Source organism: Pseudonocardia sp., from assembly GCF_025465255.1.
Taxonomy (GTDB): Bacteria; Actinomycetota; Actinomycetes; order Mycobacteriales; family Pseudonocardiaceae; genus Pseudonocardia.
Window position 1 is genome coordinate 1 of the sequence record NZ_JAODNI010000165.1, and the last position, 57100, is coordinate 57100.

Annotated in this window: 50 protein-coding genes and 5 pseudogenes; 24 read left to right on the top strand and 31 right to left on the bottom strand. The window is 70.9% G+C overall.

What is annotated here, in order from left to right; genetic code table 11:
• Positions 1-653, top strand: a 653-nt coding sequence (locus JWP64_RS19900; protein WP_297499364.1) for an AAA family ATPase, incomplete at its 5' end; no start/stop codon positions are given.
• 93 nt (positions 654-746) lie between these two features.
• A complete protein-coding gene (locus JWP64_RS19905) occupies positions 747-926 on the top strand; it encodes a type II toxin-antitoxin system VapC family toxin (protein ID WP_297499366.1) in 180 nt (59 codons plus the stop codon).
• Between the two features lie 261 nt (positions 927-1187).
• Here JWP64_RS19905 and JWP64_RS19910 read toward each other — a convergent pair whose 3' ends face one another.
• The 5 genes from JWP64_RS19910 to JWP64_RS19925 form a co-directional block, all read right to left on the bottom strand.
• Complete coding sequence (locus JWP64_RS19910) at positions 1188-2090, bottom strand: DUF3455 domain-containing protein (protein WP_366890282.1); 903 nt, start codon at positions 2088-2090, stop codon at positions 1188-1190.
• Positions 1994-2212, bottom strand: coding sequence for a helix-turn-helix domain-containing protein (locus tag JWP64_RS31610; RefSeq protein ID WP_366890284.1), 219 nt, complete (start codon positions 2210-2212; stop codon positions 1994-1996). The genes JWP64_RS19910 and JWP64_RS31610 overlap by 97 nt, the downstream gene beginning before the upstream one ends.
• 139 nt (positions 2213-2351) lie before the next feature.
• Positions 2352-2738 (bottom strand): nuclear transport factor 2 family protein, encoded by a 387-nt coding sequence (locus tag JWP64_RS19915; protein ID WP_297499370.1) that lies wholly within the window; start codon positions 2736-2738, stop codon positions 2352-2354.
• 26 nt (positions 2739-2764) lie between these two features.
• Positions 2765-3700 (bottom strand): aldo/keto reductase, encoded by a 936-nt coding sequence (locus JWP64_RS19920; RefSeq protein ID WP_297499372.1) that lies wholly within the window; start codon positions 3698-3700, stop codon positions 2765-2767.
• A gap of 425 nt (positions 3701-4125) precedes the next feature.
• On the bottom strand, positions 4126-5214 hold the full coding sequence (locus tag JWP64_RS19925; protein WP_297499461.1) for a type III polyketide synthase: 1089 nt from the start codon (positions 5212-5214) through the stop codon (positions 4126-4128).
• Between the two features lie 703 nt (positions 5215-5917).
• Here JWP64_RS19925 and JWP64_RS19930 point away from each other — a divergent pair.
• The 3 genes and pseudogenes from JWP64_RS19930 to JWP64_RS19940 all read left to right on the top strand — a co-directional run.
• A pseudogene (locus tag JWP64_RS19930) lies at positions 5918-6324 on the top strand (hypothetical protein); the annotation flags it as partial.
• 826 nt (positions 6325-7150) lie between these two features.
• Positions 7151-8047 carry a hypothetical protein gene (locus JWP64_RS19935; protein WP_297499374.1) on the top strand — a complete coding sequence of 299 codons (897 nt, stop codon included), beginning with the start codon at positions 7151-7153 and terminating at the stop codon, positions 8045-8047.
• Between the two features lie 14 nt (positions 8048-8061).
• On the top strand, positions 8062-8292 hold the full coding sequence (locus tag JWP64_RS19940; protein WP_297499383.1) for a hypothetical protein: 231 nt from the start codon (positions 8062-8064) through the stop codon (positions 8290-8292).
• 94 nt (positions 8293-8386) lie between these two features.
• Here the strand turns inward: JWP64_RS19940 and JWP64_RS19945 are convergent, their stop codons facing one another.
• The 6 genes from JWP64_RS19945 to JWP64_RS19970 form a co-directional block, all read right to left on the bottom strand.
• Positions 8387-9808: an IS1380 family transposase gene (locus JWP64_RS19945; protein WP_297499385.1), complete on the bottom strand. Its 1422-nt coding sequence runs from the start codon at positions 9806-9808 to the stop codon at positions 8387-8389.
• An 815-nt stretch (positions 9809-10623) separates the two neighbouring features.
• On the bottom strand, positions 10624-10875 hold the full coding sequence (locus JWP64_RS19950; protein WP_297499386.1) for a DUF3040 domain-containing protein: 252 nt from the start codon (positions 10873-10875) through the stop codon (positions 10624-10626).
• 26 nt (positions 10876-10901) lie between these two features.
• On the bottom strand, positions 10902-12632 hold the full coding sequence (locus JWP64_RS19955; protein ID WP_366890271.1) for a BTAD domain-containing putative transcriptional regulator: 1731 nt from the start codon (positions 12630-12632) through the stop codon (positions 10902-10904).
• On the bottom strand, positions 12629-13108 hold the full coding sequence (locus tag JWP64_RS19960; protein ID WP_297499388.1) for a hypothetical protein: 480 nt from the start codon (positions 13106-13108) through the stop codon (positions 12629-12631). Before JWP64_RS19960 ends, JWP64_RS19955 begins: the two co-directional genes overlap by 4 nt.
• 128 nt (positions 13109-13236) lie before the next feature.
• Positions 13237-14097, bottom strand: a complete 861-nt coding sequence (locus tag JWP64_RS19965) for an alpha/beta hydrolase (protein ID WP_297499390.1) — start codon at positions 14095-14097, stop codon at positions 13237-13239.
• A 172-nt stretch (positions 14098-14269) separates the two neighbouring features.
• Positions 14270-14479: a hypothetical protein gene (locus JWP64_RS19970; RefSeq protein ID WP_297499391.1), complete on the bottom strand. Its 210-nt coding sequence runs from the start codon at positions 14477-14479 to the stop codon at positions 14270-14272.
• Between the two features lie 588 nt (positions 14480-15067).
• Between JWP64_RS19970 and JWP64_RS19975 the strand changes: the two genes are divergently transcribed.
• The 6 genes and pseudogenes from JWP64_RS19975 to JWP64_RS20000 all read left to right on the top strand — a co-directional run bounded on the left by JWP64_RS19975 (position 15068) and on the right by JWP64_RS20000 (position 24487).
• Positions 15068-17812, top strand: a complete 2745-nt coding sequence (locus tag JWP64_RS19975) for a LuxR family transcriptional regulator (protein WP_297499393.1) — start codon at positions 15068-15070, stop codon at positions 17810-17812.
• Between the two features lie 312 nt (positions 17813-18124).
• Positions 18125-18756, top strand: a pseudogene (locus JWP64_RS19980) (transposase); the annotation flags it as partial.
• Positions 18757-19072: 316 nt separating this feature from the next.
• Positions 19073-19690, top strand: a complete 618-nt coding sequence (locus JWP64_RS19985; RefSeq protein ID WP_297499395.1) for a DUF308 domain-containing protein — start codon at positions 19073-19075, stop codon at positions 19688-19690.
• Positions 19691-20650: 960 nt separating this feature from the next.
• Entirely contained in the window at positions 20651-21265 is a 615-nt protein-coding gene (locus tag JWP64_RS19990) for a 2Fe-2S iron-sulfur cluster-binding protein (protein ID WP_297499397.1), read from the top strand.
• Positions 21262-22245 carry a xanthine dehydrogenase family protein subunit M gene (locus JWP64_RS19995; RefSeq protein WP_297499399.1) on the top strand — a complete coding sequence of 328 codons (984 nt, stop codon included), beginning with the start codon at positions 21262-21264 and terminating at the stop codon, positions 22243-22245. Before JWP64_RS19990 ends, JWP64_RS19995 begins: the two co-directional genes overlap by 4 nt.
• Before the next feature lie 7 nt (positions 22246-22252).
• Positions 22253-24487, top strand: coding sequence for a xanthine dehydrogenase family protein molybdopterin-binding subunit (locus tag JWP64_RS20000; RefSeq protein WP_297499401.1), 2235 nt, complete (start codon positions 22253-22255; stop codon positions 24485-24487).
• Positions 24488-25169: 682 nt separating this feature from the next.
• Here JWP64_RS20000 and JWP64_RS20005 read toward each other — a convergent pair.
• The gene (locus JWP64_RS20005; protein ID WP_297499403.1) at positions 25170-25604 is read right to left on the bottom strand and encodes a hypothetical protein; all 435 of its coding nucleotides are present in this window, start codon (positions 25602-25604) and stop codon (positions 25170-25172) included.
• Positions 25605-25711: 107 nt separating this feature from the next.
• Between JWP64_RS20005 and JWP64_RS20010 the strand changes: the two are divergent.
• Positions 25712-26184, top strand: a pseudogene (locus JWP64_RS20010) (pyridoxamine 5'-phosphate oxidase family protein).
• 412 nt (positions 26185-26596) lie between these two features.
• Here JWP64_RS20010 and JWP64_RS20015 read toward each other — a convergent pair.
• The gene (locus JWP64_RS20015) at positions 26597-27196 is read right to left on the bottom strand and encodes a CAP domain-containing protein (protein WP_297499405.1); all 600 of its coding nucleotides are present in this window, start codon (positions 27194-27196) and stop codon (positions 26597-26599) included.
• A 366-nt stretch (positions 27197-27562) separates the two neighbouring features.
• Here JWP64_RS20015 and JWP64_RS31615 point away from each other — a divergent pair, with 366 nt between their 5' ends.
• Complete coding sequence (locus JWP64_RS31615) at positions 27563-27721, top strand: hypothetical protein (RefSeq protein ID WP_366890287.1); 159 nt, start codon at positions 27563-27565, stop codon at positions 27719-27721.
• 687 nt (positions 27722-28408) lie between these two features.
• On the opposite strand, the gene JWP64_RS20025 is transcribed toward JWP64_RS31615, so the two are convergent.
• The 9 genes from JWP64_RS20025 to JWP64_RS20065 all read right to left on the bottom strand — a co-directional run bounded on the left by JWP64_RS20025 (position 28409) and on the right by JWP64_RS20065 (position 35255).
• Positions 28409-29119 carry a GntR family transcriptional regulator gene (locus tag JWP64_RS20025; RefSeq protein ID WP_297499408.1) on the bottom strand — a complete coding sequence of 237 codons (711 nt, stop codon included), beginning with the start codon at positions 29117-29119 and terminating at the stop codon, positions 28409-28411.
• Positions 29120-29211: 92 nt separating this feature from the next.
• Positions 29212-30000: a carboxymuconolactone decarboxylase family protein gene (locus tag JWP64_RS20030; RefSeq protein WP_297499411.1), complete on the bottom strand. Its 789-nt coding sequence runs from the start codon at positions 29998-30000 to the stop codon at positions 29212-29214.
• The gene (locus tag JWP64_RS20035) at positions 29997-30878 is read right to left on the bottom strand and encodes an NAD(P)-dependent oxidoreductase (RefSeq protein WP_297499413.1); all 882 of its coding nucleotides are present in this window, start codon (positions 30876-30878) and stop codon (positions 29997-29999) included. The genes JWP64_RS20030 and JWP64_RS20035 overlap by 4 nt, the downstream gene beginning before the upstream one ends.
• A complete protein-coding gene (locus JWP64_RS20040) occupies positions 30871-31296 on the bottom strand; it encodes a carboxymuconolactone decarboxylase family protein (protein WP_297499415.1) in 426 nt (141 codons plus the stop codon). The genes JWP64_RS20035 and JWP64_RS20040 overlap by 8 nt, the downstream gene beginning before the upstream one ends.
• The gene (locus JWP64_RS20045) at positions 31293-31697 is read right to left on the bottom strand and encodes a cupin domain-containing protein (protein ID WP_297499417.1); all 405 of its coding nucleotides are present in this window, start codon (positions 31695-31697) and stop codon (positions 31293-31295) included. The genes JWP64_RS20040 and JWP64_RS20045 overlap by 4 nt, the downstream gene beginning before the upstream one ends.
• A 3-nt stretch (positions 31698-31700) precedes the next feature.
• On the bottom strand, positions 31701-32612 hold the full coding sequence (locus JWP64_RS20050; protein ID WP_297499419.1) for an NAD(P)-dependent oxidoreductase: 912 nt from the start codon (positions 32610-32612) through the stop codon (positions 31701-31703).
• Positions 32609-33076, bottom strand: coding sequence for an SDR family oxidoreductase (locus JWP64_RS20055; protein WP_297499421.1), 468 nt, complete (start codon positions 33074-33076; stop codon positions 32609-32611). Before JWP64_RS20055 ends, JWP64_RS20050 begins: the two co-directional genes overlap by 4 nt.
• Positions 33073-33903, bottom strand: coding sequence for an N-acyl homoserine lactonase family protein (locus JWP64_RS20060; RefSeq protein WP_297499423.1), 831 nt, complete (start codon positions 33901-33903; stop codon positions 33073-33075). Before JWP64_RS20060 ends, JWP64_RS20055 begins: the two co-directional genes overlap by 4 nt.
• Positions 33903-35255: an MFS transporter gene (locus tag JWP64_RS20065; protein WP_297499425.1), complete on the bottom strand. Its 1353-nt coding sequence runs from the start codon at positions 35253-35255 to the stop codon at positions 33903-33905. The genes JWP64_RS20060 and JWP64_RS20065 overlap by 1 nt, the downstream gene beginning before the upstream one ends.
• A gap of 168 nt (positions 35256-35423) precedes the next feature.
• Here JWP64_RS20065 and JWP64_RS20070 point away from each other — a divergent pair, with 168 nt between their 5' ends.
• Both JWP64_RS20070 and JWP64_RS20075 read left to right on the top strand, forming a co-directional pair.
• Positions 35424-35570, top strand: a complete 147-nt coding sequence (locus JWP64_RS20070) for a hypothetical protein (protein ID WP_297499427.1) — start codon at positions 35424-35426, stop codon at positions 35568-35570.
• 1002 nt (positions 35571-36572) lie between these two features.
• The gene (locus JWP64_RS20075) at positions 36573-38234 is read left to right on the top strand and encodes a cation acetate symporter (RefSeq protein ID WP_297499429.1); all 1662 of its coding nucleotides are present in this window, start codon (positions 36573-36575) and stop codon (positions 38232-38234) included.
• Here JWP64_RS20075 and JWP64_RS20080 read toward each other — a convergent pair whose 3' ends face one another.
• The 3 genes from JWP64_RS20080 to JWP64_RS20090 all read right to left on the bottom strand — a co-directional run bounded on the left by JWP64_RS20080 (position 38235) and on the right by JWP64_RS20090 (position 39974).
• Positions 38235-38678 (bottom strand): hypothetical protein, encoded by a 444-nt coding sequence (locus tag JWP64_RS20080; protein WP_297499431.1) that lies wholly within the window; start codon positions 38676-38678, stop codon positions 38235-38237.
• 517 nt (positions 38679-39195) lie between these two features.
• Positions 39196-39438, bottom strand: coding sequence for a hypothetical protein (locus JWP64_RS20085; protein WP_297499433.1), 243 nt, complete (start codon positions 39436-39438; stop codon positions 39196-39198).
• A gap of 245 nt (positions 39439-39683) precedes the next feature.
• Positions 39684-39974, bottom strand: a complete 291-nt coding sequence (locus tag JWP64_RS20090) for a hypothetical protein (protein ID WP_297499435.1) — start codon at positions 39972-39974, stop codon at positions 39684-39686.
• A gap of 77 nt (positions 39975-40051) precedes the next feature.
• Between JWP64_RS20090 and JWP64_RS20095 the strand changes: the two genes are divergently transcribed.
• Entirely contained in the window at positions 40052-42703 is a 2652-nt protein-coding gene (locus JWP64_RS20095; protein ID WP_297499437.1) for a LuxR C-terminal-related transcriptional regulator, read from the top strand.
• Positions 42704-42807: 104 nt separating this feature from the next.
• Positions 42808-45393: a LuxR C-terminal-related transcriptional regulator gene (locus tag JWP64_RS20100; RefSeq protein ID WP_297499439.1), complete on the top strand. Its 2586-nt coding sequence runs from the start codon at positions 42808-42810 to the stop codon at positions 45391-45393.
• On the opposite strand, the gene JWP64_RS20105 is transcribed toward JWP64_RS20100, so the two are convergent.
• Positions 45394-45675 (bottom strand): hypothetical protein, encoded by a 282-nt coding sequence (locus JWP64_RS20105; protein WP_297499441.1) that lies wholly within the window; start codon positions 45673-45675, stop codon positions 45394-45396. It lies immediately after the preceding gene.
• 173 nt (positions 45676-45848) lie between these two features.
• Here JWP64_RS20105 and JWP64_RS20110 point away from each other — a divergent pair, with 173 nt between their 5' ends.
• Positions 45849-46112, top strand: a complete 264-nt coding sequence (locus JWP64_RS20110) for a hypothetical protein (RefSeq protein WP_297499443.1) — start codon at positions 45849-45851, stop codon at positions 46110-46112.
• Positions 46113-46421: 309 nt separating this feature from the next.
• Positions 46422-49025: a LuxR C-terminal-related transcriptional regulator gene (locus JWP64_RS20115; RefSeq protein WP_297499444.1), complete on the top strand. Its 2604-nt coding sequence runs from the start codon at positions 46422-46424 to the stop codon at positions 49023-49025.
• Positions 49026-49149: 124 nt separating this feature from the next.
• Here JWP64_RS20115 and JWP64_RS20120 read toward each other — a convergent pair whose 3' ends face one another.
• Together JWP64_RS20120 and JWP64_RS20125 are read right to left on the bottom strand one after the other, a co-directional pair.
• Positions 49150-49353 (bottom strand): hypothetical protein, encoded by a 204-nt coding sequence (locus JWP64_RS20120; protein ID WP_297499446.1) that lies wholly within the window; start codon positions 49351-49353, stop codon positions 49150-49152.
• A 228-nt stretch (positions 49354-49581) separates the two neighbouring features.
• On the bottom strand, positions 49582-49782 hold the full coding sequence (locus JWP64_RS20125) for a hypothetical protein (RefSeq protein ID WP_297499447.1): 201 nt from the start codon (positions 49780-49782) through the stop codon (positions 49582-49584).
• Between the two features lie 389 nt (positions 49783-50171).
• On the opposite strand from JWP64_RS20125, the gene JWP64_RS20130 reads away from it, so the two are divergent.
• From JWP64_RS20130 to JWP64_RS20150, 5 genes and pseudogenes are all read left to right on the top strand, one after another.
• A complete protein-coding gene (locus JWP64_RS20130) occupies positions 50172-50630 on the top strand; it encodes a hypothetical protein (protein ID WP_297499449.1) in 459 nt (152 codons plus the stop codon).
• Between the two features lie 319 nt (positions 50631-50949).
• Entirely contained in the window at positions 50950-51273 is a 324-nt protein-coding gene (locus JWP64_RS20135; protein WP_297499451.1) for an SHOCT domain-containing protein, read from the top strand.
• Between the two features lie 255 nt (positions 51274-51528).
• Positions 51529-51756, top strand: a pseudogene (locus JWP64_RS20140) (MFS transporter); the annotation flags it as partial.
• A 109-nt stretch (positions 51757-51865) separates the two neighbouring features.
• Positions 51866-52558: pseudogene (locus tag JWP64_RS20145) on the top strand (MFS transporter); the annotation flags it as partial.
• Between the two features lie 241 nt (positions 52559-52799).
• Positions 52800-54257: a diacylglycerol kinase family protein gene (locus tag JWP64_RS20150; protein ID WP_297499453.1), complete on the top strand. Its 1458-nt coding sequence runs from the start codon at positions 52800-52802 to the stop codon at positions 54255-54257.
• Positions 54258-54705: 448 nt separating this feature from the next.
• Here JWP64_RS20150 and JWP64_RS20155 read toward each other — a convergent pair whose 3' ends face one another.
• The 3 genes from JWP64_RS20155 to JWP64_RS20165 all read right to left on the bottom strand — a co-directional run bounded on the left by JWP64_RS20155 (position 54706) and on the right by JWP64_RS20165 (position 57010).
• Positions 54706-55377, bottom strand: coding sequence for a GAP family protein (locus tag JWP64_RS20155; RefSeq protein WP_297499455.1), 672 nt, complete (start codon positions 55375-55377; stop codon positions 54706-54708).
• A gap of 22 nt (positions 55378-55399) precedes the next feature.
• Positions 55400-56599: an AI-2E family transporter gene (locus tag JWP64_RS20160; protein WP_297499465.1), complete on the bottom strand. Its 1200-nt coding sequence runs from the start codon at positions 56597-56599 to the stop codon at positions 55400-55402.
• Between the two features lie 135 nt (positions 56600-56734).
• Positions 56735-57010 (bottom strand): DUF3040 domain-containing protein, encoded by a 276-nt coding sequence (locus JWP64_RS20165; RefSeq protein ID WP_297499457.1) that lies wholly within the window; start codon positions 57008-57010, stop codon positions 56735-56737.
• Between the last annotated feature and the right edge of the window lie 90 nt (positions 57011-57100).

Consider the following 57100-nt stretch of genomic DNA (forward strand, 5'->3'; position numbering starts at 1 on the left):
CCCACCAGGAGATCTACAACACGCTCCTGCAGGTCCTCGAGGACGGCCGTCTCACCGACGGTCAGGGTCGCACGGTCGACTTCAAGAACACCGTGCTGATCTTCACCTCGAACCTGGGTACCCAGGAGATCTCGAAGGCGGTCGGGCTCGGCTTCGCGCAGAGCAACGACGAGGCGTCGAGCTACGAGCGGATGAAGACGAAGGTCAACGACGAGCTGAAGAAGCACTTCAGGCCGGAGTTTTTGAACCGCATCGACGACATCATCGTCTTCCACCCGCTGACCGAGCCGCAGATCGTCTCCATGGTGGATCTGATGATCGCTCGGGTCGAGGCGGCGCTGCGGACCAAGGACATGGCGATCGAGCTGATGCCGAACGCGCGCACGCTGCTCGCCCGCCGGGGCTTCGACCCGGTGCTCGGGGCGCGGCCGCTGCGCCGCACGATCCAGCGTGAGATCGAGGACAAGCTCTCGGAGAAGCTCCTGTTCGGTGAGATCGCGCCCGGCCAGATCGTCACCATCGACACCGAAGGCTTCGACCCCGCCGACACCACACGGGCCGCGCAGGACAAGGCCCACTTCGTCTTCCATGGCCAGCCCAAGCCCGCCCCCAGCGTGCCCGACACCATCCCCGCCGCCATGAGCGAGGAGTAACAGCGCCCCAGCGCAGGACCGGAAACCAGAGTCGCCCGCGACGCAAAGTCAGAGGTACCTGCGAGGCGATGTCAGGGCTAGCCCGCGAGGCCGTTGACTTCGGCCGCAGGACGCGCGGGGGAACTCCAGGCCTACGCACAGCTCCGCGGCCGAACTCGGCCGGTCAACGACAGCTGGATCGCGGCGAGTCGCCTGGTCCGAGACCTGCCGCTGGCGACCTTCAACGTCAAGGACTTCGCCGAGCACAAGGGTCTCGCCATGGTCCGCGAGTGACACCCGGCGAGTCTTCTCCCACAACAATATCTGTCACGATCTACCTCTACATGATCTGACCTGCGAAAACGGCCAGCCGCCGGACGTCGCCGGCGTCAACCACCACGCCCTCGCAGGGCGCGCAGCCTAGCGAGGCCGACGACGGCGACTGTGATGCCGCGGCCAGCTGACCGACGCGGACGCAGGTGCCCGACCGCGGGTTATTCAGTTGGGCAGTTGCCGGACCGGGCCTCAGTTGGCTAACGGGGTTCGCTGGTTCGGCTACGACGCGGGCTGGTAGAAGCGGTACTGCGCGGAGTATCCGACGGCCTGAATTGCGCCGTCGGTGCACCCCCCCGCCGGAGCGAGGCCGCCGTGGGTGTCCAGGCGTTGGATGTAGGAGACCGCACCGAACACCCCGCTGCCCCGGTGTGCGGTGGCTCTCAAGAGCAACTCAGGTACCGCCGCCGGAACCGGAACCATAGCGCTGGTCGCTCCGGTGACCGCGCTGCCGTCATTTGTTGAGATCCACTCCGGTCCGGCGGTGTGCAGGACTTCCTCGGTGCCGGACTTGAGGACCGCGGCGGGCTCCTTCAGCGTCCATGCGCCGTGGGCGCATGCATAGACCTGTGAGCCATGATCGACCTGCAGCGTGGTCACAAGACGCTGGCCGGCGGGAACGGCGAGCTGCGCCGGGACTGTCACGTTGTCGGCCGCGGTGGGCTGGGTTTGGGGCGGTGGGCCGGACGCCGCGGCTTGGCCGCATGCCGTCGCGCCTAGCAGGGTCAGCGCGACTACCGCGGCCCGGACAGATCGAATCTTTCGGACACAAGAACTCACAGGCCGATCTCCTCTCATGGTTACAAGGACGGCCGACCGCCGTGCTGCCTGGGTGTTCATCACCCGGCCACCCCAGGCCCGACCGGTCGGGCGAGGCCGAACTCCGCGCGCAGGGCGGGTCCGTGCTGGTCGAGCGCCGTGGTGCCGTGTGCCGGCGCCGGGGCGTTCCCGCTCATTGCCGTCGAAGAACCGCAGCGGCGGACCGGGCAGGCTGATCCGGCCCAGGGTGGCGTGTTCGACGTCGATGACTAGCCCTTGGCTGGCGGTCTGGTCCCAGGCGTAGACCTCGTCGATGCCGCGCACCCGCCCGGCCGGCACACCGGCCCCGGCGAGCCGGCGCAGCAGGCTCTCGGGGCGCCGACGCCCTCGGCCGCGTACCGCTTCCTCCAGGCGATCACCGTTGGTTTCGACGCCCCGACCCGCTCCACGATGTCGGTGACCGGAACCCCGTCCGCGGCCAGCAGCACGATCCGCGCCCGCCGCACCAGGCCCGCCGGCATCGACGGGGCCGCAGCCAGGACTCCAGGACCTCGCGGTCGGCGACACCTCCACGATCACGGCCATCCACCACGATCCCACAACACCGAGGGCGGTGAACCTATCTCGTTAACGAACCACTAGGTCGTAGGCGTTCTCCCAGTGCTCCACGATCAAACCGTCGCTGAAACGCCACAGCCCGCAGAAGGGCACCGCGAGGTCGTTGCCGTTGAGGCGTGCCCGCAGGATGCCGAGAACGGCTCCGTAATAGTCGTTCGCGGTGATGTGCTCCACGTCCATGAGTAGGGTGCCGCCCGTCAAGCCGATCAGGTCGCGTTCCTTGCCCACGACCGCCTGCCTGCCGACATGGTCGGCGCCTCCCTCCGCGGGATGCAGGACGACGTCGTCGGCGGCGAATTCGCCGAGGCGGGTCAGGTCGGCGTAGACGGCGCGCAGGATCTCGACGTTAGGGTGCGCACCGGAGCGGACGGCGACGGTGGATTCTGTCGTGCTCATGACTTCTCCTGTCCGGGCTGAATGGGTCAGGCCTGTGCCACTGACGGCCGCCATGGCACTGCCGCCGACGCCGTTTCCGAAAGCGCCGCCATGTCGTTGTCGTCGAGCTTGATGTCGGCCGCCTGCAGGTTCTCCTCGAGATGAACGACCGAGGAGGTGCCGGGGATGAGCAGGATGTTCGGCGAGTGGTGCAGCAGCCAGGCGAGCGCGAGTTGCGCCGGCGTGGCCCCGTACTCCTTGGCCACCGTGGCAAGAGGGCTGTCCGGGCCGGTGAGGTCGCCATGGCCCATGGGGAACCAGGGGATGAAGGCGATGTCGTGCTCCTCGGCGTAGCGCAGCACGTCCTCGCTGCTCTGGTCGGCGATGTTGTAGAGGTTCTCCACCGCGACGATGTCGGCGATCTCGCGAGCCTGGGTGAGCTGGTCCACGGTGACTTCGGGCTGCCCGGACACCCCGATGTGATGGATCTTGCCCTCCTCCTGGAGCCGGGCCAGTTCGCCGATCTGGTCGGCGAGCGGCACGATCGGATCGATGCGGTGGAGCTGGTAGAGGTCGATGCGTTCGAGTCCGAGATTGCACAGGCTCAACTCGACCTGCTGGCGCAGGTACTCGGGCCGGCCGAGGGCGACGATGTAGGGCTCGCGGTCACCGCGGACCCAGTCCTCGGGGCCGGAGCGCAGCATTCCGCCCTTGGTACCGATGACCAGATGCTCCGGGTAGGGGTGCAGGGCACGGCGGATGATCTGCTCGTTGAAATCGGGGCCGTAGGAGTCGGCGGTGTCGATGAAGGTGACGCCGAGGTCGACGGCGCGGCGTAACACCCGCACGGCCGCATCCGGGTCCGGCGGGGGGCCCCAGAAGCCAGGCCCGGTCAGGTGCATCGCGCCGTAGCCGAGGCGACGCACGGGCATGTCCTTGCCGAGGGTGAAGGTGGGAGAGATGTCTCGTCGCACGGTGCTCATCGAGGGTGCCTCCTTGTTGTGGGCGAATGTTGCTGTTGTGGCAAACGTTGCCGGTGAACGTTGTTCACGGTTCTGCCCGACGGCTTCCGTGGGCGCGAACCGGGAGATGGCGGATACCGGTGGCCCGGGAACCGCCTTGGTCGGGATCAGGCGGCGACCGCCGTGGACCGGGTGGCCTACCGGCCGGACGCCGCCGCCGACGGCTGGACCGCGATCCAGTGATCCAGCAGTGCGGTGTCGTGCTCGGCCGCCGGAAAACGGGGGCGTCCAATACGTCGGCGAGCAGCGGGCCGATGGCGTGAATGCCCTGGCCCTCCACCCGGAGCTCGCGCAGTGCACGCCTGAGCCGGGCCAACGCAGTCGTCCGAGGCAGCTGTCTCCGGGTGGGCGCTGTCTCCGGGGTGTTTCCGGGTGGCGCAGCGGCGTCAGAACCCGACCGTCAGTCGGTTGGCGCCGAGCCGAGCGCGGCCGGAGCCGTTACCGTTGGCGAACTGGTCGCGGACCCAGGTACCGATGGCCATCTCCGCGGTGATGCCCGGGCCGAACCCGGCGATCACGCCGCGCCCCTGGTCCTCGACGTGGCCCTCGGCGAACAGCCGGTTCAGCGCGTCGAGCACCACCGCGCTCGCGATGTTGCCGTACTCGATGAGCGTGGCCCGGCTGTGCCGGAACGCGTGGCCGTCGACCTTGAGGTAGGTGGACAGATCGTCGAGGATGCGCGGGCCCCCGGCGTGGATGATGTAGAAGTCCAGGTTCTCCACGTCCCAGCCGTGGTCGTCGACCAGGCCGCGCAGCGCCGGCGCGAGCGGCTTCATCGTGGTCGGCACGCGTTTGTCCAGCTGGAAGTGGAAACCGGTGGACCTGACCGCGTAGGAGATCCAGTCCTCCGTGTTCGGGATGAGGTAGGAGCTGTTGCGCTGCAACGACACCCCGGTTCCCCCCGCACCGCGCACCACCGCCGCGCCGACCGCGTCGCCGAACAGCCCGGCGGACAGCACGGAACCGATGTCATCGTCCGACGGCTGGTAGCACAGCGAGCAGAACTCGCAGGACACGATCAACGCGTTCGCGTCCGGATACGCCGTGCAGAAGTCGTGGGCCCGATTGATCGCCGCACCCCCTGCCGCGCAGCCCAGCTGGGAGATCGGAATCTGCCTGGTTTCGGGGCGGAAACCCATGGCGTTGATCAGCCATGCGGTCATCGACGGCATCATGAAGCCGGTACACGACACGTAGATGATGACGTCGATGTCGGATTCGTCCAGTCCGGCATGGTCGAGCGCCCTCCGGATGACCTCGGGAACACGCGCCTTGGCGTGCTCTTCGTAGATCCGGTTGCGGATCTCGAAACCTGGATGCTCCAGAGTTTCCCCGATCGGCCGGATGATGTGCCGCTTGCGCACGCCGGTATTCTTGATCAGCCGCAGGGCGAGCGGGAGGCGCGGATTGTCGGCATGCAGCCGACGCGCGATCTCCAAGGTTTCTTCTTGCGTGATTACGAACTCGGGAACCATCACGGCAGGACGACACAAAGTAGGCATTGAAAACCTCCCAGATCATGGCGGGGGCGAGGATTGTTGTGATTCGATCATTACTTCGGTCGCGTTTCACAAACGCGTTGACCGGCGGTACAAGACAGACTTCAGGGGTGCCGCCGGCGTAGGGATTGAAATCGGAACCTGGTGCGCGTACGCAGACGCGGTGCGCGATGTCGGTCATCGCCATTTCCGATATTTCGTTGTACGGGCAGACGTGCGGTCTTCATCGTCCCGTCGCTCCCCGGCCCGGGAAGCTGTGTCCGCCCGGGTTTGCCCGCTCTCCCTGGACGATGCATCCCGTATGACCCAGGGCGAAGACGGGCCTGCCACTAGCGGCACCCGAAGATCGGCACCAGTGGTCGTTCATTCCGCTTCGCTCAAGCCCCACCGGGCTCACCTCGGAGCCCGCGTAGGTGGTCGGCACGGCCACAGCGGGACCCGCTTCGCGCAGCTGCCGGTACCCCAGCCACGGATTCAACACCGCGTCGGTGTACGGGTCGAGGTCCGAAACAGGAACAATGCCGCTAAAGGTCGTGAAACTCATGCCACCGACGTTAAGCATGATCGATAAACGTTCAATCAACGCGCACTTGACGCGACTCAAATGAGCTAATACTCCAGCCGGACTTGGTGATCTCGCTCGGCGCGGCACTCCCTCGCCCTCATCGACATCGAGGGGCCCGGGCGCCGCCGGCTGCTGATGCGCCGCCACCCCCCGAACTCGTGAGCTGGCCTTCTACCGCTGCTACTCCCCCACCCGGTCCCGCTCGCCGAGCCGGTCCGCGTCGCCGGCTCCCGCTGGACCGTCGAGGAAACCTTCCAGGGCGGCAAGGGCTTGACCGGGCCTGACCGGGCCTGACCGGGCTTGACCAGCATCAGGTCCGGCGCTGGGTCCCGTGGCGGCGCTGGACCCTGATCGCGATGCTCGCCCACGCCCTACTGGCCGTGCTCGCCGCCGCCGAATGCACTCAGCACCCGGCACCACCTGGGGTTGATCGCGCTGACCTGCACCGAGATCTGTCGTCTGTTCAACCGGCTGATCATCGACCCCGCCCGCCGCGTCCTGGCTCCCTGACCTGGACCAACTAGCGAGCACGCCACCAACACCGAGCCGGCCGGCGCGGTGGTCGGCGTGTCCGGGTCTGTCCGTTGTGGATGGTCAGGAAGGTGTCGCCGGTCAGGTGATCGGCTGGGGCAGGGCGTGGAGGCGGGCGAACGCGGCGGCGAGCTCGCGGCGCCACGGCCAGGCGGAGTCGATACCGAGGAACAGCCGTCGCTGTCCGCGGTGATCCGGGCGGCCACATGCAGCAACCGGTAGCGCAACGCCGCCGGTTCGGCCCGGCATCGGCCGGCTCGGCCGCGGTACCGATCAGGGCCGGGGCGGCCCGCGACCGAGTTGCGTCGAGGACATCGAGCCGGCGCTGCCGGAGACGGCCCGGGCTGATGTCCGCCGACTCGCACTCGCGGCCGCCCGTGGGGGCGGACCGGACCGGGACGTTCGGTTGGAATAGCGCAAAACAAGGCATTGCAACCGGGCCTTGCGGCGGCAATGGATAGCGGACGGCAAACTCTGAGTAAGAGGTTCGCTAAAAAGGCTGTCAACGGCTTCACTCGTCCCGTCTGTATACTGTTCCAGGTGTTTAGTGGTCGACTCGAGCGGCGTGCATCTCCTTGAGAAGCGTTGGCGATATGGCTGCTCCGCGTCGACGATGCCCACATCACTGGTCTCGCCCTTGGTGGATATCTTCATTCCACATCCAACGCGCACAATGCGCCGGCACATCCCATGCCGCCCGCGCCAACTGGACATTCAAGAACGGAGACAGCGACGATGTTCCCGCTCATTCCTGGGTCGTTCGGTTCGGAAGCTACGGATCATCCGACCCGTTATGTTCTGCGCAAGCTCCCGCACGTGACGTTGCTGTTCTGGATTTTGAAGACGCTCGCCGTCACCCTGGGAGAGACCGCCGGGGATCTGTTGGGGATCACCCTCAAGGTCGGCTACGTCGCCACCGCGTTGGTCTTCCTGGTGTTCTTCCTGGTCGTTGTGGCGGCCCAGGTCAAAGCCAAGCGGTTTCGCCCGGCCCTGTTCTGGACGGTGGTCCTGGGCACGAGCATGGTGGGTACTGAGATATCCGACTTCTCCAACCGCGGGTTCGGCCACGGCAGCGCCCAGAACGGGATCGGCTACGCCTGGGGCGCGGTCATCCTCACGGCCCTGCTGGCGATCGTGTTTCTGGTGTGGTGGCGCACCGGGCAGACCTACGACGTGGAGAACATCGCCAGCCGTAAGGGCGAGATCCTCTATTGGATCGCGATCCTCATCTCCAACACCCTGGGCACCTCCAGCGGTGACTGGCTCGCCAACGACACCGGCCTGGGATTCCGCAACGCATTTTTCGTCATCTCCGGGATGATGCTGCTGATCGTGGCCGCGCACTACCTGACCGATATCAACACCACGGTGTTGTTCTGGTTGGCGTTCATCCTGACCCGCCCGTTGGGCGCGGCCGGGGGCGACTCGCTGACCAAGCCGGCCGATGAGGGCGGCCTGGGCTGGGGCACCTTGGGTGGCTCGGCCGCGCTGTTCGCTCTGTTGATCGGCTTCACCGTCTACCAGATCGTCCAGGTACGCCGCCACCCGCTGGCGCCCCTGCCCTACCCGATCAGCCGGCTCACCGGCCAACCACAGCAGCCGAACGGCGCGGTGGTCGAAGCGGGCGAACACCAGTCACCCGCCACACCATCGGAAGAGAGCGGTCTCCAGCGGCCGAGCGACGCCGAGGGCGGACGCGAGCGCCATTCGTAGTAGCCGGAGCCGACGTGATGGACAGCGCCATTGTCAAGGAGATCCTGTCGACCGCCAATCGTGCCATCGGGGGACCGGCGAACCGCAACCTCGTGAGCGTCATAACGGGAAGAACAACCTTTGGCAACCTTGTACTCGATGCGCGTGAGTCGGATCCGGTTCGCTGCATACCCGAGCTGGCCCGGATCTTTCGTCGTGTGCCGGGCGGTGATCGAGACTGGGTGGTGTCGGTCGTCGCGGCGTGATTCTGCCGGATGGGTATGACGGTTCGCCCGAGGTCGCTCGGGTCGCCGGTTCCAGGGGCCGGGCGGGGTGTCGTCGGGACGGGAACGGTCCCGGTCAGCCGGGAACGGCGAGTGCGCGCAGTGTGGCGATCGCCTGCAGCAGCAGCGGGGCCCAGGGTGGGTGCCGGGGCAGGTGCAGCACGGTGCGGCGGCCGGTGCGGGCGAGCCGGCCGGCGAGGGAGAACATGCGCAGCCGCAGCCGCTTGGGCTCCCACCGCCGCGCCGGATGCTCGGCCAGTGCGAGTAGCTGCGCCCACCCGGTGAGCTCGACTGCGAGGGCGACGAGAGCGACGAGGGCGCACCAGATCCGGTTCTGGTCCAGGTCGTGCAGGGGCAGGTTGCGAAGGCCGGTGTCCTTCGCCACCCGGATGCGGTCCTCGGCGCGGGCCCGACGGCGGTGCCTCAGCTCCAGGTCGGCGAGCTGGCGGCCGGGCCCGCCGGGCGCGGTGTTGGTGGCGAACGCGGTGAGCCGGTGCCCGTCGGCGTCGGTGGGCCGCAGCTGCGCGCCCGGGTGCGGGCGCTCGCGTCGCACGATCACCCGCATCCCGCGTGGCCAGCGGCGCAGGTCGAGTAGCCCGGTCACCTCCAGCACCCAGGCTCCCGGGCGGGGTTCGCCGTCGGCGTCGTAGGCGGGTTGCCAGTCCCGCTGCGGGATCTTCGCGAGCTCGCCGGTGATGCCCTCGGGCAGGGTGAACCCGACCGAGTAGGACAGCCGCTGCCCGACGATCCAGTCCAGCAGGTCGTGGGTGCAGCCGGCCGCGTCGGCCCGGATCAGGATCTTCCGGCCGGGACGGGTCCCGCGTCGGTGCCCGGACAGCTGGCGCAGCGCGTCGCGCAGCACGGTGATGTGGTCGGCGGCGGTGTTGGAACCGGCGTTGCCCGGGCGCAGCAGCACCGACAGCGGCTCCCCGGTGCCGTCCGGGCCGTGGTCGACGAACGCCCACAGCGGGTGGTGCCCGAACCCGCGCTTGAACGTCGGCGCCGCGCCCTCCTTGTCCGAGTGCGCGGTGACCAGGGTGGCGTCCACGTCGATGACCAGCGGGGCGCTCGCGTGGATGTGGTGGTCCGGGGCGTGCTCCCCGGCCAGCCGCCACGCCGCGGCACGGGCTGCCGCCCGCGCGGCGCCGATCGCGGCCAGCGCCCGCGCCGGGTCGCCGGCGAGCCGATCGATCGTCCGCGACACCGTCGGATCCGATGCCACCAGGCCGTGGACACCCGGCTCAGCGCGCAGCAGTGCGACATCGGCTAGGCAGTCCCCGCCCAACGCCAGCATCATCACCGCCAGGTCGAGCACGATCTTGGCGGGGTCGTGCACCGCGTTCGGGCCCCGCCAGGGCGCGAGTGCCGCGGACAGGGCGCGGTCGAGTCCGACCGCCCGACCCGCCTCGGTCAGCAGCAGCCCACCGGCCTGCGACCCGACATTCGACCCAGCCGTGTCCACGGCCGGGCACGGGTAGAACCCACTACGCTTGCTCACCTGGAAGGTGCTCCTGATCTAGCGCGGACATGGCCCTCGACAAGCCACATCCCTTGCTGCTCAGAGGCACCTTTCAGCCGTTCAAACACCCCTCACGCATCCTGCCGGTGAAAAGCCCGGGCTAACCCGGTGTGCCGAGTGAGTCCGGGAATTGAAGATTCGCGATCTCCCCCACGACCTGACCCCGCCAGGCAGCACCCGTCTGACGAGAGCGCCCCCGCACTACCTCAGCAGTCGCCGAGACCGTCTATAACCGGCATCGTCGCTGATCAGGTGATGGCACCCACGAGTAGAGCTGCGTCGCGACGCGGACGTTCATGAAGGCCCCGAGTGGATCGTCGCCATCGACGCTGGCGTGCTCCGTGCGCATCAGCGCGCCGCCGGAGCCCCGACGCAGCTCGTCCAGAACGCGATGTTACGTCCCGTCGGCTGACCAGCGGCGATGCCGGCCATAAAGGGTGCAAGGGTAGATCGAGAGCTCACTGGGAGTTTCCAATTGCATTTCTCTTACCGAATTTTTTGCCGAGCCGCGCCACGCCCGACCGATTCCCGCCGGGCCGTCCTGACGGTGGCCGAATAGGTGAAAACGGACAGAAACCACGGGACCGGGTCCACGTTGTCGTCTACGCCGACCGTCACGGCCTCACGGGTCAGCCCGGCACCGTCGCGTAACCACGATGCGACCACACCGCCGACCCCTTCGCCGTCTGACTCTGACGAGCGCCCGTCCCTGGTCGGATGACCGTGTTGGAGAGGCTTGCCCCGGGGGTGAGCAACGGAAGGTGGGCCATCCTCCCACTGTGTCGCCTGTCCGGTCAGACCCGCAGCCACCACAGACCCGCAGCGACCGCGGCCACGGCCAGGCCACCGGTCGGCAACCCGAGCACCAGCAATACGGCCGTGAACAGCACCAGCAGCGCGATCATCACTCGCAGCAGGCGGATTCGGGTACTTGCCCGCGGGCGGCAGCGCTGCCCGTCCCGCAAATAGGCGGCAAGCTCAGGATCTGCGGCATTGATCTGCCGCTCGATCTCTCCCAACTTATCGCGTTCGTCTCTATCGAGCATTCGATCTCCATTGCGCGCGCTACGTGTCAATCGGTTACCTGATCGCTGGCGTGGAGCGGCAGCGAACGCTCCTTCAACGCCAGGCGTAAAGCTCGGCCGGGTTGGCGTGGGCGGTGTCGTTGCCCGGGCTTGACGGCCCGGAGCAACTGCTCGCTGGTGGTATCGGAGTGGGCGCAGAGGTGCAGGGCCATCCGGTGGTCGGGGGAAGGCGCCGTCTCGATCACTTCGGTGAGCAACGTCTGGAGTACCTCGTCTCCGGGTCTCCCGCGGCCGGCCGCCGAAACGCACCGCCGGGCCACTTCGGCGCCCAGTGACAGGGCCAGTGGGTGCCCGCCGGCGAATGCCAGCACTGACTCGCGGACACCATCGGGCATCCCGCGCGATTCCAACAGCTGATCGGCCTCGGGCACAGACAGGTCACCGAGGCCGTGAACCAGTAGGGCACCGGACCAGGACGGGTCGAAACGCCACGCCGGCTCCGGGGGTTGCCGCCCGGCCAGCGCGACGACCACGCCGTCGGGTAGCTGGGGAAGGAATCGCTCGCGGAGCCACCCTTGCAGGTCGCCGCACCACTCGAAGGCATCGATCATCAGCACCGCTCGCGGATCGGACAGCGCCGGCGAGGCAGCATCGGTGAACGCGGCCACCGATGCCCCGACGACACGACCACAAACGGGCACGACGCGTCGGTGGGCCGCCGTCGCGTCGTCGGCCAGCTGCCGCAGCAAGGTGGACTTCCCGATCCCGGCCGGGCCGTGCAGGTACAGCGCGGCGAAGCCCTGCCCTGTCCCGCGTAACGCGGAGGCGAACAATGCCCGCTCGGCACCCCGGCCGACGAAGGAGTGCTGGCGCGCTGCCCACAGGCGCCCGGCCAGCAAGCGCTGGACAGGAGTTGGCCCACGTCCCGGCGAGGTCGTCCCCGGTGCGTCATCGGCGTCCTCGGGTGCGGTGTGCGGGGGGAGACTGAGTCTCTGCGCGGGCGGTGGGGTCGGGGAATCGAGGTCGGGGTCGGCAATCAGGATCCGGCTGTGCAGTTCTCGCAGTTCCCGTCCCGGCTCGATACCGAGCTCGGAAACGAGCAACGCGTGCACGTCCCGGTAGACCTGCAGGGCATCTGCCTGGCGCCCGCTGCGGTAGAGGGCGAGCATGTGCAACTGCCGCCACCGCTCCTCCAACGGATGCAACCGCGTCAGCGTTGCCAGCTCCGGCAGCACCTCGGCATGGCGCGCCAGTTCGATGTCCAGCGCGATGCGGTCCTGCAGCGCCAGCAGGCGCCGCGCCTGCAGCCGATCGCGCTCGGCGCGGACGTACTCACCCCTGGCCCCGCCCAGCGCCTCGCCCCGCCACAGCGCCAGGCCCGTACGCAGTTCCGTCACCGCCTGGAGCGGATCACCGGCGTCGCGTGCCTCGCGGGCACGCCGAACCCGCTGGTCGAACAGGGTCAGGTCCAGCGACGCGGGCTCGATCGACAGTAGGTAACCACCACGCACGGATGTGATGCTCGAGCCCGGCCGAGCGCTCGGTAAGACACGCCGCAACCGGGACAAATAGGTTCGGACGGTAGCCGCGGCGGCAGCAGGAGCGCTATCTCCCCAAAGACCGTCAACGAGGTGTTCGAGAGACAGCGGGCGGCCCTTCGCAAGTAAGAGCAGTCCCAGTACCGCGCACTGTTGCGGCGTCCCCAGGTCGAGCTCGCGCCCGTCGTGGGATATATGTACCGGTCCGAGCAATCCGTATTCCAAGGCCACAGGACTCACGACCGTCCTTCGCTCGGCGGCTGCCGGTCTGACGGGGACCGCCTCCGGAACACCAGGGCAGTTGTCACCATGAGCACGATGGTGCCGATCGACTCCACGACGAGCGTGGTCGACACCAGCTGGAAGTCCAGCGTCTCGCGGATACCGAAGAGTCCGATGGTCAACGCGAGCACCAGCGCGAGCAACGTGCCCACCATGAACAGCACGCTCAGCACACTCGCCACCAGCAGCGGCGCCCGTCGGAGGACGACGATGGCGATCGCCAGCACGAGCGCGCCGACCGCGTTCAGCACGAACAGCACGCCGAGCACGCCGCCGACGCCGTTGACGACGAGGTCGAGGTGGATCCCGCCCATCGCCAGGAGCAACAGGGCGCTCAGTGCCTGCCAGACAATCGGTGAGCGCTGCCCGCCATGGCCGGCACCGCCGGCCGTCGCCGGATCACCCGAGCCCATCCCCTCAGACTTCGTTGCCATGTCACTACCTTCCTTCCGATGCACACCCCAGCGAGCGCCAGTGGTATTACTCATCAGTAACTCCATTCGAAATGTGACCGACCGCAAAACGGCGACCTGGTAGGGCTGCTCACTTGACCCGCGGTAGATCACTGCCCGGCGACACCGGTTTTCGGCTGACCGGGGGTGCTCGCCGGGGTGTGGGGGGCGGCGGATGCCGCGGCGTCGAGGATCAGTTTCGTGACCGCGTCGGGTTGCGTCACGATTGACAGATGGCTGGTGTCGAGCTCGACGGTCGTTGCTTTCATGCGATTGGCGAGGAAGCGTTCGAGCTCGGGTGAGGCCGTCTTGTCCTGCGTGGAGACCGCGTACCAGGTGGGCTTGTTCCGCCACGCCGCGACGGTGGTCCTGCCTGAGAACAGTGAAGTCGAGATGGGTCCCTGGGCGGCGTAGAGCGCAAGAGCCCGGCTTCTGGGCACGCCGCCGGCGAAATCGGTCAGGAACGCGTCCTGGCTCAACTGTTCGAAGCCGCCCGATCTGACGAGCCCGGCGTTCGCGGGTGGTGTGGGAAACCGGGCCGCGAGTGCGGTGTAGTCCTCACCTGCATCCGGTGCGCGGGCTGCGATGTACACGAGACCGACAACATTCGGGGCGTCCCCGGCCTGCGAGATGACCGTTCCGCCGTAGGAGTGACCGACGAGAATTGTCGGTCCGTCCTGTAGCGCGAGGGCCCGTTGGGTGGCCGCTACATCGTCCGCGACCGAGGTGAGAGGATTCTGCACGGACGTCACATGCATCCCGGCCGCCTGCAGACGCTCGATGACATCCGACCACGACGAACCATCCGCGTACGCACCGTGCACCAGAACGACGTTGTGCACGCCACCGGCAACCTGCTGCGCCTGCGCGGTTGGCGCCGGTGAAGCCGACGCCGAAGAGCATGCGGACAACATCGCTGTCGCGAGTCCCGCGGCGACTGCGATCTTGGAAAGTGCTCGCCAACTGACCATCAGGTCGGTGTCCTTACCTCGTAGTGAGACTGTCCTGCCTGTGGAATCCAGCCTGCGCCCGAGAATGCCTGGCACACGAGCCGGAACGGCGGTCGCTGGCGCATCGGACTCAGCCGGATGGCGAGATGTTGCAGGGGGACTCGTACCTCGCCTCCGCGGGTGAGCGCGCCTCCTACCCCCTGCCGCCCGGTGTGTACGCGGCCGCGACCTGCGCAGAGAGGCACTCGACGGCCGCCGGGCCGCCCGGGGCTCGGCCCTCGGCCAGCGCCGTGGCGAGCTGGGCGATCGCGTTCGCCCGGTCGCGGAAGTCCGCCGCGACCCCTCGCTGGACTGCGTCCTCGCGCACGTACGGTGGAACTGAGCGCGTGGTTGCCGTGGTCATAGAGATGTCCTCTGGTGGTGGGCTGGCCCCTCGGCGTAGGGCCAGCCGGATCGGTGGATCAGCGGCGAAGAGGACCAGGCCGTCTCTCCTGCGTAGGAATAAGCCACCGATGTGCCAGGCGTCGGGGGTGGGCTCCTGCACGAGCGTCCTCCCGTGGGCCGGGAGCCCTGGCTACCAGCTTCCCGATTCCGGCCCGAGTAATCGGCACTGGCCAGTGTCGTACGACGAGGTGCCGAGCGCGCCCGGCGAAGTCCCGGGCCACCACCCTGGGGAGTGCGGCCAGGGATCCCGGCAACATGGAGCCTCTGCATAAGCTCTTGAGGTCGCGGACCCCCGTCGGGGCTCGGGGTCGCATTACCGAGCGGAACCGTCGGGCTCATGAAGGTGTGCGGACCGCCCAGGCAGATCTCCCCGACCCCGCCATGTGGCTGACACCCCAGCCGGTCCCGGACCGGTTGGTGTTCGACCCTCTGATCGACGCGTCGGCGTGCTGCCCGGACCGTACGCCGCCAGCGCGGCCTCGCTGGCGGTCACTGTGCGAGTCGGCGTCCCTTGCTAATCGAGCGGCCGCCGCCTCTACCATTGGTCATGGCTATGTCCAGCGGCCATCCCGGGTCCGGGTTGCGTGGCCGGACCCGGGAGTTCGAGGCGCTGAATCGCCTGGTGGACGGGGTGCGGTCGGGCCGGAGTTCGGTGCTGGTCGTGCGAGGTGAGCCCGGGGTAGGCAAGTCGGCCCTGTTGGAGTATGTGCGCGGGCGGGCGTCGGGATGCCGCATCGCCCAGGTCGGGGGCGTGGAGTCCGAGGTCGAGCTCGCGTTTGCCGGGCTGCATCAGATGTGCTCCCCGATGCTGGAGCGGGTGGAGGATCTGCCGGGTCCGCAACGGGATGCGCTGCGCGTCGCGTTCGGGTTGCGCGAGGGCGCCGCCCCGGATCGGTTCCTGGTGGGTCTGGCGGTCTTGACATTGCTGTCCGAAGTGGCCGCCGAGCGGCCGCTGGTGTGCCTTGTCGATGACGCCCAGTGGCTGGATCGGGCCTCGGTGCAGGCGATGGCGTTCGTCGCACGTCGGTTGCTGGCCGACCCAGTGGCCGTGGTGTTCGCGGTGCGGGAACCGAGCGACGAGCGGGAGCTCAACGGCCTGCCGGAGCTCGTGGTCGAGGGGCTCGGCGATGCCGATGCCCGCCTGTTGTTGGCGTCGGCGATCCGCGGGCGGCTGGACGAGCGGGTGCGGGACCGGTTCGTGGCTGAGACTAGGGGCAATCCGCTAGCGCTGCTGGAGTTGCCTCGGGGGTTGACGCCGGCCGAGGTGGCGGGCGGGTTCGGGCTGCCCGGCTCCCGGCCGCTGGCGAGCCGGATCGAACTCAGCTTCATCCGCCGGCTGGAGTCGCTTCCGCGGGAGACGCGGCGGTTTCTGCTCACCGCGGCGGCCGAGCCGGTCGGCGATGCGGGTCTGCTTTGGCGGGCGGCCAAGCGGCTGGGGATCGGAGTCGACGCGCCGGCGCCGGCGGAAGCCGCAGGGTTGATTGAGCTCGATGCCCGGGTGCGGTTCCGCCATCCGTTGGTGCGGTCGGCGGCCTACCGGGCCGCGCCCTTTCACGAGCGCCAGGAGGTGCATCGTGCGCTGGCCGAGGTGACCGACCCGGAGGCCGATCCCGACCGGCGGGCATGGCATCGTGCCCACGCGGCCCTGGGGCCGGACGAGGCGGTGGCCGGCGAGCTGGAGCGCTCGGCGGACCGGGCGCGGGGCCGCGGGGGGGTCGCGGCGGCGGCGGCGTTTCTGGAGCGGGCGACCGAGCTGACGTCGGATCCGGCCCGGCGGGGGGCGCGGGCGCTGGCCGCGGCACAGGTCCACTTGATGGCCGCCGCGCCTGACATGGCCTGGAAGCTGCTCGCGACCGCGGAGCTGGGCCCGCTCGACGAGCTTCAGCGTGCGCGGGTGGAACGACTGCGCGCCCAGATCGCGTTTGCCCGCAGACGCGGCAGCGACGCTCCGCCATTGCTGCTCACCGCGGCCGAACGGCTCGAACCGCTCGACGCCGGGCTGGCGCGGGAGACCTATCTCGAAGCGTTCGGAGCGGCGATCTTTGCCGGGCGCCTCAGCGGCGACGGGGTGCTGGAGACGGCCGGAGCCGTCCGTGCCGCGCCCCCGGCGCGGCTGCCGGCGCGGCCGACCGACCTGCTGCTGGATGGTCTGGCGACACGGTTCACTGAGGGCTACGCAGCGGGCGTGCCACCGCTCCAGGGAGCGCTGCACGCCTTCCGCCGAGGGCACGACAGCAAAGAGGACAACAGCCGTTGGTTGTGGTTGGCGTGCCGCACCGCGACGGATCTGTGGGACGACGAGGCGTGGCATGAGCTGAGCACTCGCGAGGTCCGGCTCGCTCGCGATGCCGGCGCACTCGACTTGCTCCCTCTCGCAGTCACCTACCGCGCCGGCGTGCACGTGCATGCCGGGGAGTTCGCCGCCGCGTCGGAGTTGCTCGACGAGGCCGATGCGATCACCGAGGTAACCGGCAACGCGCCCGTCAGCTATATGTCGCTGGTGCTGGCCGCCTGGCGTGGCCAGGAGGCCCGGACCGTGGCGCTGGTCGAGGCCAGCGCACTCGACGCGATCGCCAGGGGCGAGGGAAGGGCGATCGTGTTGGCCGAATACTCGACCGCGGTGCTGTACAACGGTCTCGGCCGCTACGAAGGAGCGCTCGCCGCAGCTCAACGGGCATGTGAGTACGACGATTTGAGTTTCTTCGGGTGGGCACTGGTCGAGCTGGTCGAGGCAGGCGTCCGCAGCGGCCGGCCCGAGATCGCCGCCCACGCGCTGCGGCGGCTAGGCGAACGCACCGGCGCCAGCGGCACCGAGTGGGCCCTCGGCATCGAGGCCCGCTCTCGCGCACTGCTCAGCGACGGCCGTGCCGCCGACGCCCTGTACCGAGAGGCTATCGACCGGCTGGCCCGCACCCGTATCGCTGTGCATCTGGCCCGGGCCCACCTCCTGTATGGAGAGTGGTTGCGTCGGGAGAACAAGCGCCTGGACGCCCGCGAGCATCTGCGCACCGCCTACGACAGGTTCAGCCGCTTCGGGGCCGAGGCGTTCGCCGAGCGCGCCCGCCGCGAGCTCCTGGCCACCGGTGAGACGGTCCGCAAGCCCACGGCCCAGACGCTCGCCGCGCTCACCGCGCAGGAGGCGCAGATCGCCCGGCTGGCCCGCGACGGGCACACGAACCCCGAGATCGGCTCCCAGCTGTTCCTCAGTCCCCGCACCGTCGAGTGGCACCTGAGCAAGGTGTTCACCAAGCTCGACATCAGTTCCCGAAGACAGCTCCGCCATGCACTGTGAAGCGCCGGCATGGCCGAGAACTCCGATGTGCCCCAAGTTGTTCGGAGTCGGGCTACTGGATGATCGCCCTCCCCGTCCTGGCCTGGGGCCCTACTGGTGCGCGGCCTCGGTGACCTGTCTCCGCCCGAGGACGATCAGCTGTTGGAATCGCGCGGGGTGCCAGTCGGTGTCGGTGAGCCGTGGTGGCATTCGTCGGCGGGATACCGAGCAATGTTGAAACCTGTGGATCACGACGTTGGGTCGTACCCTCCCTGTGATCTTGAGGCTCTCAAGCAACACCGGCGCTGCAACGCTGTCGGGAAGGTACGGCCCGTGCTCACGGTAGTTCCTGGAGCTGGCGACCCTGATGACCCCGCCGACCGGATGGTGCGTCGTTGATCGACGAGCTCGTCCGCGAGGGTGCCCGCCGGATGCTCGCCGAGGCCTTGGCGGCGGAGGTCGACGACTACATCGCCCGGTTCACCGGCGAGCGCGACGCCAACGGACGCCGGCTGGTGGTGCGCAACGGCTCGCACCAGCCCCGGAGGTCCTCACCTCGGCCGGCGCGGTCGAGGCGAGGGCACCACGGGTCGACGACCGGCGTGTCGACCCCGACACCGGTGAGCGGGCCCGGTTCTCCTCGGCGATCCTGCCCGACCTGGCGCGGCAAGACCCCGAAGATCACCGGTCCTCGCCATGGGCGACGGAGCGCTCGGGTTCTGGGGCGCGCTACACGAGGTGTTCCCGACCACGCGGGAGGCGCTGCTGGTGCCACAAGATCGCCAACGTGCTCGGCGCCCTCCCGAAGTCCGCGCATCCCGGGGCGAAAATGGCCCTGGCCGAGATCTGGAACGCCGAAGACCGTCGCCACGCCCTCGACGCCGTGAGCAGCTTCAAAGGCCGCCTACGGGGCCAAACTCAGCAGGGCCGTCGCGAAGATCACCGACGACCTCGAGGTACTCCTCGCTGGGGCTTCACCGACACCCCCCACTTCGGGAGGGCATTCAAGGAGGCCTACCGGATGTCGCCGCGCGACTGGCGCGCTCAAACAGGGCCGCGATCGCTGATCCGGCGCTGCCCGGTGTCAAACGCCGCTGGGTGGAACCGAGCAGGCCGAAGGGCGCGGCGGGGCGCCCGGCGAGGACGGTCACGGCTCACCCGTCGCGGGTGAGCCCCATCCGGTGGGATCGGGCGACGATGACTCCGCCTCACATCCGGCCGTCAGGAGGGGAACCGATGACCGAGAACGCAGCTCGCCGACAGGACCGCGACGTCGCCGACATGGTCGCCGACGTCGGTCGCTCACGCTGGTGGTGGGCCGCCTACGGGGTGCTCACCGTGATCGCAGGAGTCCTCGTGCTGGCCTGGCCGGGCATCACGCTGGTGACGCTCGCGGTCATCTTCGCGGTGCAGTTGTTCGTCGTGGGCATCTTTCGGGTCGTCGCCGCCTTCGCGATCCCGGACACGTCGGCCTCGGCCAAGGTGCTCTCCGTGGTCCTGGGCGTGCTGTCGTTCATTGCCGGGATCATCTGCCTGCGCTCGCCCCTGCAGACCCTGGTCGTACTGACCTTGATCCTGGGTGCGTTCTGGCTGATCCACGGCGTGGCGGACATCGTCAATGGGATCAGTGGCCGCGGCGAAGCAGGGCGAGGGTGGACGATCGTGGGCGGTGTGATCGGCGTGTTGGGCGGCATCGTGGTGCTCTCGTCGCCTGTGTCCAGCGCCATAACCCTCGCTTGGCTCCTCGGGGTTGTGCTGATCCTTCTGGGCCTCGTCGGGATCCTGTCGTCGCTTCGCCGATCCGAACCCGCGGTGTCGGCCCCGAGCCCAGCATCACGAGACTCCGCGACGTCAGTGCGCGGCAACGCCTCTGCGGCCCCCCCACCGACGTCGGGCTGACCACGAGCCTGGCCCCTGCCCCCGCGCACCGTCAGTGTCCGGCTCCGGGGGCCAAGCTCACCGTTCGGCTTCACCGCCACCGCCGCCCAGGTCGTCGAGGGGGTGGGTCGCACCGGCGGTCTGTCGTGGTGACGGGCACGTCGTGGGGTAACGGGACCCCCACACCCCGCTTCAGGAACATCCTGGAGATGGCCACAGCCGAAGCGGCCGCCCGCGGACACGACAGCCTCGTAAGGCGTAGCTCTAGGGTTCGGCCCCCGTGGGCAAGATCCTCACGCGTGAGCTGTGCGCCGGGGACTGAACCGGCGCACCGCTTGGGCCGAGCCGGCCAGTCCGGGTCGTCTCCGATCCCGCCAGCGACGCCCTGCGCGCAATGCTCAAACGAGGTCAGCTCGCGATCAACAACAACCGCCTCGCTGGTGCTGCTTGTAGACGAGCTGCTGGGCGGCTCCGATGGGCTCAGGGTATGGCGCCCGCATCGACGGACGCGGATACTTCTCGGGTGGGTCGACGCAGACCCACGCTGGTCGTGGCGCTGCCAGATGTCGCCCGACCGGCGCAGCGGGTGCAGGGCGGTCAGCCGGCTGCCCAAGGGCCTTCGAGCGGGTGAGGCCGAGCGCTCGAGACGCCTGTCATGCCGGAACCGGGGTGGACGGCACTGCTGGAGCACATGCTCGGGCGGGTGCCGGTTCCCGTCGGGTGACGTGCCGTCGCAGATGGAGCCGGCCTCGCCGGCTGCACGAGTTGTGTGCGGCGAGGCTGGCTCGGGTCGGGGTTGCCCCGTCCGCAGCGTGATGCATCGCGCTGCGGACGGGCTGAGGAACGGGCAAGCGCCGGATCGCTTCGTGGTCGGTTCGGCGGTGCTGGGCTGACATTCGCCGCGTGCCGCCTGGTGGCCGAGCCTGGTGGCGATGGTTGTCATGGCGCGCGTGACCAACGAAATGGCGGAGGTGGACTGTCATGAGCGGGTCGGATTCGGGGGCTACGTGGGCGGCGTCGTCCGGTCTGGCGGGCGGCACTTCGACCGAGGTCGAACGGGGCCGGGACGAGTTCGTTGCACTCTCGGCGATCACGCTGAACGTGAACGGTCGTCGGCTGCGCCTCGAGGTGGATACGCGTACCTCCCTGCTGGACGCGCTGCGCGAGCATCTGCGCTTGACCGGGACGAAGAAGGGGTGCGACCACGGTCAGTGCGGCGCCTGCACGGTGCTGCTCAACGGGCGGCGCATCTACTCGTGTCTGGCGCTTGCCGTGATGCACGAGGACGACGAGATCGTGACGATCGAAGGCCTGGGTGAGCCCGGCGATCTGCACCCGGTGCAGGCCGCCTTCGTCGAGTGCGACGGCTTCCAGTGCGGCTATTGCACCCCCGGTCAGATCTGCTCCGCGGTCGGCATGCTCGCGGAAGCGGCGGCGGGGTGGCCCAGCCACGTCACGGCGGACGTGTCGTCCCCGCGGATCGCGTTGAGCGGTGCGGAGATCCGCGAGCGGATGAGCGGCAACATCTGTCGGTGCGCCGCCTACCCGAACATCGTCGCGGCTATCCGCATCGTTTCCGAAGGGGGCCCGGCATGAGGTCCTTCACCTACGAGCGGGCGACGGATGCCCGGGCCGCGGTGGCTGCGGTGTCGCGGCCGGGTGCGAAGTTCATCAGTGGCGGCACGAATCTGCTGGATCTGATGAAGCTGGAGGTCGAGCGGCCGAGCCATCTGGTCGACATCAGTCGGCTTCCGCTGCGGGGCATCGAGGAGCTTCCGGATGGTGGAGTGCGAATCGGTGCCCAGGCGGCGAACTCCGACACCGCTGCCGATGTGCTGGTGCGGAGCCGGTACCCGGTGTTGTCGCAGGCGCTGGTGGCCGGCGCGTCGGGACAGTTGCGCAACAAGGCGTCGATCGGCGGGAATCTGCTGCAGCGGACCCGTTGTCCCTACTTCTACGACACGGCGGCGGATTGCAACAAGCGGGAGCCCAGTTCGGGCTGTTCGGCAATCGGCGGTTTCAACCGGATACACGCGATTCTGGGCGCCAGCGGCGCTTGTATCGCCACTCATCCTTCGGATATGGCTGTCGCGATGGCGGTGCTGGGGGCGCACGTCGAACTGCTCGGCGCCGATGGTTCGGCGCGCCGCGTCGCCGTCACGGACTTCCACCGGCTGCCGGGCGATACGCCGCATGTCGAGACCGTCCTGGAACCGCGGGAGATGATCACGGGGGTGGTGCTGCCGCCGCCTCCGCCCGGCCGGCAGCTGTATCGCAAGGTGCGGGATCGGGCGTCGTATGAGTTTGCGCTGGTGTCCGTGGCGGTGATCGTCGCGACGGAGCGGGGTGTGATCAGCGGGGCGCGGGTGGCGTTCGGCGGCGTGGCGCACAAGCCGTGGCGGTCGGTGGAGGCGGAGGCGGCGTTGATCGGGCGTCCCGCCGCGATGGCCACGTACCGCGTGGCCGCCGAGGCGGCGATGCGGGGCGCGGTGGGGCAGGGACAGAACGATTTCAAGATCGAGCTGGCCGTGCGGACGCTCTGTCGCACGCTGGCAGATGCGATCCAGGGGAGGTGAGGAGGCGATGGTGATCGGGCAAGCTCTCAACCGCGTCGATGGCCCGTTGAAGGTCGCCGGCCGGGCCACGTATGCCTACGAGCACTGGGACGACGGCCCACCGCTCTACGGGTTCATCGTCGGCGCGACGATCGGCATTGGACGCATCACCCGGATCGACACCTCCCGCGCCGAACGCTCGCCCGGGGTGCAACTGGTGATGACCCATCACGACGCCCCGGCCCAAGGCTCCCCCGACCTGTCCATTCCCTTTGAATATTGGCGCGCCTACCCCGTACTGAGCAGCCCCGACGTTCACCATTACGGCGAGCCCGTGGCGCTCGTCGTCGCCACGACCTTCGAACAGGCACGGGCGGCGGCCGCTCTGGTCGACCTCGAATACGCCGGCGGGTCGGGCTCCTACGACTTCGCCGCCTGCGTAGATCAGGCCTATGCGCCGGACAATCTGATTTTCGGCATCCTCCCGACCGACACCGCCGTGGGTGATCTCGATGCCGGGTTCGACTCCGCCCCGGTCAGAATCGATGAGCGCTACACGACGCCGTACGAGCTCTCCCAGCCGATGGAACCGCATGCATGTCTGGTGGTACCGGACGGCGAGGACCTGATCGTCTATGTCAGCACGCAGATCGTCGACGCGGCTCGCGCCTCGATCGCCAGCACGCTCCGGATCGACCCGGAGCGGATCCACATCATCACCCCGTACGTCGGCGGGGGATTCGGCTCCAAGCTCCGAATCCACAGCGAGACGATCCTGGCGGTGTTCGCCGCCCGCGCGTTGCGCCGGCCGGTCAAGCTCGCGCTGACCCGGCAGCAGATCTTCCATCTCACCGGCGTCCGCCCCACATCGAGCCAGCGGGTGCGGTTGGGCGCGCAACGGGACGGGCGGCTGGTCGCGATCGCGCACGAGGTCACGATGCACACGAACCGCCACTCGGAGTACATCGAGCCGACGGCCACCACCACGCGCGGCCTCTACGCCGCGCCGCACCGGTTGACCCGTACCTGGCTGACGCCGCTGGATCTGCCGCGGGGCGAAGACGTCCGCGCGCCGGGTGAGGCGCCGGGCCTGCTGGCGGTGGAGTCGGCGATGGACGAGCTGGCCCATGCAGTGGGAATGGATCCGGTCGAGCTGCGGATCCGCAATGAACCCACCGTGGATCCCGAGCGAGGCGTGCCGTTCAGTGACCGGCACCTGGTCGACTGCCTGCGCGAAGGCGCCCGCCGGTTCGATTGGGAGCGCCGCCCCGCCACGCCGGCGAGTGTGCGGGAGGGACAGTGGTTGGTCGGCTACGGCATGGCCGCGGCCATCCGCGGGCACTTCCAGGCACCGACGACGGGACGGGTGCGGTTGGCGGCGGACGGCACCGCCGCCGTCCAGTCGGACATGACCGACATCGGCACGGGAACCTACACGATCCTGACCCAGGTGGCGGCCGACGGGCTCGGGCTGCCGCCCGGTCGGGTGCGGGTCGAGCTCGGGCGTTCTGAGTATCCGGTCAGCATGGGGTCCGGTGGTTCGTGGGGCGCCGCCAATTCGAGCACCGCGGTCCATCGCGCGTGCGAGGCCCTGCGGGAGAAACTGGTGACCACGGCGCGCAACGATGCGCGCTCCGCGCTGCACGGCCTGGATCCGGCCGGTGCGGAGTTTTCGGGTGGCAGGGTGAGCATCGGTGGCGTGTCCGAGGCACTGAGCGAGATCGTCGCGCGCAATCATCCCGAAGGTGTGGAGGCGGAGGGCGAGACCCTCGCGATGACCGATGACCCGAACTACCGGGACTACGCGCTTCACACCTACGGGGCCCACTTCGCCGAGGTGGGGGTCGACGCCGACACCGCCGAGATCCGCCTGCGGCGGATGCTGGGCGTGTTCTCGGTGGGTCGTGTCCTCAACGCCAAGACGGCACGTTCGCAACTGATCGGCGGCATGATCTGGGGCCTGGGTGCGGCGCTGGAGGAGGAGGCCGTCGTCGACCCCCGGTCCGGGGCCTTCGTCAACCGGGATCTCGCGCAATACATGGTGCCCGTCCACGCCGACGCCGTTGAGGTCGACGCCGTCGTGCTCGACGGGTTCGACGACAAAGCCAACGTCCTTGGCGCGAAGGGCCTCGGTGAGCTGGGCATCTGCGGGGCCGGCGCGGCGGTGGCCAACGCGGTGTTCAACGCCACCGGTGTGCGCGTGCGTGACTTCCCGATCACGCTCGAGAAGGTGTTGCCCGGGCTGCCGCCCATGGAGGACTGATCTGCCGCGCGAATAGTCGAACGGCCTAGTGATCAGTGCCCGTCTCGTCGGCTGGGCCGGTCCGCGCCCGCCGGAGACGGCGCTTGAACCGCCTCAGAGGCAGATCCGCAACCCCTGCCGAACCACTGTGTCGCGTCTCAGGACATGCTTGACACACCCTGGTCTCAGGACATCGTCGACATGGCCGTGATCGGCTTCGCTGTCGCTGGCCCAGCAGGTCGATGTCCGGCCTGCCGGTCAACGGGTAGATGTAGGACGTCCGGGCCGGCCCGAGATCGTCGAGGGCGATGGTTCGACCGGCTGTGCTCGACAGGCCCAAGTGCGGGATCGGCTGACCGACGAGGTGGTCGGCGGCTTCGTCGTCTTCGGGTATGGGCAGGTCGGCGGGAAGCTGGTTCAGGTCGGCCATGATCGTCCTCTCGTACGAGTCCGTCATTACAGGTCCTTCCGCCGAGCACGCTCGGCGTGTCAGGACCGGTGGCGGTAGCAGGCCCCTTTCCCGCATTTCGCAGACCTCGTGGGTCCTCGCAAAGTGTGTGCACCCTGCGAGGGCCCCACACGGTCTGCGTGGTCGTGCCGCCTCAGCGCTCGACGTGCAGCAGCCCGAGCCGCTGGGTGGCGCGGGTCATCGAGACGTAGAGGTCGGCGGGGTTGTGTGCCCGGATCCGCTCCGGGTCGACGATCACGACGGCTCGAACTCGAGACCTTTTGCCGACACCGGGGTGTGCAGCTGCGCGGGAAGACCGGCAAGGCCGTCCACGTCGGCGGCGATCACCGCCCGCGTCCCGCGGCCCAGCTGCGCCACCTCCGCCTCGACGGCCTTGCGCACCTCGGCTGCGAGGTCGGTCGCGGGCACGGAGCGCTGCCACGGATCCTCGCCCGTCGCCCGCACCGATTCGGGCGGCTGCCGGTCGGGCGCGAACTCGGCCAGCACGGCAGCGGCCAGCGCCATGATCTCGGCGGGCGTCCGGTAGTTCACCGTGAGCGTCCGGTAGGTCCACCGGGAACCGAGGTGCGGGGCGAGCACGTCCGCCCACGCCTGCGCTCCCGCGGGGGCGCTGCGCTCCCGCGAGGTCGCCCACCGCGGTGATCGAACGGGAAGGCAGCGGAATCGCATGAGTGCGCACCGCTGCCGTCTCGGCGCGCCGTGAGGAGATCACGGGCCCGCACCTCCCTGATCTCCGAGCGGTGCCGGGTTCGGGCGGAGCCCGGCCGCCGGAGGCGATGAGTTCTCGTCCGATCAGCCGGGAGCTCCTGGCCCGGGACCTGACCCGCCTGGCCTATGTGGCCAAGGACGGCACGCCGCGGTCGATCCCGATCGGGTTCGCCTGGAACGGGTCGACGATCGTCCTGTCACGACGCCGAACGCCGTGAAGGTCCCGGCCCTGCGGCAGAATCCGGCGGTTGCGCTGACCATCGATACCGAGGTGCACCCGCCGCGCATCCTGCTCATCCGTGGCCGGGCCGAGCTCGACGTCGTCGACGGAATCCCGGACGAGTTCCTCCGCATGAACGGCACCTACGCGATGACGCCCGAGCAGAGGGTCGAGTGGGAGGCCGAGGTGCGTTCGCTCTACGACCGCATGGTGCGGATCGTCATCATCCCGACCTGGGCGAAGCTGATCGACTTCGAGACGACCCTTCTGAGCGCGGTGGAGGAGCTGGCCCGGCAGCGGGACGAGCGTCAGGGCGCCTGACCGCAGCCGTCTGCCCGACACGTCGAGGATCTGGGCGGCGCTCGATCCGTCGCCGTCCACGACCCTGCAGAGACGAAGATCGCCTGCGCTGATCTACCGCCCGCGCGCTGATGTGGCGGCCGGCATTTGCGCACCTGCATCGAGACGATGACCCCTTGAGCTCGGCTCCCCGATGGGCCAGTCTCCGGATGGGCCTGGATCAGCGGCGCGATCTGCTCGCGGATGGGGCAAATGCCGCGTGCCGGACAAGTGTTGACCCCAGCGGGGGGCTGACCGCTGAGGTGAGCAACTGTGCAGACCGGCCCCATAGGGCTCAGTAGGTCACCGATCCTTCCGGTCAAGTTCTCCTGGTAGACGGGCCCTTTCGTCCATCTCGAGCCCGACACGCCGCCCGACTCATGAAGAACCAGGGCTAGTAGGGAGCGCGGCCGAAGAAGTTGCCCGCCGGGGAGTACCTGCAGACCACCACGATGTTGGTGGGCCAATACTTGGGTGAGGAGGCCTTCCCGCAACCGATACGCCGAGTATCTCTCCACACCATCTGGGTGTAGTGGAGATAGGTGCCACCGGGGGCGACCGGTGTGGGGTAGGCGTACTTCGACTTCTCGTTGTACCAGAACTGCACTCCCGCTTCGACCGTGCCGAAGTCGGCGATGTTCTCGCCTTGCCCGGAGGCCTGCGACCCACTGTGGCAGTCGGAGTGCTTCGAGGGCCCGATGATGTTCGCCCATCCCTGCGAGGCGTTCGCGAGTGAGCTGTCCCAGGTCAGCGGGGCCAACGAGGGGGGAACCTTGAGTTCGGCACGAGCCTGGTTGTGCAGTCGGAGTATCGCGTTTCTCTCGGCTGCGGTGATCGCCGAGGCGGCAGTGGCGGTAGAGGCGGGCGGGCAACCCCCTTGCGCCGACGCCGAACCACTTGCCGGCAGCGCCATCGCGCCCGCCGCGAACAGTGCTGATGCCCCCAGGGCGACACGTCGCATTCCACGGCCCGTTGTCGTGGATCCACCGCTCATGATCGGGCCCTTCCCTCACGTCCGTCCTGGTGAAGCGCTGCCCTCCAGCAATGGGATATCGGCCTGGTCGGCAATTCGTCGCGAGCCTTTCGTGGCTTTCGCGCGTGCGCGGCCACGAGGGTATCGCGGCACAGCGACCATGTGATCCAGGTTATATAAATTCAGTCGATCGGCCCAGCTGGTCACTGCGGTCGGTTGGGCAGGTTTGATGGTGCGGCGCATGGTCAGCGGTCAATGGTTGGCCGAGGACATCATCGCGCGAGGAAAGCTGATCAGCTCGTCGGCTTCGTCTAGCTCTGCTGGGACGGAGGCATTCACGCCTTCGTCCTGGATCCGCTCGTCGACCTCGCCCGTCAACGGCGAGGTATCGGCGCAGGCCTGGTCCGCCGCGCCGCCGAAGAGGCCACCCGTGCAGGCTGTCACTGGCTCCACGTCGACTACGACCCCGACCTCGACCACTTCTACCGCAAGGCGTGCGGGTTCCGACAATCCAGTCACGCCGGGCTGCTGCGCCTGGGCCGATAGCGATCACTCGCCCGACTACCCCGACAGCGTGCTCCGTCCCGGAACCGGCAAGGGCAGCGATCGCCCAGCGAACGCATCGACTACATCCACTTCACCAGCCGACGACGCTGGGCGAACTCGACGTCGACACCTCGTTCGAGCAGCACCGGTGGCGGCACGCCACTCGCGCCGGCGATCGTTGCCTCAGTGGCGCGTTGCATCTGGTGCTATCAGCTCCAGGTGCTTGGCCATCGTGTCGAGGCCGACGGCCGCGCGTCGCTGACCGACGCTGGCGGGCTCGATTCGACGACGAGGGCCGGGCGGTCAAGAAGCCCGTCATGGCGACAAAGGACCTCAGGTTCTTCGACCTCCCCGGCGCACAGCAACTCCCCGACGGCCACCCGCGGCGCAAGATGTCAGTCGTTGCTGCACTGAGCGAGTGGCGCGTACACATCGACCGGAGGCACAACGGATCGTGGATCCAGCGGTACGAGGACGGCATCCCGGTCACGGGCCTCGTCCCGATCGCTGACGACGGCACCCGCGGAACCACAGTTCGTTTCCTCGCGCACAAGGAGCTACGCGCTGCGGGCCACTTCTTGGCCAGGGATCTCCTGGAGCTGACTTCCGTATGGCCGCAGCTCAGCACCGTCATCGACTGGCAACGCCTCGAGTCCGGCGACACCCGCCGGACCTGCGCTCGGTCGCCTACGAGCCCTGCCGCCCCACGCCGTCGAGCGCGGCGAGCGCGGTGGCGGCGGCGTTGTCGAGGTGCTCGATGCACAGCCGCTGGGCCGAGGCGACGTCCCGGGCGGTGATCGCCTCGACGAGCGCGCGCATCTCGGCGGCCATCTGCGCCGCACGCCCGGGCTGCGACATCGACGTGGCGCGCAGCAGCCGGACCCGCGCCTGCACCCCGCCCAGGATCTGCTCGATGGTCGGGCTCGCCGCGCCCGCGAGCAGCTCGGTGTAGAAGAGGTCCTTGTCGCGCAACAGCCGGTGCATATCCGCGCCGTCGGCCACGTCCTCTTCCAGGGCGGTAACGGTGGCCCGCAGGCGGTCGTGGTGCGCGGCCCTCGCCCGCTCGATGAACCGGCGCACGGTGAGCGCCTCCAGCGAGGCGCGCACGGCGTAGAGGTCGCGGGCCTCGTCGGCCGACGGCTTGTACACCATGGCGCCCTTCTGCGGCACCGTGACGACGAGGCCCTCGGCGGCCAGCTCGCGCAACGCCTCACGGATGGTCGCGCGGGAGACGCCGGTCTGCTCGACGAGCTCGCGCTCGACCAGCCGCTGACCGGGCTGCAGCTCGAACTCGAGGATCGCGGTGCGCAGCCCGTCGATCACCTGCTCGCGCAGCGGCGCGGCGATCCGGCCGACCCGGATCCCGCGGAAGGTGCCCGTCTCCTCACCTGCCGTCACTAGCCGCACAGTAGACGGGTCCGGCCCACGGGTGGGCTGCCGCGGCGCGTCCACGCCCGCCGCGACGACCCGGGCCCGGGAGCCGGCGCAGCTCACCCCGCCTCGCCCGCCTGCTCGGCGACGATCGAGGCGAGGATCGGCGCGGCCGTCGTCGCCGCGTGGATTCCGATCACGCTGACGATCGCGAGCACCTCCATCAGCTCGCCCTGCGTGGCGCCGAGCCGGACGGCGTTGCGCAGGTGCAGCTTCAACCCGGGGACGTAGAGGTGGGTGGCCGCGGCGTCGAAGGCGATGTAGATCATCTCCTTCACCTTGGGCTCCAGCGTGCCGGTCTTCCACGGCACCGAGGAGAACTCCACGTACGCCTCGAACAGGTCCGGCGCGAGCTCGAGGATCCCTTCCCAGAACTCGTGCCAGTAGCCGCGGTTCGCGGTGAACTCGGCCTTGAGCCGCTCCCGGCGCTCGTCCAGCGGCGCCGGGCCGGTGCGCACGCCCTCCTCCTCGAGGACCTCCAGCAGCAGCGGCACCCCGATGTTGCAGGCGTGGATGCCGAGCGTGCTGGTCAGCTCCAGGACCTCCATGATCTCTGCCGGGGTGGCCCCGTGCCGCAGCGCCGCCGCGACGTGCTGGCGGATGCCGGGTTCGTAGAGGTGCGTCGCCGCCGCGTCGGCCGCGATGTAGACGAACTCCTTGACCTTCGGCTCGAGGTGCGACGCCTGGTTCCACGGCACCCCGGAGAAGTGCAGGTAGGCCTCGAGGAAGGCGGGATCGAGCTCGAGGATCCGCTGCCAGGGCTCGCCCCAGGTGCCGCGGACGGCGACGAACTCGTCCTTGACCCGCTGCTGCTCCGGGCTGAGCGTGACGGTCTCGGTCGGGCTCACTGGTCCTCCTCCGGCCGCTCGCGCAGCCATCGTGCGATCTCGGTGTGGTCCGCCTCGGGCCCGAGTGCGTCGACGGCGCGGCTCCAGAGCGCGAGGGTGCGTTCGGCGTGGCCGCGGGGCGCGTCGACGGCCTCGGCCAGCCCGAGGGCGATCCGCAGGTCTTTGACCATCAGGCCGGCGGTGAAGCCCGACGCGTAGGTGCCGGGGACGATGTGGGTCGGCCACTTGGTCTCGGTCGACCCGCTGCGGCCGCTGGATCCGTTGATCGCGTCGAGCATGGCCGTGGGGTCCAGTCCGAACCGCGCGCCCGCGATGATCGCCTCCGAGGTCGCCAGCAGGTGCGAGGCGGACAGCAGGTTGTTCAACGCCTTCAGGGCGTGCCCGGCGCCCGTCCCGCCGACGTGCCGGACCCGCCCCATCAGCGCCAGCAGCGGTGTGAGGCGCTCCACGGCGTCGTCGGGCCCACCGACCATGATCGTCAACGTGCCGGAGTGGGCCCCGGCGACGCCGCCGGAGACGGGGGCGTCGACGAGCGTGGACCCGCGCTCCGCGACCCGCTCGGCCAGCGCTCGGGTCCGCAGCGGCTCCGACGTGCTCATGTCCACCAGCAGCGTTCCCGGGACGAGGGCGTCGAGCAGGCCCCCGTCGACGACCTTCTCGACGACACCCGAGTCCGGGAGCATGAGGATCACGACGGGTGCGCCCTCGGCCGCCGCCGCGGCGCTCGGCACGGGGGTCAGGACGTCGGCGAGCCCGTCGGCCACGCCGGGCGCGGCGTCGTGTCCCCGGACCGTCACGCCCCCGGTCGCGAGGCGCCGCACCATCGGGGTGCCCATCCGGCCCAGCCCGACGAAGCCCACCACGGGCGCCTCAGCCATGACCGTTCCCCGAGGCGTCGACGGACTCGGCCTGGATCTCCCCGAGTACCCGCTCGGCCACACGGAACGACTCCAGCGCCGCGGGCGCACCGCAGTACCCGGCGGTCTGCAGCAGCGCTTCCTGGATCTCGGTCTCCGTGCAGCCGTTGGTGACCGCGCCGCGGACGTGGACCGCGAGCTCGTGGCTGCGGTTGAGCGCCGTGAGCATCACCAGGTTGAGCAGGCTGCGGGTGCGCCGGTCGAGGCCGGGCCGGCTCCACAGCTCGCCCCAGACGTTCTGCGTGACGTACTCCTGCACGGGCCGGGCGAAGTCGCTCACGCCCTGCAGCGAGCGGTCGACGTGCGCGTCGCCGAGGACCTCGCGGCGGATGCCGAGTCCGCGTTCGTACCGGTCGTCCCTGTCGTCCCCGCCGCTCATCGGGCCACCCCCATCGCCGCGAGGTAGTCCTCCTCGGCGACCTCCTCGAGCCACGTCGTGGGGCCGATGGAGAACGCCAGGTGGGTCATCACCGTGTCGGCGGTCCCGCCGTGCCAGTGCTGCTCCCCCGGCGGCACCCAGACGACGTCGCCGGCCCGGATCACCTGCGGCTGCTCGCCGCGCGGGCAGACCCAGCCCATCCCCGCGGTGACCACGAGCAGCTGGCCGCCGGTGTGGTGGTGCCAGTACGTGCGCGCGCCCGGCGTGAAGGTCACCGAGTTCAGCGTGTTGTGCTCCGCCGTCGTGGGCAACACCGGATCCCCCCAGACCGTGCCCGTGAAGGTCTCGGTCCGGTTCTGGGTCGGTGTGGTGTCAGGGGCCCGGCCCCGAACGATCTGCACTGGTCATCCTTCCTGGTCGTGCACTCGTACCCCGCCGGCGACGTCGCCGAGGGCGTCGACCACACGGTTGCTGATGAGGTCGCCGTAGCCGAGGGTCTCCGCGAGGCCGAAGCTGGCGAGCGGCCCCGCGGCGTTCAGGGTGGGGACGCCGAGCCGGGCGGCCAGGTCGACGTAGAGCGCGACGTCCTTGGTCATCAGCCTGCTCGTCAGGCCGCCCTCGAGGTAGTCGCCGCGGACGATCGCGGGGAACCGGTTCGTGGTCGCGAAGTTGACGCCGCTGCTCGAGTTGATCACCTCGAGCAGCTGCGACAGGTCCAGCCCGGCCTTGCGGCCCGCGACCATCACCTCGGCGGAGGCTGCGAGGCTGACGGCGTTGAGGAAGTTGTTGAGCAGCTTGGCCGTGTGGCCGGCGCCGGAGGGCCCCATGTGGTGGACCGTCGCGGCGATCGGCGCGAAGACGGGCTTTAGCTCGGCCAGGGCGGCCGCGGCGCCGCCCACCATGATCGTCAGGCTGCCCTTCTCGGCCGCGGCGGCGCCCCCGGAGATCCCCGCATCGAGGTAGCGCACGCCGCGCGCCAGCGCTTCGTCGTGCAGGGTCCGGGTCGAGGCGGGCGACGCCGTCGAGAGGTCGACGATCGTCGCCCCCTCGGCGGCCACCTCCAGCACCGCTCGCACGACCGGCTCCACGACGTGGCTGTCCGGCAGGGACAGCAGCACGATCCGGGCCCGCCGGGCCACCTCGGCCGGATCCGCCGCCGGCTCCGCACTCGCCGCGTCGGCCCGGCCCGCGACCGGGTCGTGCCCGACGACGGTGAACCCGCCCTCGACGAGCCGCCGAGCCATCCGGCCGCCCATGTTGCCGAGGCCGACCATCCCCACTGTGTCCACCGGGTGCTCCTCTCCCGCTGTGCTCATGCCCGCAACCGCGCGTCGACCGGCCCGTTGTCCCACGCGCCCGCCCCGCCCGACGGGCGTACCGTGCTGACGGCCGCGGCGCCGCCGTCGACCGAGACGACCTCGGCGGTCAGGTACGACGCCCCGTCGCCGAGCAGGAAGGCCACGACCGACGCGATCTCCTCGGGTCTGCCCGGCCGGCGCAACGGCGTGGTCGCGGCCCGCCGGGCCATGTCATCGCCGCCGCCGGGCCCTTCGCCCGACGCCGCGAACAGGGCGGTCGGCACGATCCCCGGCGCGATGGCGTTGACCCGGATCCCGAGCGGGCCGCCGTAGACCGCGGCCCCGTGCAGCAGGCCCAGGCACCCCGTGCTTCGACGCCTGGTAGGCCAGCGCGCGGCGAGCAGCCGCGCGCTCGCCGCACCGAGGGCGCCCGCCGCCCCGGTGACCAGCGCGACCGTACCCGCGAGCCCGTCGTCCGTCATGCCGTGTCCTCCCCCGGCGCGTCCTCCCCCGGCGCGACCCGAACGACCAGGTCGGCGAGCTCGGGCGCCAGCCCGGGCACGCGGCCCGGGAACCGCTCGGGGACGGCGGCGTCGTGCCCGGCGAGGAGCACCCGGCCGGGGTCCTCGGTCATCTCGCGCAGCAGGTCGAAGCCCCGGTACATGTCGGCGAGATCCGCGACGACGAAGAACGGCCGGTCCCGCTCCAGCTCCTCGTAGAGGTGCAGCGCGTCGGCGGCGAGCACGACGGCGCCCCCGTCGGTCGCGACCTGGGCGACGAGCTGGCCGGGGGTGTGCCCGCCGACCACGACCAGCTCGAACCCCGGGGCCAGGTCGAGGGTGTCCTCGACCAGCCGGACCCGGCCGTCGGCGGCGGCCTTCGCGAGCAGGCCGAGCTCGTCGGGCTCCGTGGAGTGGGCGAACTGCAGCCTGCCGGCGTAGGGGCCGGTCCAGAACTCCAGCTCGCGGCGGGCGAGCACGATCTCGGCGGCCGGGAAGCGGTCGAGGTTGCCGACGTGGTCGTAGTGGGCGTGTGTGACGACGAGCCGGTCGACGGTCTCGGGCTCGATCCCCAGGCCGCGCAGTGCCTCCACCGGGTCCACCAGCATCGTGCGCCTGCGGCGGGCACCGGCCCCGGCGCCGAAGCCGCAGTCGACCACGACCGTCCGCTCGCCGTCGCGGACGACCCAGAAGAAGTAGTCCATCGGCAGCTCGGAGTCGGGCTCGCCGTAGACGTGGTGGTTGAGGAAGGTCTCGGACCGGCGCGCGGTGCGCGTGCCGTAGCGGACCGCCAGGACCTCGTAGGCCATCAGGCGGCGCTCGTGAAGTCGACGTCCTTGGTCTCCGGGCCTGCCGCGGCACCCACGGCCCCGAGGATCCCGCCGATCGCCAGGAGGAGGGCGGCGGCGACCGCCGCGGAGACGACCCGGCCAAGGCCCGCGTAGAAGAAGGCGTAGAAGGACGGGATGATCACCGACGCGCTGAAGCCGAGGCCGAACGCGGAGGCCCGGACGTCCGTGTGGAAGCGCTCGTTGATGTACGGCAGGACCACGCCCCACGGTGCCGTGACCAGCACGGAGAAGACGCACACCAGCAGCACGATCATGCCGAACGACAGGTGGGTCCCGTTCATCAGCACCGCCATCAGCGTCGACCCGCCGACAGCGATGAGCACGCCGAGGACCATGAAGAAGGTCCGGCGGCCGATCCGCTGCGCGATCACGCCGGAGCCGATGTAGCTGGCGACCAGGCAGATGTAGGCGATCAGCAGCGCGGTCGTGAGCTGGGTGCCGCTGAGCTGCAGCACAGTGTGCAGCACGGTGGTGGGCAGGAACAGCGTGACCATGTTCTGGGTCAGCCAGAACCCGGTCATCATGGCGAACACCTGCAGGAAGCTGCGCCCGCTCGGTCCTGAGAAGAGGTTCTTCAGCGGCGCGGCCTTCTTCTCCGACGCCTCCCAGATCTCGGACTCGGAGACGCTGTGCACGTAGTACAGCACCAGGACGCCGGCCAGCAGCGCGCCGAGCACGAACGGGATCCGCCAGCCCCATACGGCGTACGGCGAGGCCGGCCCGGCCAGCGGGAAGAGCGCGAAGGCGGCCATCCCGACGAGGTTGATCACGATGTAGGCCAGCGGGAACGCCGCGAGGATGACTCCGCCCAGCAGGCCCCGCTTGTGCTTCGGCGCGTACTCCATGGCCAGTGGGAGCGCACCCGTGTATCCGCCACCGAGGCAGATGCCGTCGAGGAAGCGCAGCAGGATCAGCAGCCAGTAGGAGGCGATCCCGATCGTGGCGTAGCCGGGGATGAAGGCGATGAGCAGCGTGATCACGCCGAACCCGCCGACCGAGGCGATCGTGGCCTTGCGGCGGCCGACCCGGTCCGCGAGCCCGCCGAAGATCGCCGCCCCGACGGGCCGGCCGATCAGCGTCGTGGCGAACACGAGCGAGGTCAGGATGGCGGAGAGCCCCGGGGACATGCCCGCCGGTTGGAAGTAGATCAGGGCCGGCGTGAGGATCACCGTCGGCAGATAGATGTCGAACATGTCGACGAACTCGGCGAAGAACGCCCCGCGGGTGGCGGACCGGCGCTTCGCGGCCCGTTCGGGGGTCTCGAGCTCGCCGGTGTACCCGGCCCGAACAGCCTTCTCACTGCCCGTCATCGCGCAGTCCCATCTTGTCGCACCGTTGCGATCGCAGCTCCGATCGTCAGACCGTCTGACAATCGGCGGATTGACCGTAACCACAAAAACGAGGAGCAGTCAACGGAGCGCGCAACCGATCCGTGACAGGGGTTTTCCAGATTGTCAGACAGACTCACGATCTGCGGCGTGAGTGTTCTCCGCGACGACGGCGTCGCCCCCGCCCTCGACCCCTCCCTGCTGAGCGGGCTGTCGCCGTGCCACCCGTGGTCGGCCCTGCTCGAGATCGGGGACCGGCGGATCGGCGTGCGGTCCGCGGCGAGGCGCTCGACGTGACCGAGGGCGACGACGTCAACGCCAGCCGGGACTTCTGCTTCACCGTCTCGGCCGAGGAGTGGGGCGGTTCCGCTCCTCGCCCCCGCCGCGCGGGATGACCTCGGCGCAGGCGCTCGTCGCGACCCGCGGCGCGCACGGGGTACGGGGCAGCCGGGAGGTCTGGGCCCGCGCCGCACCGGCTGTCGACCGCATCGTCGACGCCCTCCGAGCGGCGTCGCTGCTGCCGCCGCGGCGGGCGGACCCGCGGCCCCGTTCCCGGCGTGAGCCCGATCGAGGGGCACTACCTGAACCTCGAGGTCGAGGGCGCGGGCGTCCCGCTGCTGCGCCTGCACACCGCGGGCGCCGACTCCCGCCAGTTCCGGTACCTCCGGGACCGCCGACGTCCGCGACCAGCGGATAACCGCGCCTGCCCAGGACCCTCCTCAAAGGGATCACGCGACCAGAACTCCAGTTGCCCGACCTCACCAAACCCGGGGCTCACCAGAGTTGGTGCCTCTCGCTCCGCCATCTCCGGTCCCGACAACCGCGCCGCAGGGCGAGGTGTCCTGTCGCCCGGATCCGGCGCCCTCGGCACGTGTCCGGACAGCAGGTCGCCGAGGCGCTCGCCCTGGCCGCCGACACCCTCGCCGAGCCGGGGAAGCGGGCCGCGAGGTTGGCGCCGCAGCGGCAGCGGACAGGTGCTGAGGGCTGCGATCCCGGCAGCCTCAGCGTCCGGGCGGCCGGGATCGCTGATGGTCGGCCCGGGCTGTCACCCAACCGAGGCGTCGAAGCCTACGTCGAAGAGACGGGCGGCTCCCGAGGAGCGGTCGATGGTCTGAGCTCGAGCCATTCGCCGCTCAGTGGCGACCTTTCGCCATTTCTACGCACCAGTAGCACCTGATCGGCCGCCTATCATTCCGCCACTTGCCCACCAGGGTGCCGCGTTGTCGCGGTACGTGATCACACGTACGGGCAGCGTTGCGCCGATCGGGGTTTGCCGGTGTCGTCGCCGAAGGGATGCCCATGACGTTGCTCGCCGCCGGGACGGCCGTGGGGAGCCCGGGACTGAACCTGGGCATATTCGCGGGGTTCGTCGCCTTGACCTTCGTGGTCCTGTTCGCGACGGCACGGGGCGGTCACCGCGCGGCCGGCGACTACTACACCGGCGGCCAGGCGTTCACGGCGGCGCAGAACGGCACGGCGATCGCGGGTGACTACCTCTCGGCGGCGGCGTTCCTCGGTGTCGTGGGGGCCGTCGCGGTGTACGGCTTCGACGGCGTGATGTTCGCGATCGGCTCGCTGACCGGATGGGTGATCGCGCTGCTGTTCATCGCCGAACCGCTGCGCAACACGGGCCGCTACACGATGGCCGACGTGCTGAGCTACCGGCTGCGGGTGCGGCCGGTGCGCTCCGCGGCGGCGACCTCGACCCTGCTCGTGTCGATGCTGTACCTGGTCGCCCAGATCGCCGGCGCGGGCGGGCTGCTCACGCTGCTGCTGGGCATCCCCAACTCCGACCGCGTGGACCAGTCCGTCGTCATCGCGGGTGTCGGCGTGCTGATGCTCGTCTACGTGCTCGTCGGCGGGATGAAGGGCACCACGTGGGTCCAGATCCTCAAGGCCGTGCTGCTGGCCGTCAGCGGCGCCTTGCTCGCGGTCTGGGTGCTCGGCCGGTGGGGGTTCAACCTCTCGTCGCTGCTGCAGTCCACGATGACGGCCAACTCGGCGGGCGAGGCGCTGCTCAACCCCGGCCTGCAGTACGGCAGGACCGAGCTGTCGAAGATCGACTTCCTGTCACTCGGGCTGGCCGGGCTGCTCGGGCCCGCAAGCCTGCCGCACGTCCTGATGCGCTTCTACACCGTGCCGGACGGCCGCGCCGCACGCCGTTCGGTCGTGTGGGCGATCTGGCTGATCGGCCTCTTCTTCCTCGCCGCGATCGTGATCGGGTACGGCGCGGCGGCGCTGGTCGGGCCCGACGCCATCACGGCCGCTGCCGGCGAGTCGAACGCCGCGGCCCCGCTGCTGGCCTACAAGCTCGGCGGCGAGGTGCTGCTGGGCGTCGTCGCCGCGATCGCGTTCGCCACGATCCTCGCCGTCGTCGCCGGGCTGACGATCACCGCGTCTGCCTCGTTTGCCCACGACGTCTACGCGACGGTGCTGAAACGTGGCAACGCCGACCCGCGCGTCGAGGTCCGGGTCGCGCGGTTCACCGCCGTCGTCGTGGGGATCATCGCGATCGCGGGCGGGATCGTCGCCAACGGACAGAACATCGCCGTGCTCGTCGGCCTGACGTTCGCCGTCGCGGCGTCCGCCCACCTGCCGTCGCTGCTCTACACGCTGTACTGGCCGCGCTTCACCACCACGGGCGCCGTGCTGAGCATCTGGGGTGGGATGATCACGGCGCTCGTGCTCGTGGCGTTCTCGCCGGAGGTGTCGGGCACCCCGACGTCGCTGTTCCCCGACCACGACTTCGCCTGGTTCCCGCTGGCCAACCCGGGCATGGTGTCGATCCCCGTCTCGTTCCTGCTGGGCGCGGTGGGCACCTGGCTCGGCGGCCGGCGCCGCGATCCCGACGCCGCCCGGCGGCACGCCGAGATGGAGGTGCGGGCCCTCACCGGCGCCAACGTGGACCGGCCTCGGCCGCGCAGCCGCGCCACCACCGCTGCCCAGCGGTACGCCCGCTGATCACGAGCCGGCGCGCGCGGCGACCCGCGACGCGCGGTCCGCGAGCAGATCAGCCGGCGCGCCCACAAGGCCAAGGTGGTCGCCTCGGCCGAGCGGGGCGCCGCGCTCTACGGCGAGGCTCTGGAGCGGCTCGGCAGCCTGTGACCGTGCCCGAGACAACCTTCCTCCGGGCGGGCGGGCGGTGCGGGGCAGGACGACAAGCTCGCGTTCGAGGCCGGTCTGGTTGGTCTTCGAGCGGGCGATACCGGTCACCAGGCCGCGGTCGTGGTCGGTGATCTGGTCGACAGTGAGCACGGCGAGCTCGCTGCGGCGCAGCGCGGCGAAGAACCCGACCAGCAGTAGCGCGCGGTCGCGCAGTCCGGCGAGGTCGGGTTCGGGCTCACGGGTCTTCCAGACCCGCGTGGTCGGGCAGGCCGCGGCGACGTCGAGGAGCTCGGGCGGCATGAGCGGAACCGCCTGCTCGGGTGGGGCTGCGGATGCCCTCCCACACCGCGCTGACCCGGGCCCCCGCGGCAGGGTCGGGATGATCGGCGAGCTGGTGGGCGAAGCGGATCGGCGATAGGCGCCGACTCATCGTGCCGACCTTGGCCCCGCGGCCGGCGAGGTCGGTGAGGTAGCCGGAGAGCGCGGCCGGGTCGGCCGGGAGCGACTGCTCGTCGTGGGCGTGGCACCAGGCGGTGAAGTCGGCCCAGTCTCGCGGTAGCCGCGCAGCGTGTTCGCCGCCCGGGATGCCGCGACGTAGCCGGCCTCGTCGGCGGTCAGCGGGATGTCGCCGGCGGGCGCGAGCCACTCCCGATCGGTTCCGGGTCGCGGATGGGCCGGTGCGGTCCCCTCCCCCGCGGCGCTCGGCCCCGCGTCGCCTCCGTTATGACAACCGCGGCGGCGTCGTCCCGACTGCGCACCTGACACGGAGTGCCGCGGGCTCGGGGGACGGCAGCGGGTGATGACTCACGGGCGGACCCTAGCCGCCGGTACCGACAGTGGCAGCGGTAGCTGCCGGGTGATCGTCCTGGCGACGATGCGAAGCCGCTTCCTGCTTCCCCGGGGAGAGCCGGCCGAGGTCGTTCTGGCGACGGCCGTCCTGCACGGGCAGTTCCTCGTCGAGGTCGGGCGGCGTGCCGCCGAGCAGTGCCGCCTCGAGCCGCTCCATGACCAGCATGAACACACCCATCAGGACAGGCAGTACGAGCACGAGCAGGACCATGCGCACCTCCGAGGCCACTGTCCCGGTACACGTCGGATCGCGCACTGCCCGGAACGGAGGAGCCTCGGGGTGGGCCTGCACCGATCGGAGGGCGCCGGAAGGCCCGAACGGGCCTGTCCGGCCCGCGACGGACCGAGTTGACTCGACGACGCCGAGGCAGCGAGGTGCACCCGATGGCGACCGTCGAGCGCAGGAACTGTCGGCCCGAGATCCGTCGTACCTGCCGGCCGAGACGGTCGGCGCCGCTAGGTCCGCGGGCCGGTGCCGATCCCGCGCGTGGCGGCTGGAGCGTCTGCGCCGCATTCGGGACAGCCGGCACCGCGGCCCTCGGGACGGCGAGGAAGCCGCTGCAGCTCGACGAGCTCCAGGCCCAGCGCTTCGATCCGCGCAATGAAGCCGTGAAGCGCGGCGCGGTCGGCCACGCGGCCGACCAGCAGTGTCTCCGTCGTCGCCGCGCTCGCCTCAAGCGGGTGGAGCGCGCCCAGCAGCCCGGGCGTCAGCCTGCCGGTGACCCGGAAGGCGTACTCAGCGCTCACGTCGTTCTCCCGTCCGGTGCGGCCTCCCCTCCCGACATGGTCGGAGCAACCGGATGAGAGCGCCCCCTCCTGCCGGCATGAGACGGGGTGGCCGCCCTCCACCTGCCTCCGACGACACGGAGCGGGTCGACACCCGGTTCGCCGTCCCGCTCGCCACCCATGTGGTGGTCCGGCCGCGTCTGCACTCCCGGCTCCCGGGTGGGCTCGCGGCCTCCTGCGTCCTGATCGCCGCACCGGCGGGATGGGGCAAGACGCTGCTCGCCGGCTCCTGGCTCGGCGCGGGCGGCGCCCGAGGTGCGTCCGCATGGATCTCGCTCGGGCCGCGCGACGACGACCTGCGGACCTTCTGGACGTCCGTCGCGGAGGCGCTCCGCCCCGTGGTCGGGAACCGCGCCGCCGGCGTCCTGCGCAACGCGGTCACCGCCGACGACCTCGAACAGGCGCCGGGGCGGTTCGCCGAGGCGCTGGCCGCGGACGGGACGCCGGTCGTCCTCGTCCTCGACAACCTGCACGAGGTGACCGGGCTCGCCGTGCACGAGAGCCTGCTGCGGCTGGTCCGGCGGCCCCCGCCGGGGCTCCGGTTCGTCGTCACGACCCGCCGGGACCCGCCGTGGCCCCTGCACCGGCTGCGCCTCTCCGGCGTCCTCACCGAGATCCGGGCATCGGACCTCGCCTTCCGGGCCGACGAGACCCAGGACATGCTCGGCGGGCTCGGGATCGACCTCGACGCCGTGCACGTCGACCGGCTCGTCGAGCGCACGGAGGGCTGGGCCGCAGGCCTACGGCTGGCGGCCCTGGAACTGCACGGCACGGCGGACCCCACCGGATTCGTCGATGCGTTCTCGGGCGACGACCACGCCGTGGCGGCGTACCTGCTCGACGAGGTGCTCGACGGGCTGGCCCCGGACCTGCTCGCCTTCCTCGTGCGGCTCAGCATCCTGGACGTCGTGTGCGCCGACCTCGCCGACGCCCTGACCGGTAACCGGAGCGGCGCGGCGACGCTCGCCGAGCTCGCCGCGTCGAACCTGTTCGTGCACGCGGTCGGCACGGGCGGGCGGTGGTACCGGCTGCATCGGCTGATCGCCGACGTCCTGCGCGCCCGCATCGTCGCGCCACGCACGTTCCGCGATCTTCACCGACGCGCGGCCGAGTGGTGCCTGCACCAGGGGATGCCGCTCGACGCCGTCCGCTACGCACTCCGCGGCAGGCTCTGGCCGCTCGCCGCGGAGATCCTCGGCGTCCACGTCGCCGCGCTCACGCTGCGGGGCAGCCCGCGGGAGGTCGAGCTGATCCTGTCCGCCGTGCCCCGGGACGCGCTGCTCGGCCACCCCGAGCTCGCGGCCGCGCTCGCCGGAGCCCGGGTCATCCAGGGCTCGAGCGCGGGAGTTGGGGAGCTGACGGCCGCGGCCACGGCGGGCGCCGACCGCCTGTCGGGCCGACGCGCCAGCCGGCTTCGAGTCGTGCTGCACCTGATCGATCTGGGGCACGCCCGCACGAGGGGGGACCTCGCCGGCGTCGCCGACGCGTGCCGGCGGATCCCGGAGGATCCGGCCGCTCTCGCCGCGCTCGGGCTCGCCGCCTGGGACGTGGTGCCGCTACTGGCCCTCGGAAACGCCGGGACGGCCGAGTTCTGGACCGGTGACGCTCCCTCGGCGGAGAAGCACCTGCGGGCCGCCGTGCAGATGGACCGGCCCGGTGGCGTCCTGCGGCCGCACATCAACGCGGCGGCCCACCTCGCCCTGCTGCAGTGCGAGCGGGGCGACCTCGACGCCGCGCAGGACGAGGCGCGCGCGGTGATCGAGCTCGTGACGGGGCTCGGGTGGACGGTCTCGGCCCAGGTCGTGGCGGCCTACCTGACCCTGGCCCGGGTGGCGCTCGACCGGGACCACCACTCCGATGCCGACCACTGGCTCGGACGGGTGGCGGAGGTCGAGGAGGTGGCCCCTGAATCCCACATCCAGCTCGCCGCGGCCGCCCTGACCGCGCTCCGCCAGGCGGACGCCGGCGACCTGGAGGGCGCGCTGACCGCCCTGCGGTCGACGACGGCGAGGCTGGTCGGCAGCGCGCCCCCGGCGCTCGCCGACCGGCTGCTGCAGGTGGAGGCCGACCTGCTGTGCCGCAGCGGTGACCTCGAACGCGCGGGCGAGGTGCTGCGAGGATCGCCCGGCCCGGTCACGGCGGAGTCCGCGAGGGCCCTCGCCCATCTGAGCTTCCGCGCGGGGGACCTCGCGGCGGCGGAGGCGGCGCTGGCCCCGTTCCCGGACGACGGGGCCACGATGCGGGGGCGGGTGGAGGGCGCCCTGCTGCGCAGCGTGATCGCCGGGCGGCAGGACCGCGCGGCCGGGCTGTCCCGGCTGGAGGACGCGCTGATCGCGGCGGCTCCGATCGGGATGCGACGGCCCTTCCTGGTCCACGCGGCGGATCTGCGGGACCTGCTCGGCGCGAGGATCGAAGCCGGCACCGCGGTGGCTGCCTTCGCGGTGGATCTGGCGCGCCGGATGTCGGGGCAGCGCAGCCGGCCGCCGGTCGTCCAGGCCGCCGCGCTGACAAAGAGGGAGCAGCTCGTCCTGCGCTACATCGCGAGCACGCTGTCCAACGCGGAGATCGCCTCCGAGCTGTATCTGTCGGTGAACACCGTCAAGAGCCACCAGCGGATGGTCTACCGCAAGCTCGGAGCCGACGGCCGGCGCGACGCCGTGCGGCGCGCGAAGGAGCTGCGTCTCCTCTGACGGGGCTCATCCACGCGGCCTTCATCCCGGGGGAATGAGCCGGGCTCATCCCGATCGGCAGGACCCTTCGGACGTCAGCGAAGAATCCAGGGAGGAGGTTCGGCATGCTGCCGATCCCGCCTACGGCGATTCCCGCGCTTCCGGACCCGTTCGTGCCACGGTCGCGGTTACTCGCCGCGCTACAGGACGACGGCGGCGACGTCGTCCTGGTCTGTGCTCCCGCCGGGTTCGGCAAGACCGCGCTGCTGGCGCACTGGGCGCGCACCGCCCCGCCCGCCTCTCCGGTCGTCTGGGCCGACCTGCACCAGGGGGCCGAGGCCGCCGAGAGCATCTGGCAGGTGATCGTCCTCGCTCTGACCGCCTGCCCAGCGATCCCGGCCGACAGCGCGTTGCACGAGCTCGGCCGAAGGGGCTCGTCACCGACCTCTGTCCTCGTCGGTGATCTCTTGAGCGGGCTCGCCGCCTTGCCGGTGCGGGTCGCGCTGGTCCTGCACGACGTGCACGAGGTCGTGGCACCGGCGGCGCTGGCGGTCCTCGGGGCGCTTCTGGCCGCGCGTCCGGCTGGGGTGCGCCTCGTCCTCTGCGGCCGCCGGGACCCTCCGCTCTCCCTCGGCGCGCTGCGGTCGGTGGGACGGCTGCGCGAGGTCCGTGCCGCCGGGTTGCGCTTCACGGTGGAGGAGACCGGCGAGATGCTCCGGCGAGCGGGCCTGCACCTCGACGAGGCTCAGGCAACCGAGGCGCACGCCTGCACCGGCGGCTGGCCCGCCGGGGTGCGGCTCCTCGGCGCCGCCCTGCGCGGCGGGTCGGATCCGACCGCGGTTCTGGAGCGGTTCGCGGCCGCCCTCGATCCGGTGGCCGACTTCCTCGTTCGCGAGGTGCTGGACGTCCTGCCGGCCGCGGACCGGGATCTGCTCGACGCGATCGGCGGGGGTCCGGTCACCCCCCGGCTGGCGGCCCTGCTCAGCGGCCGGAGCGACGCCGGCGAGGCGCTGGAGCGGCTGGCCCGCGAGACGGGGCTCGTCCAGCGCCTGTCCCGGGCGGGGTTCCGGGTGCACCCGCTCGTGCCGGCCCACCTGCACACCGGCCATGTCGGCCCGGGCGGGGGCGCCGCTCTGCCCGGTCGCGCCGCGCGCCGGCCGGCGGCGGAGGCCGAACCCCTCGAGGCGGTGATCCGCAACGCCCTTCGGGGGGACGACGCCGCACTGCTCGTCGAGGTCGTCCACCGGTTTGCGGGCCGGCTGCTGGCCACCGGTGGCCATCCCGCGCTCGCCCGGCTGCTGGCCCGGCTCGGCGAGAAGGCCGTCGCGGATGATCCCTGGCTGGCCCTCTGCTCAGCGCTGACCCGCATCGAAGCAGGTCTGGAGCCGGCCGGTGACGGACCGGCGCCACGCGGGCTCGGTCCCACGCCGGCCGAGGCCGGCCCCAGGCTCACCGTACTGCGCTCGATCACCGGTGTGTTCGCCGCCGCCGCCACCGGGGATCTCGGCGCCGTCCCCGACCCGGTCGACCCCGAGCGCAGCCGCCGCGACGCCCCGGAATGGGCCGCGCTGGCCCTCGCGGCTGCGGGCGGCAGGGCGATGCTGGTCGACGGCCACCCGTCCGCGGCCACCGCAGCGCTGGAGGAGGCGCTGGAGCTGGCCCGGCTGCACGGCTTCGGGTACCTCGAGATGCAGTGCCTGGGGTTGCTCGGCAGCGTGGCGGGCATCAGCGGCGACTACCCGGCGATGACGACGGCCGCGGCCCGGGCGGACGCGGTGGCGATCGCCGGTGGGTGGGAGGCGGCGCCGCTGGCGACCGCGGTGCGGTGGATGCTCGCCTACGGGGCGCTCATGCGTGCCGAACCCGTCGAGGCGCATCGGCTCGCGGGCGAGGCGCTGCGGCGGGGCGGAACGGCGCTCCGGGCGCGGTACGTCTTCGCGCTGCGCTCCGTGCGGGGCGCTGCGCTCTTCGACGCGGGGCAGCGGCGCCGTGGGCTGCAGCAGATGCAGCAGGCCCGGGCCGACCTCGGCGCGGTCCACCTGAGCCCGGTGCAGGCGGCCGCCCTCGCCGTGGTCGAGCACAAGGCTGCGTCGGCGCTCGGCCGTCCCGAGGCGGCGCGCGCCGTGGTCGCGTGGTTGACGGACCGCATCGGCCTGTGCGCGGAAGTCGTCCTCATGCGGGCGTGGGCCGAACAGTCGGCGGGCCGGGATGCCCAGGCCACCGCGCTGGTCGAGCCGATCCTGGACGGCACCGTGCCCCCCCTGCTGCCGCACACCGTCGTCGAGGCGCTCCTGGTGGAGGCGAGCGGCAAGGTCAGCGACGGCGACGTCGGCACCGCTCGTCGTACGCTCCGCGACGCGCTGTCCGCCGGCGCGTCCCTCGGTGTCGTACGGCCGTTCGCGCTGGCGGCCGGGCACGCCCGCGAGCTCCTGGACGAGCACCTCGACCCGATCGGCGCCGCCGAGCCGTTCGCGGCCCGGGCACCAGCCGCCGACCGGCCGCCGGAGTACCGGAGCGCGCGCCTCGACGACACCGAGGTGCGGCTGCTCGCACGGCTGCCGTCGTCCCTGTCGATGGAGCAGATCGCCGAGGAACTACGGATGTCCCCGACGGAGGCGAGCACCGGAGTGCGCGCGGTCTACCGCAAGCTCGGCGTGAGCAGCCGCCGGACCGCGGTGTCGACGGCGTACGAACGCGGGCTGCTGCGCTGATCAGTCCACGAACCACACGTCGGCGAGGTCCACGGCCGCGAGGCCCTGGTCTCCGGCGATGCGCTCCATCGCGGACGCGAGCTTCAGCGAGAGTTCGACGGCCACCTCCGCCAGTCCGTCGACCCCGGACTCGGCCAGCACCGCGGCCAGGACCTCCTGGGCGCCGGCGACCCCGCGCTCGTAGTTGTGGTCGTCCGACAGCACGGCTCGCACCGAGTCGTAGGCCCGCGCTCTCGGGTACAGGTCCACGGATTCGCCGGAGGCGGCTCCGTCGTCGCTCACTGTGGCTCCTCTGCGGCACCAGCCCACTCATTTCCGGGCTGACGACGCAGAATACCCACGCCATCGGTGGTTACATGCGCGGACAGCAGCGCTGGGGATCACGGGCTAGAGTCACCGCGGCCAGAGGTCGGCGGGGGGTAGCGACCTTCCGCCGGCCCGCGAGGAGAACGAACGTGAGTGACCTGTCCGCCGAGCGGCAGACCCGTTCACTGGTCCTGGAGGCCATGCGGGCCGTCCTCTCCGACGACCACAACTACGAGCGCGGGCTCGCCGCCCTGAACGACGTCGTGGACCGCATCGTGCGGGAGGAAGGTGCGGGCGGGCTCCGCGCCTTCGCGGTGGCGCTGTCGCTCGCCCTGGCCACGGCTCTCGAACGGATCGCCCAGGAGCAGCGACTCGCCGCAGAAGATCTCGTGGATGTGTGGTTCGCCGAGTGACGCATCGCCGTCGGGCGGGAAATCCGAACGGGCGAACATTCTCGGAACGGGATCGGATATGACTCGTCCCCTTTGCCCGTGACGAGCGGTCATTGGCGCGTGAACGGACGAGGGAACCGCGCTGAATGGCGTTCCCGCCGACCATCTACCCGGCGTCGGTCGATAGACACCACCACCTGCCAGCACTATCGTCGGCGAGCGAGCCGTCAATGAACATCACATTTGTGCGCCGGCCCCTCTTCGGGAGATCGATCCGAATGTTCGCCAAATGATCGCGGGGCCGAAACGGGCAACCTGGAGCTGACCGCCATGCCGCTCGTTCCGGCCGTCAAGATCACGGTGCCGCAGGTCCCGCCCGAGTTCGTCGCGCGCGCGGAGCTGTACGCGGAGCTCGACGCCGGAGCGGCTGCGGACCTCTCGCTGGTCTGCGCTCCCGCCGGCTACGGCAAGACGCTGCTCCTCGCGGACTGGGCGCGGACGAGCGCCGCGGTCGACACCGCGTGGGTCGGCCTCGACCGCGATGACAACGACCCGAGTCGGCTGTGGGCGTCCGTCGTGGCGGCGGTCGCGGGCTGCCCGTCGGTCCCACCCGACAGCCGGCTGAATGCTCCGTGGGCCTGGCCGCTGGGCGCCCTACCGGAGTTCGTCGTCGAGTTCGTCGACGCGCTGCAGGCCTTACCGCAGCCCCTCCGCCTGATCCTCGACGACGTGCACGAGCTCGTCGATCCGGAGGCTCTGCACGGCGTCAGGATCTTCACCCGGATCAAGCCGGCCGCCGTCCAGCTCGTCCTGGCCAGCCGGCTCGATCCGCCGCTGTCCCTGCCCCGGTTACGGCTGGCCGGCCGGCTGCAGGAGCTGCGCGCCGCGCAGCTGTCCTTCACCCGGCACCAGGCCGCGGCGCTGATGGAGAAGTCAGGGCTGCACCTCACAGAGCAGCAGGTCGAGGTGCTGCACCGGCGCACCGGCGGCTGGGCCGCCGGTCTGCGGCTCGCCGCCCTCGGGATGGGGAAGTCCGCCGACCGCGACATCTTCCTCACGCAGTTCTCCGGGGCGGATCGCTCCGTGGCCGACTACCTCGTCGGCGAGATCCTCTCCGGCCTGCCGGAGGACGTGCAGGAGTTCCTGCGCGTGATCAGCATCAGTAACCCGGTGCCGGCCGGGCTCGCCGCCGAGCTCTCGGGGCTGGACGAGGCCGGCAGCATGCTCGACCGGCTCCAGCACCGGACCTCCCTCGTGACGGCCACCGGATGGCCACACGAGGCCTACCGCGTCCAGGAGCTCCTGCGCACCCATCTGCTCGCCGACCTCCAGCGCCAGGGCGAGCGACGAGTGGCCGACCTGCACGGCGTGGCCGCCCGCTGGTGGGCGGGCCAGGACGAGCCCGTGCGCGCACTCGACCACGCCGCGCAGGGCCGTGAGGCGGCGCTGCTGACCGATCTGCTGCACCGGTTCGCCGTGCCGCTGCTCCTCGTCGGGGAACACGAGCCGCTGCGACGTGCACTTTCGCGTATCGGGGCCCACGCCACCGCCCTCGACCCCTGGCTGTCCCTCCCCTCGGCGCTCAGCAACCTCGAGGCCGGGGAGCTCCTCGCCGCACAGGGAGACCTGCGCCATGCGCGGCAGTTCTGGCCGGCCTACGGCACCGTGGAGCTCACGGTGCTCCGGGCCGTGGCCGAGCAGTTCGGTGCCGGAATCCCCGACCCGGTCCCGTCCGCGATCGCGAACACCGACGAGCTACCCGCCGAACCGGAGCTGGAGGCGCTCGCCCGGCTGAGCCGGGGCAACGTCCGGCTCGAGCACGACGACCGGGCCGGGGCCCGCACCGAGTTCGAGGCCGCGCTGGCCCTGAGCCGCCGGCACGGTTTCGACTACCTGCAGATGCAGTGCCTCGCGCTGCTGGGTGTCGTCGCGGCCGTCTCCGGCGACCTGCGGACGATGCGGGCGGTGAGCAGCGAGGCTCTCCTCGCCGCGGCCGACCACGGCTGGGAGAGGACGTCCTGGTCGACCGCGGCCACGGCGATGCTGGCGTACTCCGAGCTCATGCGCTCCGAGGCCACCGACGCCGAGCGCCTCGCCGCCGACGGCCTGGCACCGGGGCCGGCCGCGTCGTCACCCCAGTCGTGGTTCACGTTGCAGGCGGTCCATGGTGCCGCGGTCTTCGACCTGGGGGACCGGGCCGCCGGGCTGGCCGAGCTGCAGCAGGCGCGCTCGGACTTCGGCGCCGACGAGGCGGGAGCCGAGCAGTGCGCCTCGATGGCGTCGCTGGAGTTCCGCGCAGCCCTGTTCCTCGGGCACGCGGCGGCGGCGCGGAGCGCCCTCGCATGGTTGGCGGAGCGAGCCGGAGACAGTGGCGACCTGTCGACGATGCGCGCGTGGGTCGAGTTCGCGGGAGGCCGGCGGGACCAGGCACGCAGCCTGATCCGTCCGGTGTTGAACGGCTCGGCACGCACGTTGCTCCCCTCCACGGTGGTGGACGCCTGGTTGCTGGAGACGTCCATCGCCGTCACCGCAGGCGAGCGGCCCGCCGCGCGCCGCGCGCTGCAGACCGCGCTGGCCGTCGCCGAGCCGCTCGACGCGATCCGCCCGTTCGCCCTGGCCGAACCGAGCGTCCGCGAACTGCTCGTCCACCAGCACGGCAGCTTCGGAGCCTGGGACGAGGTCGCGGACCGGGCGCTCGCCGCGGGAGCCGGTCGCACACCACAGCGGGCGATCCTGAGCGAACGGGAGATCACGGTGCTCGGGCTGCTCCCGTCCTTGCTGTCACTCGACGACATCGCCGCCGACCTCACCGTCTCGGTGAACACCGTCAAGAGCCACGTGCGGTCGATCTACGCCAAGCTCGGCGTGAGCAGTCGCAGGCTCGCCGTGCTCGCGGCGCACGAGCACGGTCTGCTCGGCAGCGGAGCACGTTGACGACGCACCGTTCGGCGGACGGCCGGGCGGTCCGGGCGGTCCGGGCGGTCCGATCGCGTCCGGTCCTCGGTCGGCGGCTGCGGGCCGCCTCTGCCGGCTCCACAGCGGGTTCAGCCGACCCCGCTCAAGGGATCGGGTGCACGGACACCAGCGTGATGCCCAGCGTCTGGATCTGAGCGATGATGCCGTGCAGGTGCGACTCGTCCAGCACCTCGCCGTCGATGACGGTCTGGAGCGGCACCTCGCTGACCTGCATGTCGACGAACGCATTCCGGGCCTCCTCCGACAACCGGCCGTCGACCCTGAACTCATACCGCCTCGTGCCCATCGAGCCTCATCTCGTCCACCGGCCGCGGTCCGGTGCCCTCGTCGAACCCTCCACCCGGGCACCCTGCTCTCGTCCACCGGAAGCGGCATCGCCCAAGCCGGGTGAGTGGCCGCCCGGCCGCCGGACGCCTCGCGGCGGAAAGAGCACCCAGCCCGGTTGACGACCGGGAGCCCGTGGCGGGTGTCCCGTCGGCAGCCGGTACAACTGGCGACCGTCGTCCGTCGCGGGTCAGCCCGGCAGTCGCTGCAGGGAGAGCACCTCCAACCCCATGTCGCTGCACAGCGTCAGCAGCGCATGCAGGTCGGACTGGTCGCGAAGCACGCCGAACAGGATCGTCTGCGGTGGCACCGCCTGCACCTCCAAGGAGCAGAACGCGCCTCTCGCCCGTTCGGACAGACGTCCGCTCACGCACACCTCGTACCGCGCCATCACCGCTTGCCTCCCTACAATCCGGACCCGTCGATACACGGGCCCAGGCTCCGCTCCGGGACTCCGCGCGTCTTCGCCCGGATCGGATGACCCAGGTGCCTCGTGACCTCGTTCGGACGCCGTCGTCGTCCGGACCGCATCGACGGCAGTGCCTGGTGGCACGCTTCGCGGACCTGATGCGGGGAGGTGCCCCCGGAGACGACTGCGGTGCGGGCGCCATGGCCGGTTGCCTGCCGTGGACGATCCCGCTCATCCGATTCGGATGAGGGCCGACGGCCCGGCCGGGTCGACGATCGAGCATGCCGTCGACCTCGGCGGCGGACAGCCGGAACCACCCCGACCCGGTGCTCCGGGTGACTCCAGCCAGCAGATCGAGGAGAACGCCCGTCATGACCGACACCTCCCACACCAGAACCACGACCGACTCGTCCCCGGGCTACGCGACGAGCGCGAACGACGTCTCCGGCTGGACCGGGTGGGTCGTCTTCGCCGGCATCATGCTGATCATGCTGGGTGCGTTCCAGGCGATCGAGGGCCTCGTCGCCCTGTTCGACCGCGGCTACTACCTGGTCACCTCGTCCGGCCTGGTCGTCAACGTGGATTACAACGTCTGGGGCTGGGTCCACCTCATCCTCGGCATCCTCGCCGTGGCGACCGGGTTCGGGCTCCTCGCCGGCAACACGGCCGCCCGCGTGGTCGGCATCGTCCTCGCCGTCGTCAGCGCGATAGTGAACCTGGCCTTCATCGCGGCCTACCCGGTCTGGTCCACGATCGTCATCGGCGTGGACATCATCGTGATCTACGCGATCGTGGTCCACGGGCGCGAGCTGAAGAGCGACCCGATCTGAGAGCCGCACTCGGCGCCCGTGCAGCCACCGATCTCGAGAACGCGGCGCCGCCCGTGCCCGGACGGTGCCAGCAGCCTTCCCGCAGCGCGGCTGCCCTCCTCTCGCCCGCAGCGGGCGATGCCGACCAGCGGCGTCCGAGTGACGCTTGCGCGACCGGCAGCGGCCTCGCGCTGTACCGGTGCCCAAAGGCGACCAAGGAGTTCGACATACCGTTGTGGGACGTGCTGGTGTCCATCTTCTGGTTCATGATCTTGTTCATGTGGGCCTGGTTGCTGATCACGATCTTGGGCGACCTCTTCCGGGATCACGAGCTGTCGGGATGGGCAAGGCGCTCTGGACCCTGTTCCTGATCGTCGCGCCGTGGCTCGGCACTCTCGTCTACCTGATCGCGCGCGGTCGCTCGATGAGCGAGCGCGATCGGGCAGAGGTACAGCGGAACAAGCGGGAGACGGGGTCGTACGCCCGAGAGGCGGCAGGACCCAGGAGTACGGCTGACGAGCTCGCCGAGCTCGCCGACCTGCGAGACCAGAGCGCCATCTCGGACGAGGAGTTCCGGTACGCGAAGGCGAAGGTGCTGGACAGGGAACCCGGGTCGACCCCCCTTGGGCCCGTCGACGACGGCGCGGTTCCTTCCCCCACGTGACCGCCGCCGGGGCTGATCGGCAGAGGCGGCGACCCGAGGATCGCTCGGCGGCGGGCGCTCGCCCGCGACGGGTGAGGACGCCGCCCCGGGGCTGCCGCACGGTGACCTCCGGAGCCGCCGCTCGCGGGGCGGCGCCAAGAACCCCCGGAGCAGGCATGAGCAGCAGCACTCGCGGAGCAGACGGGAGCGACGGCAGGTGCGTGCTGGTGACGCTGGCCCGGCGGCCAGTTCCTCATGACGCTCGACAGCTCGGTCATGAACGTCGCGATCGCCACCGTGGCCGCCGACGTCGGCACGACGATCACGGGCATCCAGATGGCCATCACGCTCTACACCCTGGTGATGGCGATGCTCATGGTGGCCGGCGGCAAGATCGGCTCGATGATCGGCAGGCGACGCGCCTTCGCGATCGGGTGCGTCGTGTACGGGCTCGGCTCGCTCACGACGGCCCTGGCACCGAACCTGCCCGTACTGATCATCGGATGGTCGGTGCTCGAGGGGGTCGGCGCCGCTCTGATCCTGCCGGCGATCGTCGCCCTCGTCGGCGGGGAACTTCCCGCCGGCGGGCCGACCCCGGGCCTACGGCCTCGTCATGGGGGCGGGCGCGATCGCGGTCGCCGTCGGCCCCCTCATCGGCGGGATCGCGACGACGTACTTCTCGTGGCGCTGGGTGTTCGTCGGCGAGGTGCTCGTCGTCGTCGGCATCCTGGCCCTCGCCCGGCGCATGCGGGACACGCCGCCGGAGGCGAGGGTCCGGTTCGACGTCCTGGGTGCGGTGCTCGCGGCCGCCGGTCTCGGCGCGGCCGTCTTCGGGGTCCTGCGCTCGGCGGAGTGGGGCTGGGTGATGCCGAAGCCGGGCGCGTCGTCCCTGCTCGGACTGTCTCCGACGGTCTGGTTCGTCCTGGCCGGGTTGCTGGTGACCTGGGTGTTCCTCGAGCGGGAGTCCCGGTTGGAGGCGCGCGGCGGGGAGCCGCTGGTCAAGCCGTCGCTGTTCGGGAACCGGCAGATGACGGGCGGGCTGCTGATGTTCTTCGTGCTCTACCTCGTCCAGGCCGGCCTGTTCTTCACGATCCCGCTGTTCCTGTCGGTGGCGCTCGGGCTCAGCGCGCTGGAGACCGGTATCCGCATCCTGCCGCTCTCGATCACGCTGCTGGCCGCGGCCGTCGGAATCCCGCGCTTCTTTCCTCAGGCCTCCCCCCGCCGGGTCGCGCGGCTCGGGTTGCTGGCGATGTTCGGCGGCGTGACGGTGCTCCTCGCGGCCGTCGATCCGACCGCCGACGCCCGGATCGTGACGGTCCCGCTGCTGCTCGCCGGGTTGGGGATCGGGGCCCTCGCCGGACTGTTCGTCGCCCGTCGGCTGCCCGACCATGCGCAGTGCTCGGCCGCCGACGGTGCGCCGATCGCGACCGGCCCCCACCCGGACGGGCGAGGATTCCACCCGCGGCGGATGACACGGCCTCAGCGTCCTCGCCGTCACGTCGAGGCGTGGGGCCGGCGACGGCCGTTCCGCCGCTCATCCAGGGCAGGTGACGACACTGCCCGCCGGTTGCCGGATCGTGGTGCAGACGCAGAACTCCCTTCAGCAGGTGGTGGTCTCCGTGGGCATGCAGGCGTTCCCGCCGTTCCGGTCGGAGGGGCAGCGGCCCGCGGCGCGCCGGCGCGCCGCGGCCGCCGTGAGTCTGCTCGCGGCGGTTGGAGCGCTCGCGCTCGTGGCCGCGGGACTCCTCAGCTCTCCCCTCCGGTTGCCACTCGCGCTGATCGCTCTGTGCATCGCTCTGATGGCCGCGTGGACTGCGCTCGTGCACCACGGCACGCGGCGCGTCCTGGCAGGGGTGGTCGCCGTCGTCGCGCTGGTCGGGCTGGTCGCCCTGCTCGATCTCCGCTCGATCGTGCGGATCTTCTTCGTGATCGTCCTGGTCCTGGTCTCGGCGGCGACCGCCCGGGTCGCGCTCGCCCACGACCTTGCGCCCGCCACCTTCGACAGCCGGAAGGTCGGCCCCACCCGGAGCGGGGTGCTCCTCATGAACCCGTGGTCGGGCGGCGGCAAGGTCGACCGGTTCGACCTGGCGGCCGAAGCTCGACGCCGCGGCGTCACACCCGTCGTCCTGCGCCGTGGCGACGACCTGCGCGCGCTCGCCGAGCAGGCCGTCGACACCGGTGCCGACGTGATCGGCATGGCCGGAGGCGACGGGTCGCAGGCGCTGGTCGCGGACGTGGCCCGCCGTCATGACGTGGCCTTCGTCTGCGTGCCGGCCGGAACCCGCAACCACTTCGCGCTCGACCTCGGGCTCGACCGGGCAGACGTGGTTGCGGCCCTCGACGCCTACGGCGACGCGCTGGAGCGCCGGATCGACCTCGCGACGATCGGCGACCGGGTGTTCGTCAACAACGCCTCGATGGGGGTGTATGCCACCGTCGTGCAGTCCGAGGCGTACCGCGACGCGAAGCTCGCCACCACCGCCCAGCTCCTGCCCGACCTCCTCGGCCCGGCCGCGCCCCCGTTCGACCTGCGCTTCCATCGCCCGGGTGGGAACGGCGGCACCTCCGCCGACCTGGTGCTGGTCTCCAACGACGTCTACAGGCTGGAGAGCATGAGCGGATTCGGGACCCGTCCGCGTATTGACGACGGGGTCCTCGGCGTCGTCACCGTCGCCGTCGACCGGGCCAGGGACCTGCCCGCCCTCGTCGCCGCCGAGGCCACCGGACGCATCCGGCGTTTCCCCGGCTATCGCGAGTGGACGACGCCGGATTTCGTCGTGGACTCGGGGCAGTCGCTCGTCGATGTCGGTGTCGACGGCGAGGCCCTGCGGCTGGCGCCGCCCCTGCGATTCCGTTCGCTACCCGGCGCGCTCCGCGTCCGCATTCCGGTCGACTCGCCCGGTACGTCGCAGCCCGCCTCGCGTCACGCGGGGCCCGGACGGACGGCCGCGGAGCTCGTCCGTGTCCTGGGCGGCCGTCCACCCTTGCTCACCCCTCGCGGATGAGGCAGGCGGGATCCGCATCGCTCAGGAGGCCCCAGATGTCGCCACCACTGTTCATCCAGCCTCCGGTCTCCGGGATCCGCCGTCCCCACAGTAATGAGCGGCGATGGCTGAGGGCGTCCACGACAGGCGCCACCGCCGCCGGTCGGGCTGGTTCGGGATGGTCGTCGGGGCGTCGTCGCCGACGCGGAGCGCATGGTTGCGCTGGACGTGGCCGGATGGGGTTGGGGAGCTGCTGGGTCCTCGGCTTCTTCCGGTCCGGGGCCAGGAGACGTAGGCCGCGTCGCCGATCCGGATGAGCTCCTCCTTCTGCAGCCGCTCCAACAGCTCGAGAGCGCTCTCGGCGCCGCCCGCCGAGTCGAACTTCCACACCGTCAAAGTCCCCGTACCGAGCCTCCTCGTACGCGCCGGCAGTTGGTCGCGAACGGCCCGGCACGGGCGAGCCCGCTCCTCAGGCCGTGGGGACCGTCAGGTCGGCGACGCCGGAAACCGTGAGGTATCCGCCCAGGACGCCGAGGAACAGCACCGTGATCACCCGCCGGTGCCTGCGGGACCATCCGCCGAGCAGTTCGAGCAGCTCCTGCGGGAGCCCGGGCCTGCGGGCGTACAGCAGCAGCGCCACCAGCGGCAGGCTGAACCAGATCGCGACGTAGACGGCCACCTGCAGCACGCCGTCCGCCGGGTGGCCACCCGTACTGCCGGCGATCGCGTTGAGCGCGGCGAGATAGACCAGGCCGGGCAGGTGGGTGAGCACCCCCGCCACGGCGGCCCCCCGGGGCGTCAGGCTCGCCAGCCTGCGCTGCAGCCAGCCGGGCGAGTCCGGCGGGCGCTCCCGTCGCCGCGGCGCCCACCCCGCCCACACGGCACCCGCGTACCCCAGCGCCGCCCCGCCGAGGACGAGATCGAGGATCGGCCTGGCCACGGACGACGACGTCGCCGAGACCAGCCCGGCCAGCAGCAGGACGACCAGCGTCCCGACGGCCAGGGTGAACGCGACCCCGGCCGTGACGTAGGCGAGCAGCAACCGTTGCGGGCCGCGGGTCGCGAGGATCGCGAACAACGCGGCGAGGGTCGTCGGCCGGACCACGGTGGACAGGGCGAGCAGAAGCGCCTCGTTACTCACGGCGGTGGGATCCGACCACGAGTCAGCCGCGCGGGATCGGGGGCGGGGCCACCCCGCCCCCCGCCGCCCCCGCGGGCCGGCCGGGGGTGGTGTGGGTGACCGGCTCCGGGGCGGGCGGCGGTTCGTCGGTGTGCGTGCGGCGCCGGCGTCGGGCTTGCTTGCGCTCCGCCTTCGCCGCCGCATCCGCCGCCGCGTCCTCCGGGTCCTTGGGCGTCGCGCGCAGCAACGCATCGGCCCACCGTGCCTTCGGGTCGATGTCGACGAGCAGCGCCTTGCACAGGAGGGTCAGCGGGATGGCCAGGATCGCGCCGAGCGGGCCCAGGAGCCAGGCCCAGAACACGAGCGCCAGGAACGTCACGGTGACCGAGAGTCCGACCGCGTCCCCGATGAACCGGGGCTGGATGATCGACTGCACGACGAAGTTGATCCCGCAGTAGACCAGCACGACGATCAGCGCGAGGGTGGGGCCGCCCTGGAGGAGCGCGAGCACTGCGGGCGGGATGACCCCGATGACGAACCCGACGTTCGGGATGTAGTTGGTGATGAACGACAGCAGCCCCCAGGTGACCGCCAGCGGGACGCCCAGGATCGCGAGCGCGACGGAGTCGAGCACCGCGACGATCAGCCCGAATACGGTCGTGACCAGGAGGTACTGCCGGGTCCCCCAGGCGAACCGGCCCAGCGCCTCGGTGACGCGCGGCCGCTCGCGGGCGATGGAGGCGAGCCGGTCCCCCGCTCCCCCGGACTCGACGCTGAGGAAGAGCAACAGGGCCAGCAGGAACACGAGGGTGGACGCCAGGCCCGCCACGCCGGCGAGCAGCGAGCCCAGCAGGCCGGCGATCTTGCCCAGGTTCAGCGAGCCCTTGGCCTGCGCGAGCTGCTCCGGGCCGATACCCAGCTTCGCGAGGTTCGCGATCGCGGTGCTCAGCAGCGCGTCGGCCTTCGTCGCGTACTGCGGCAGCTCGGTGGCCAGCCGGGCGACCGAGACGATCAGGCCGATCGCGATCGCACCCAGGATCGCGTAGACGAGCAGGACCACCACCAGCGTCGTCGCCCAGCCGGGCCAGCCCCTGCGGCGGAGCCGGCCCTGCACCGGGGCCACGGCGATGACGATGATCAGGGCCATGAACGCCGGGCCGATCAGCCACGCCACCGCCCGGATCCCGGCGACGACGATCACCACCGAGGCCGCGCCGAGCAGCAGGATCAGGGCACGGGGGATGCCGCGGGTGGGCGGCGGCCCGGCCGCCGGCGGGCCGACGGCGGGGACGCTCGGATGGGCGGCAGCCGAAGTCGTCACGGGGCGACGCTAGGACCGCGCCGCGAGCTTGGCCTCACCCGCGGCGGGCGATCGGGCTCATCGTTCGGGCGGCTCGGAATGCGCGACCACCCAGGCCAGCGGCGGGACGGCCAGCAGGATCACCGCACCGACCACCACCAGCGCGGGGACGGCCAGGACCAGCCCGGCGACGAACAGGACGACCGCGAGGCCCACCGTCCTCCGGGGCATCCTCCTCCACCGCTTCCGGCGACCGGACCCGCGGTCGCCGCGCAGCAGCAGGGCGAGATCCGGGTCGTCGTCGGTCAGGGCCGCCTCGATCGCGCGCAGGGTGCGCCGCTCCCGGCGGCTCATCGGCCCGGGATCCGGTGTAGGAGAGTCGTCGTCGCTCACGGCGCGCCCGCTCAGCCGGCCGGCTCGGCGTCGCCCCGGACCACGGCCGTC

What these genes read in the sequence shown, in the direction of transcription:
- JWP64_RS19915 (WP_297499370.1), bottom strand. Translation starts at nt 2,738, where the DNA reads ATGAGCACGACAGAATCCACCGTCGCCGTCCGCTCCGGTGCGCACCCT.
- JWP64_RS19920 (WP_297499372.1), bottom strand. Translation starts at nt 3,700, where the DNA reads ATGAGCACCGTGCGACGAGACATCTCTCCCACCTTCACCCTCGGCAAG.
- JWP64_RS19925 (WP_297499461.1), bottom strand. Translation starts at nt 5,214, where the DNA reads ATGGTTCCCGAGTTCGTAATCACGCAAGAAGAAACCTTGGAGATCGCG.
- JWP64_RS19950 (WP_297499386.1), bottom strand. Translation starts at nt 10,875, where the DNA reads ATGCTCGATAGAGACGAACGCGATAAGTTGGGAGAGATCGAGCGGCAG.
- JWP64_RS19960 (WP_297499388.1), bottom strand. Translation starts at nt 13,108, where the DNA reads ATGGCAACGAAGTCTGAGGGGATGGGCTCGGGTGATCCGGCGACGGCC.
- JWP64_RS19965 (WP_297499390.1), bottom strand. Translation starts at nt 14,097, where the DNA reads ATGGTCAGTTGGCGAGCACTTTCCAAGATCGCAGTCGCCGCGGGACTC.
- JWP64_RS19970 (WP_297499391.1), bottom strand. Translation starts at nt 14,479, where the DNA reads ATGACCACGGCAACCACGCGCTCAGTTCCACCGTACGTGCGCGAGGAC.
- JWP64_RS19975 (WP_297499393.1), top strand. Translation starts at nt 15,068, where the DNA reads ATGGCTATGTCCAGCGGCCATCCCGGGTCCGGGTTGCGTGGCCGGACC.
- JWP64_RS19985 (WP_297499395.1), top strand. Translation starts at nt 19,073, where the DNA reads ATGGTCGCCGACGTCGGTCGCTCACGCTGGTGGTGGGCCGCCTACGGG.
- JWP64_RS19990 (WP_297499397.1), top strand. Translation starts at nt 20,651, where the DNA reads ATGAGCGGGTCGGATTCGGGGGCTACGTGGGCGGCGTCGTCCGGTCTG.
- JWP64_RS19995 (WP_297499399.1), top strand. Translation starts at nt 21,262, where the DNA reads ATGAGGTCCTTCACCTACGAGCGGGCGACGGATGCCCGGGCCGCGGTG.
- JWP64_RS20000 (WP_297499401.1), top strand. Translation starts at nt 22,253, where the DNA reads ATGGTGATCGGGCAAGCTCTCAACCGCGTCGATGGCCCGTTGAAGGTC.
- JWP64_RS20005 (WP_297499403.1), bottom strand. Translation starts at nt 25,604, where the DNA reads ATGCGATTCCGCTGCCTTCCCGTTCGATCACCGCGGTGGGCGACCTCG.
- JWP64_RS20015 (WP_297499405.1), bottom strand. Translation starts at nt 27,196, where the DNA reads ATGAGCGGTGGATCCACGACAACGGGCCGTGGAATGCGACGTGTCGCC.
- JWP64_RS20035 (WP_297499413.1), bottom strand. Translation starts at nt 30,878, where the DNA reads ATGGCTGAGGCGCCCGTGGTGGGCTTCGTCGGGCTGGGCCGGATGGGC.
- JWP64_RS20040 (WP_297499415.1), bottom strand. Translation starts at nt 31,296, where the DNA reads ATGAGCGGCGGGGACGACAGGGACGACCGGTACGAACGCGGACTCGGC.
- JWP64_RS20050 (WP_297499419.1), bottom strand. Translation starts at nt 32,612, where the DNA reads ATGAGCACAGCGGGAGAGGAGCACCCGGTGGACACAGTGGGGATGGTC.
- JWP64_RS20055 (WP_297499421.1), bottom strand. Translation starts at nt 33,076, where the DNA reads ATGACGGACGACGGGCTCGCGGGTACGGTCGCGCTGGTCACCGGGGCG.
- JWP64_RS20060 (WP_297499423.1), bottom strand. Translation starts at nt 33,903, where the DNA reads ATGGCCTACGAGGTCCTGGCGGTCCGCTACGGCACGCGCACCGCGCGC.
- JWP64_RS20065 (WP_297499425.1), bottom strand. Translation starts at nt 35,255, where the DNA reads ATGACGGGCAGTGAGAAGGCTGTTCGGGCCGGGTACACCGGCGAGCTC.
- JWP64_RS20075 (WP_297499429.1), top strand. Translation starts at nt 36,573, where the DNA reads ATGACGTTGCTCGCCGCCGGGACGGCCGTGGGGAGCCCGGGACTGAAC.
- JWP64_RS20080 (WP_297499431.1), bottom strand. Translation starts at nt 38,678, where the DNA reads ATGCCGCCCGAGCTCCTCGACGTCGCCGCGGCCTGCCCGACCACGCGG.
- JWP64_RS20085 (WP_297499433.1), bottom strand. Translation starts at nt 39,438, where the DNA reads ATGGTCCTGCTCGTGCTCGTACTGCCTGTCCTGATGGGTGTGTTCATG.
- JWP64_RS20095 (WP_297499437.1), top strand. Translation starts at nt 40,052, where the DNA reads ATGAGACGGGGTGGCCGCCCTCCACCTGCCTCCGACGACACGGAGCGG.
- JWP64_RS20100 (WP_297499439.1), top strand. Translation starts at nt 42,808, where the DNA reads ATGCTGCCGATCCCGCCTACGGCGATTCCCGCGCTTCCGGACCCGTTC.
- JWP64_RS20115 (WP_297499444.1), top strand. Translation starts at nt 46,422, where the DNA reads ATGCCGCTCGTTCCGGCCGTCAAGATCACGGTGCCGCAGGTCCCGCCC.
- JWP64_RS20120 (WP_297499446.1), bottom strand. Translation starts at nt 49,353, where the DNA reads ATGGGCACGAGGCGGTATGAGTTCAGGGTCGACGGCCGGTTGTCGGAG.
- JWP64_RS20125 (WP_297499447.1), bottom strand. Translation starts at nt 49,782, where the DNA reads ATGGCGCGGTACGAGGTGTGCGTGAGCGGACGTCTGTCCGAACGGGCG.
- JWP64_RS20130 (WP_297499449.1), top strand. Translation starts at nt 50,172, where the DNA reads ATGACCGACACCTCCCACACCAGAACCACGACCGACTCGTCCCCGGGC.
- JWP64_RS20135 (WP_297499451.1), top strand. Translation starts at nt 50,950, where the DNA reads ATGGGCAAGGCGCTCTGGACCCTGTTCCTGATCGTCGCGCCGTGGCTC.
- JWP64_RS20165 (WP_297499457.1), bottom strand. Translation starts at nt 57,010, where the DNA reads ATGAGCCGCCGGGAGCGGCGCACCCTGCGCGCGATCGAGGCGGCCCTG.